General features: G+C 41.5%; 50 protein-coding genes (1 of these 50 running past the window's edge). 20 read left to right on the top strand and 30 right to left on the bottom strand.

Features of this window, described 5'->3' with window-relative positions; translation table 11 throughout:
* The 15 genes from AAEY93_RS14125 to AAEY93_RS14055 all read right to left on the bottom strand — a co-directional run.
* Positions 1-133, bottom strand: partial view of a YybH family protein gene (locus tag AAEY93_RS14125; RefSeq protein ID WP_124013753.1) — the start only. 311 nt of this gene lie to the left of the window's left edge; 133 of the gene's 444 nt are visible here — the first part of the coding sequence; its start codon is at positions 131-133; the stop codon falls past the left edge of the window.
* A gap of 75 nt (positions 134-208) precedes the next feature.
* The gene (locus tag AAEY93_RS14120; protein ID WP_351077728.1) at positions 209-1,105 is read right to left on the bottom strand and encodes a CopD family protein; all 897 of its coding nucleotides are present in this window, start codon (positions 1,103-1,105) and stop codon (positions 209-211) included.
* A 15-nt stretch (positions 1,106-1,120) separates the two neighbouring features.
* Positions 1,121-1,543: a copper resistance CopC family protein gene (locus AAEY93_RS14115; protein ID WP_351077725.1), complete on the bottom strand. Its 423-nt coding sequence runs from the start codon at positions 1,541-1,543 to the stop codon at positions 1,121-1,123.
* Positions 1,540-1,878 carry a copper resistance protein B gene (locus tag AAEY93_RS14110; RefSeq protein WP_233768521.1) on the bottom strand — a complete coding sequence of 113 codons (339 nt, stop codon included), beginning with the start codon at positions 1,876-1,878 and terminating at the stop codon, positions 1,540-1,542. The genes AAEY93_RS14115 and AAEY93_RS14110 overlap by 4 nt, the downstream gene beginning before the upstream one ends.
* 42 nt (positions 1,879-1,920) lie before the next feature.
* A complete protein-coding gene (locus tag AAEY93_RS14105) occupies positions 1,921-2,094 on the bottom strand; it encodes a DUF411 domain-containing protein (RefSeq protein ID WP_233768522.1) in 174 nt (57 codons plus the stop codon).
* Positions 2,078-2,437: a DUF411 domain-containing protein gene (locus AAEY93_RS14100; protein ID WP_233768523.1), complete on the bottom strand. Its 360-nt coding sequence runs from the start codon at positions 2,435-2,437 to the stop codon at positions 2,078-2,080. Before AAEY93_RS14100 ends, AAEY93_RS14105 begins: the two co-directional genes overlap by 17 nt.
* Positions 2,438-2,576: 139 nt before the next feature.
* Positions 2,577-2,942 (bottom strand): hypothetical protein, encoded by a 366-nt coding sequence (locus tag AAEY93_RS14095; RefSeq protein ID WP_233768524.1) that lies wholly within the window; start codon positions 2,940-2,942, stop codon positions 2,577-2,579.
* A gap of 613 nt (positions 2,943-3,555) precedes the next feature.
* Positions 3,556-6,684 carry an efflux RND transporter permease subunit gene (locus tag AAEY93_RS14090; protein ID WP_335687721.1) on the bottom strand — a complete coding sequence of 1,043 codons (3,129 nt, stop codon included), beginning with the start codon at positions 6,682-6,684 and terminating at the stop codon, positions 3,556-3,558.
* The gene (locus AAEY93_RS14085; RefSeq protein ID WP_124013745.1) at positions 6,684-8,315 is read right to left on the bottom strand and encodes an efflux RND transporter periplasmic adaptor subunit; all 1,632 of its coding nucleotides are present in this window, start codon (positions 8,313-8,315) and stop codon (positions 6,684-6,686) included. The genes AAEY93_RS14090 and AAEY93_RS14085 overlap by 1 nt, the downstream gene beginning before the upstream one ends.
* A gap of 22 nt (positions 8,316-8,337) precedes the next feature.
* A complete protein-coding gene (locus AAEY93_RS14080) occupies positions 8,338-9,717 on the bottom strand; it encodes a TolC family protein (RefSeq protein WP_233768525.1) in 1,380 nt (459 codons plus the stop codon).
* Positions 9,714-10,115 (bottom strand): hypothetical protein, encoded by a 402-nt coding sequence (locus AAEY93_RS14075; protein WP_233768526.1) that lies wholly within the window; start codon positions 10,113-10,115, stop codon positions 9,714-9,716. The genes AAEY93_RS14080 and AAEY93_RS14075 overlap by 4 nt, the downstream gene beginning before the upstream one ends.
* A 982-nt stretch (positions 10,116-11,097) precedes the next feature.
* The gene (locus tag AAEY93_RS14070) at positions 11,098-11,448 is read right to left on the bottom strand and encodes a cupredoxin domain-containing protein (protein WP_101031547.1); all 351 of its coding nucleotides are present in this window, start codon (positions 11,446-11,448) and stop codon (positions 11,098-11,100) included.
* A 10-nt stretch (positions 11,449-11,458) separates the two neighbouring features.
* The gene (locus AAEY93_RS14065; RefSeq protein WP_351077716.1) at positions 11,459-13,705 is read right to left on the bottom strand and encodes a heavy metal translocating P-type ATPase; all 2,247 of its coding nucleotides are present in this window, start codon (positions 13,703-13,705) and stop codon (positions 11,459-11,461) included.
* The gene (locus AAEY93_RS14060; protein ID WP_101031551.1) at positions 13,705-14,175 is read right to left on the bottom strand and encodes a MerR family transcriptional regulator; all 471 of its coding nucleotides are present in this window, start codon (positions 14,173-14,175) and stop codon (positions 13,705-13,707) included. Before AAEY93_RS14060 ends, AAEY93_RS14065 begins: the two co-directional genes overlap by 1 nt.
* A gap of 128 nt (positions 14,176-14,303) precedes the next feature.
* On the bottom strand, positions 14,304-14,738 hold the full coding sequence (locus AAEY93_RS14055; protein ID WP_124011436.1) for a DUF2057 family protein: 435 nt from the start codon (positions 14,736-14,738) through the stop codon (positions 14,304-14,306).
* Positions 14,739-15,676: 938 nt separating this feature from the next.
* On the opposite strand from AAEY93_RS14055, the gene AAEY93_RS14050 reads away from it, so the two are divergent.
* From AAEY93_RS14050 to torD, 5 genes are all read left to right on the top strand, one after another.
* A complete protein-coding gene (locus AAEY93_RS14050; protein WP_124011438.1) occupies positions 15,677-16,642 on the top strand; it encodes an alpha/beta fold hydrolase in 966 nt (321 codons plus the stop codon).
* Between the two features lie 370 nt (positions 16,643-17,012).
* Positions 17,013-17,183, top strand: coding sequence for a trimethylamine N-oxide reductase system protein TorE (torE, locus tag AAEY93_RS14045; RefSeq protein ID WP_101031561.1), 171 nt, complete (start codon positions 17,013-17,015; stop codon positions 17,181-17,183).
* A gap of 40 nt (positions 17,184-17,223) precedes the next feature.
* Positions 17,224-18,402: a pentaheme c-type cytochrome TorC gene (torC, locus tag AAEY93_RS14040; RefSeq protein ID WP_124011440.1), complete on the top strand. Its 1,179-nt coding sequence runs from the start codon at positions 17,224-17,226 to the stop codon at positions 18,400-18,402.
* A gap of 12 nt (positions 18,403-18,414) precedes the next feature.
* Positions 18,415-20,907, top strand: coding sequence for a trimethylamine-N-oxide reductase TorA (gene torA, locus AAEY93_RS14035; RefSeq protein WP_351077709.1), 2,493 nt, complete (start codon positions 18,415-18,417; stop codon positions 20,905-20,907).
* A gap of 99 nt (positions 20,908-21,006) precedes the next feature.
* Positions 21,007-21,648: a molecular chaperone TorD gene (gene torD, locus AAEY93_RS14030; protein WP_372491434.1), complete on the top strand. Its 642-nt coding sequence runs from the start codon at positions 21,007-21,009 to the stop codon at positions 21,646-21,648.
* A gap of 206 nt (positions 21,649-21,854) precedes the next feature.
* On the opposite strand, the gene torS is transcribed toward torD, so the two are convergent.
* Positions 21,855-24,905, bottom strand: a complete 3,051-nt coding sequence (gene torS, locus AAEY93_RS14025) for a TMAO reductase system sensor histidine kinase/response regulator TorS (RefSeq protein WP_124011443.1) — start codon at positions 24,903-24,905, stop codon at positions 21,855-21,857.
* Positions 24,906-24,974: 69 nt separating this feature from the next.
* Between torS and torT the strand changes: the two genes are divergently transcribed.
* The gene (gene torT, locus AAEY93_RS14020; protein WP_124011444.1) at positions 24,975-26,039 is read left to right on the top strand and encodes a TMAO reductase system periplasmic protein TorT; all 1,065 of its coding nucleotides are present in this window, start codon (positions 24,975-24,977) and stop codon (positions 26,037-26,039) included.
* On the opposite strand, the gene torR is transcribed toward torT, so the two are convergent.
* Entirely contained in the window at positions 26,036-26,761 is a 726-nt protein-coding gene (gene torR / locus AAEY93_RS14015; RefSeq protein ID WP_101031573.1) for a two-component system response regulator TorR, read from the bottom strand. The genes torT and torR overlap by 4 nt on opposite strands.
* Positions 26,762-26,959: 198 nt before the next feature.
* The gene (locus AAEY93_RS14010) at positions 26,960-27,712 is read right to left on the bottom strand and encodes a TorF family putative porin (protein WP_351077703.1); all 753 of its coding nucleotides are present in this window, start codon (positions 27,710-27,712) and stop codon (positions 26,960-26,962) included.
* A 429-nt stretch (positions 27,713-28,141) separates the two neighbouring features.
* Between AAEY93_RS14010 and AAEY93_RS14005 the strand changes: the two genes are divergently transcribed.
* A complete protein-coding gene (locus tag AAEY93_RS14005; protein ID WP_351077700.1) occupies positions 28,142-29,713 on the top strand; it encodes a YjjI family glycine radical enzyme in 1,572 nt (523 codons plus the stop codon).
* A complete protein-coding gene (locus AAEY93_RS14000) occupies positions 29,706-30,626 on the top strand; it encodes a YjjW family glycine radical enzyme activase (protein ID WP_124011447.1) in 921 nt (306 codons plus the stop codon). Before AAEY93_RS14005 ends, AAEY93_RS14000 begins: the two co-directional genes overlap by 8 nt.
* Before the next feature lie 53 nt (positions 30,627-30,679).
* Here the strand turns inward: AAEY93_RS14000 and AAEY93_RS13995 are convergent, their stop codons facing one another.
* The 5 genes from AAEY93_RS13995 to AAEY93_RS13975 all read right to left on the bottom strand — a co-directional run bounded on the left by AAEY93_RS13995 (position 30,680) and on the right by AAEY93_RS13975 (position 37,815).
* Complete coding sequence (locus AAEY93_RS13995) at positions 30,680-31,600, bottom strand: LysR family transcriptional regulator (protein ID WP_124011448.1); 921 nt, start codon at positions 31,598-31,600, stop codon at positions 30,680-30,682.
* A gap of 286 nt (positions 31,601-31,886) precedes the next feature.
* Positions 31,887-32,828 (bottom strand): NrfD/PsrC family molybdoenzyme membrane anchor subunit, encoded by a 942-nt coding sequence (gene nrfD, locus AAEY93_RS13990; protein ID WP_101031583.1) that lies wholly within the window; start codon positions 32,826-32,828, stop codon positions 31,887-31,889.
* Complete coding sequence (locus tag AAEY93_RS13985) at positions 32,825-33,397, bottom strand: 4Fe-4S dicluster domain-containing protein (RefSeq protein WP_124011449.1); 573 nt, start codon at positions 33,395-33,397, stop codon at positions 32,825-32,827. Before AAEY93_RS13985 ends, nrfD begins: the two co-directional genes overlap by 4 nt.
* 28 nt (positions 33,398-33,425) lie before the next feature.
* On the bottom strand, positions 33,426-35,708 hold the full coding sequence (gene phsA / locus AAEY93_RS13980) for a thiosulfate reductase PhsA (protein WP_351077693.1): 2,283 nt from the start codon (positions 35,706-35,708) through the stop codon (positions 33,426-33,428).
* Positions 35,709-35,958: 250 nt separating this feature from the next.
* Positions 35,959-37,815, bottom strand: a complete 1,857-nt coding sequence (locus AAEY93_RS13975) for a sensor histidine kinase (protein WP_124011451.1) — start codon at positions 37,813-37,815, stop codon at positions 35,959-35,961.
* A gap of 178 nt (positions 37,816-37,993) precedes the next feature.
* On the opposite strand from AAEY93_RS13975, the gene AAEY93_RS13970 reads away from it, so the two are divergent.
* The 5 genes from AAEY93_RS13970 to AAEY93_RS13950 all read left to right on the top strand — a co-directional run bounded on the left by AAEY93_RS13970 (position 37,994) and on the right by AAEY93_RS13950 (position 42,017).
* Positions 37,994-38,590: a response regulator transcription factor gene (locus tag AAEY93_RS13970; RefSeq protein WP_101031591.1), complete on the top strand. Its 597-nt coding sequence runs from the start codon at positions 37,994-37,996 to the stop codon at positions 38,588-38,590.
* 671 nt (positions 38,591-39,261) lie between these two features.
* Positions 39,262-39,903, top strand: a complete 642-nt coding sequence (locus AAEY93_RS13965) for a peroxiredoxin (protein WP_124011452.1) — start codon at positions 39,262-39,264, stop codon at positions 39,901-39,903.
* A 57-nt stretch (positions 39,904-39,960) separates the two neighbouring features.
* On the top strand, positions 39,961-40,830 hold the full coding sequence (locus AAEY93_RS13960) for an MBL fold metallo-hydrolase (protein ID WP_351077688.1): 870 nt from the start codon (positions 39,961-39,963) through the stop codon (positions 40,828-40,830).
* Between the two features lie 17 nt (positions 40,831-40,847).
* Positions 40,848-41,597 (top strand): sulfite exporter TauE/SafE family protein, encoded by a 750-nt coding sequence (locus tag AAEY93_RS13955; protein ID WP_206191805.1) that lies wholly within the window; start codon positions 40,848-40,850, stop codon positions 41,595-41,597.
* 15 nt (positions 41,598-41,612) lie between these two features.
* Complete coding sequence (locus AAEY93_RS13950; RefSeq protein WP_124011454.1) at positions 41,613-42,017, top strand: rhodanese-like domain-containing protein; 405 nt, start codon at positions 41,613-41,615, stop codon at positions 42,015-42,017.
* An 81-nt stretch (positions 42,018-42,098) separates the two neighbouring features.
* Here AAEY93_RS13950 and AAEY93_RS13945 read toward each other — a convergent pair whose 3' ends face one another.
* Both AAEY93_RS13945 and AAEY93_RS13940 read right to left on the bottom strand, forming a co-directional pair.
* Complete coding sequence (locus tag AAEY93_RS13945; RefSeq protein ID WP_101031599.1) at positions 42,099-42,968, bottom strand: MBL fold metallo-hydrolase; 870 nt, start codon at positions 42,966-42,968, stop codon at positions 42,099-42,101.
* A 267-nt stretch (positions 42,969-43,235) separates the two neighbouring features.
* Entirely contained in the window at positions 43,236-43,886 is a 651-nt protein-coding gene (locus AAEY93_RS13940; RefSeq protein WP_124011456.1) for a Tll0287-like domain-containing protein, read from the bottom strand.
* Between the two features lie 294 nt (positions 43,887-44,180).
* Here AAEY93_RS13940 and AAEY93_RS13935 point away from each other — a divergent pair, with 294 nt between their 5' ends.
* Complete coding sequence (locus AAEY93_RS13935; protein WP_232772038.1) at positions 44,181-45,503, top strand: sigma-54 interaction domain-containing protein; 1,323 nt, start codon at positions 44,181-44,183, stop codon at positions 45,501-45,503.
* A gap of 26 nt (positions 45,504-45,529) precedes the next feature.
* On the opposite strand, the gene AAEY93_RS13930 is transcribed toward AAEY93_RS13935, so the two are convergent.
* From AAEY93_RS13930 to AAEY93_RS13920, 3 genes are all read right to left on the bottom strand, one after another.
* Positions 45,530-46,075 (bottom strand): NifB/NifX family molybdenum-iron cluster-binding protein, encoded by a 546-nt coding sequence (locus AAEY93_RS13930; RefSeq protein WP_101031603.1) that lies wholly within the window; start codon positions 46,073-46,075, stop codon positions 45,530-45,532.
* Between the two features lie 396 nt (positions 46,076-46,471).
* A complete protein-coding gene (locus AAEY93_RS13925) occupies positions 46,472-47,728 on the bottom strand; it encodes a Y-family DNA polymerase (protein WP_124011458.1) in 1,257 nt (418 codons plus the stop codon).
* An 11-nt stretch (positions 47,729-47,739) separates the two neighbouring features.
* Complete coding sequence (locus tag AAEY93_RS13920; protein ID WP_101031607.1) at positions 47,740-48,147, bottom strand: LexA family protein; 408 nt, start codon at positions 48,145-48,147, stop codon at positions 47,740-47,742.
* A gap of 309 nt (positions 48,148-48,456) precedes the next feature.
* Here AAEY93_RS13920 and AAEY93_RS13915 point away from each other — a divergent pair, with 309 nt between their 5' ends.
* From AAEY93_RS13915 to AAEY93_RS13895, 5 genes are all read left to right on the top strand, one after another.
* Positions 48,457-49,569: an MlaE family ABC transporter permease gene (locus tag AAEY93_RS13915; RefSeq protein ID WP_101031609.1), complete on the top strand. Its 1,113-nt coding sequence runs from the start codon at positions 48,457-48,459 to the stop codon at positions 49,567-49,569.
* Entirely contained in the window at positions 49,569-50,336 is a 768-nt protein-coding gene (locus AAEY93_RS13910) for an ABC transporter ATP-binding protein (RefSeq protein WP_335687768.1), read from the top strand. Before AAEY93_RS13915 ends, AAEY93_RS13910 begins: the two co-directional genes overlap by 1 nt.
* Positions 50,333-51,316, top strand: a complete 984-nt coding sequence (locus AAEY93_RS13905; protein ID WP_351077677.1) for an MlaD family protein — start codon at positions 50,333-50,335, stop codon at positions 51,314-51,316. The genes AAEY93_RS13910 and AAEY93_RS13905 overlap by 4 nt, the downstream gene beginning before the upstream one ends.
* A 4-nt stretch (positions 51,317-51,320) precedes the next feature.
* Positions 51,321-51,917, top strand: a complete 597-nt coding sequence (locus AAEY93_RS13900; RefSeq protein ID WP_124011461.1) for a PqiC family protein — start codon at positions 51,321-51,323, stop codon at positions 51,915-51,917.
* 336 nt (positions 51,918-52,253) lie between these two features.
* A complete protein-coding gene (locus AAEY93_RS13895) occupies positions 52,254-54,323 on the top strand; it encodes a M13 family metallopeptidase (protein WP_124011462.1) in 2,070 nt (689 codons plus the stop codon).
* A 191-nt stretch (positions 54,324-54,514) separates the two neighbouring features.
* On the opposite strand, the gene AAEY93_RS13890 is transcribed toward AAEY93_RS13895, so the two are convergent.
* A complete protein-coding gene (locus AAEY93_RS13890) occupies positions 54,515-55,840 on the bottom strand; it encodes a hypothetical protein (RefSeq protein ID WP_101031620.1) in 1,326 nt (441 codons plus the stop codon).
* Positions 55,841-56,524: 684 nt separating this feature from the next.
* Entirely contained in the window at positions 56,525-56,869 is a 345-nt protein-coding gene (locus tag AAEY93_RS13885; protein WP_124011463.1) for an energy transducer TonB, read from the bottom strand.
* 316 nt (positions 56,870-57,185) lie between these two features.
* On the opposite strand from AAEY93_RS13885, the gene AAEY93_RS13880 reads away from it, so the two are divergent.
* Entirely contained in the window at positions 57,186-57,404 is a 219-nt protein-coding gene (locus AAEY93_RS13880; RefSeq protein ID WP_233768529.1) for a hypothetical protein, read from the top strand.
* Positions 57,405-57,671: the final 267 nt, after the last annotated feature.

Raw genomic sequence — 57,671 nt, 5'->3', positions numbered from 1 at the left:
CTGTTTGTAAGGCATTATGAAACTGTTTAACGACCTTACCCGCAGCTGAATCAACACCGACAAACTCACTTTTCTCAATGGCGTGAGTTTCATCACCATGGGCAAACGTTAAGTTGCTGTTCCCTGTCGATATAAGTAATATCAAGCCCGTTAATAATATTGTTACAGGTCTATTTTTCATTATTATCTCTCTGTTAATTTATAGCGATTATCCAAGGCTAATAGGACCTAGCACGCTCGAAAGTATTGCTGTTGTGGCTAATATAATCAGGGCAACTAATGCTTCTAATCCAATCGATTTTTGTAGCTTTCGTTTGGCGAGTGGTGCTGTAAAAATAGTTAAATTCGGCACTAAAATAAATTTATGCCAAGCCGCAATAAGCAAAATTATAGCGACTAAACTTAGCTTGATGGTGACCGCTATACCATAATCTGAACTGAGTAATTCAGTGGGACTATCAAACAACATCCACACCATTCCCATGCCTGAAAGCAACACTAGAATGACAATCCCTATGCCTATACGACCAAATGTATCCATGACATTTTGTATGACGATGTTGTCATCGATATTGCATAGTTTCCATAACGGATAAAAAGCCCCTATCCAACTTGCTACAACTAATACATGTATCAGTATCAACCCTTGGGCAATCAATCCCAGTTCTGCACTGTGTCCAATAAAAGTGAACGTGATAGCAATTAACAGGGTGCTGATGATAGATATTGCAACCGACAAATGTCTAATATTATTGTTTTTACTCAACATCCTGCAGCTTGCTAATAGCATTGAACCAAAACCAATTAAACGCCAAAAGACTGTGTCACCTACTTGAGTTGGCCATAGGAAAGCATGCATCTGCGCATCAAACATTCCCATCAATCCTGTTTCAGCAAAAGAACCGACTTGAGCAAAATAATTTATACCAACGGCCAACAATCCAAAAGCGGCACCTAAACCGATATATTTAGCAACGCTAATTCTGAGATTAGGTTGAGCCTTAATGAGATGTTGCATCAATGTGCCGCCAATAACGGCGGCAACACTAAGATATATAACCCATTTTGACATCAATACCGATATTTCAAATACGGTTAATATCATGATTTACGTATCCAATTATTGATGTTCAGTATGCTCTTTTGTGTCGTGATCCATCGACATAGGTGTTGCACTGTGAGTGTTCATGCCAGCATTGTGCAGCATAAAGCTCATGTTGCCTTTCATCTTATGGCCGTCGTCACCCATGATCATCCAGTTAACCGTATAATTAGCTGCGTTTAATGCTGGTAGGGAGAATGAAAACGCCTCTTGGCTGGTCGCGCTTGATGGTAATGTTAGCGGTATGCTTTGCTGCTTTTCATCTTGCATTGTTAATTTGACCAAACGCACGGGAGCAGTAAAGGTCAGTTGAAGTGTTGTTGGGGCCTGACTCACCATGGATCCGTTAGCGGGCATAGAATCGCTCAACCCGACATGAGCCAATGCTGATCCGCTCAAAAATAGACCGGTTGCAACTAATGCGCTGTTAAATAACTTCATAATATTTCCTTTTGTGTTTTAACTATCGAAAAAACGTACTTAAATAATGGCTTAAAACCAAACTTTAAACCCAATAACCAACTGTGTTTCTTGTGTATCTTCCCCTTCATTTCGAGCCTAATCGGCGCTAATACCGAGTTTCTGACGCCGAACAATACCGATATAAGGAGCAAACTCTCGTATCTCAGTCGTAATCCTGCGCTCACATCTGATACGCAAGAACCGATCCCAAGCTCTGCGTCATCATTACCAAATAAATTAATTTCTACCTCAGGTGTTAATATCAACTTTTGAGTAATTAACCGTTCAACGGCGTCGGCTATTGTTAGGTTCATTATCTATGGTTTGAATAATTGGCTTTATCATATATTTAGATTTCATTTTACAGACTCCTCAAGAGTATTCACTTGGGCGTAAACTTGGCTACTGCCATCAGTTTTCATCAGTAAAACGTGGTATGGCATAAATTTATCTTGGTACTCCATACCAGGACTGCCCACAGGCATAGCCGGCACGGTTAGGCCGATAGCATCTTTAGGTGGTGTTGCCAAAAAAACGACTAATAAATTTTGCCGGAATATGGCCTTCAAACACATAACCTTGAGATGACACTGCGGTATGACAAGATTGCATAGATGTAGGAATACCCTTTGATTGTTTAAACTCATAAAGGTTGTCAATATTGTGGGCGTTAACACTAAATCCGCGCTCACTAATATGAGTCAGCCATTTCTCACAGCAGCCACAATTGGCATCTTTATAGACAGTGAGTAATGGGGCTGTGGTGTCGAGTTCCGCAGCCTGGACAGATAACGTTAATCCCATTATTTGCATCATAAGAATAGATCCAATAACACGATAAAACACGACTAAGTTGTGATATGTAGCAGACATAATATTGCCTCCAAATCAAATTTCGTAACATTAAACAACACGGTTCAATGTCAGTTTGTTAACCGATAATAGTTAAACAAATATAAAACACATGATTGGTTAGGACAGTTAGCAATAAAAAGATATAACTGTGCCTATGTTAGGCAAATATAGGAGGACGATATAAAGAAGATCGATACTGAGGCATAAGTTCTGAGGTAAACATAGCAGTAGAATTGAATAAGTTGACGTATGATTTAAGGGTTGGCATTGCCATCGTTAAACCAACAGATAAGCATGAACCGACAGTGCAATGACAAGCTTGGGCGCAGCAATCATCATCAGCATTATCACTTGTCATAGCCACTTGCATACTAACATCGTGGCATGGATTGCCATTATCTACAGGCATATTCGAAGAAGTCATTGAGCTCATTGGCATATTACCTGGCACAATCACAGACGCAAAAGTCTGACCGACAAACGTCAGTAAGACAAACATCATGATTAAGCGAGCTTTATGCAAAATAGATTCTCCAATTACTTTGTATTGATCATAGTGAAACGTGCTAGCTTAAGCAATGTAAACTTATTCAATATAATCATTAAAATCGTTACAAACACAATATGCCGACATTAGTTTAATATCAATTTAATCAATAATTTATATTACGATGAGTATAACAAAAAAATACCCTTGCTTATGGCTTAATTGATAACGACGCCATAAAAAAACACAACAGTAACAATTAATAGAGTCAGTATTATTGCACTGACCATTCAGCCCACCATTGGAGCGGCAATTCTACTCATCACCTAACAAGGACCGGCATCGTGAGCTTGAATAACATTTTGCAAGGCTCAGATAAATAGTATGAAAGAGTGGCTGGATAGCCGATAGCCAAAGCTATATTGGCGTTAGGCCAGTCCTTATATGATCTGTTCAAGAGACCGACACTCATCTATTTCCCTTGCCCTTGCCCTTGCCCTTAATATTTTTATAGCCAAATAAACTCAACGTATTTTAAAATTCACTTGGGTATAACGTAAATAAATACCCCCCTATAAAATATTGTAGACGGGTATTGACTGTTATTTATTAACATCTTAACCAAGTGGGGGTTAACCCCCCACCTACACTAGTCTGCTTTTTTTAATCCTGAAGCACGCCACAAGAAAAATAACGCGGGCAGTATTAACAAGGTTAAAATTACCGAACTTACCATACCGCCCACCATAGGAGCAGCGATACGACTCATTACCTTAGAACCAGTGCCTGTACCATATAAAATCGGTAGTAAGCCGGCAATAATGGCCGCCGCGGTCATCATAATAGGGCGAATACGCAAAGCTGCACCCTCTAATACCGCTTTAAAGACATCATCACGATTAGTAGATAACCCTTTTTCCTGGTGATCTTTTAACATCTCTCGGTACGAAAGATTTAGGTAAACTAACATAATTACCCCGATCTCAACCGTGACCCCCGCCAGGGCGATAAAACCAACACTGACTGCCACCGAAAAATTATAACCTTCAATGTACATTAACCAAACACTGCCGATCATTGCCATTGGCAAAGTACCCATAATCATCAATACTTCAATTACATTTCGGAAATTTAAGTAAAGCAAGAAAACGATAAGCGCTAAGGTTAACGGTACTACATACATTAATTTCGCTTTTGCACGTTGCATATATTCATATTGACCCGCCCATTTGATTGAGTAACCTGCTGGCAATACTAATTTTTCATTAACCACTTTTTGTGCATTTTCAACATAAGTCCCGATATCAATGCCTTCAATGTCAACATACGACCAACCATTTAAACGGGCATTTTCAGTTTTAATGGCTGGAGGGCCATCTTCAACATACACGTTGGCAACATCACCTAGCGGAATTCGTTGGCCACTGGGTGTGACTATTGGCATAGCGGCTAATTTTTCAGGTGAATTACGGTAATCTTGCGGATAACGTAGGTTAATAGGATATCGCTCTAATCCTTCAACGGTCTGTGATATATTCATGCCGCCAATAGCGGTTGCAACAACTTGCTGAATATCAGCAATATTTAAACCGTAACGCGCTGCTTTTTCTCGTTGGATATCAACTTTTACATAGCGACCACCCGAAACACGCTCAGAATAAACCGAGGCAGTACCAGGAACCTTTGCTAAAATTTCTTCAAGCTGTTTACCTATGCCTTGAATAACATTTAAATCAGCGCCAGCCACTTTAATACCCACGGGGGTTTTAATACCCGTTGCTAACATATCGATACGAGTTTTAATCGGCATCACCCAAGCATTGGTTAACCCTGGCAATTTAACTAAAGCATCAAACTCTTTGATCAATTTTGCTGTCGTCATGCCTTCTCGCCACGCCTCATGCGGCTTTAATTGGATAAAGGTTTCGATCATAGTAAGCGGTGCCGGGTCTGTTGCCGTTTCGGCACGACCAATTTTACCAAATACGGTTTTAACTTCGGGTACCGTTTTAATCAACTTATCGGTTTGCTGTAGTAACTGCCGTGCTTGACCAATAGATAATGATGGATAGGTGGTTGGCATATACATTATATCACCTTCATCTAATGGAGGGATAAATTCACTGCCAATTTTATCAAGCGGATACGCACCAACACCCAGTAATAACAGCGCAATAAATATGGCTGTTTTAGGGAAATTCAAAACGGTTTTTAATGCCGGCATATAAATGGCAGTCAAGAATCTATTTATCGGGTTTTTATGCTCAGGTAACACTTTACCGCGAATAAAGTAACCCATTAATACTGGCACTAAGGTAATAGCTAAAATCGCTGAAGCCGCCATCGCATACGTTTTAGTAAAGGCTAATGGAGCAAACATTTTACCTTCTTGTGCTTCTAAGGTAAATATTGGCATAAAACTGACTGTGATAATCAACAAACTGAAAAATAATGCTGGCCCAACTTCCGCAGCCGAATCTGCTACAATTTGCCATCGGTTTTGTTTAGTGAGCGGTGTTCGTTCCATATGTTTATGCATATTTTCTATCATTACAATAGCACCATCAACCATCGCACCGATCGCAATGGCAATACCCCCTAATGACATAATATTGGCGTTTAATCCTTGGGCATGCATAACAATAAAGGCCATTAAAATACCGATAGGTAAACTAACAATGGCCACTAATGCTGAGCGCACATGAAATAAAAACACCATACAAACCAGTGCAACTACTGCAAATTCTTCCAGTAATTTAAAACCTAAATTATTAACTGCGCGTTCGATCAATGAAGAACGATCATACACGGGGACAATTTCGACCCCTTCAGGCAAACCATTTTTTAATTTCTCAAGCTTTGCTTTAACACGGTTGATAACATCTTGTGCATTTTCGCCAAAACGCATGACCACAATGCCGCCAACGACTTCGCCTTCACCATTAAGTTCGGCAATACCACGGCGCATTTGTGGACCAGTACCAATGTCTGCCACATCTTTGAGCAATATTGGCGTACCATCATCGTTAACACCTAAGGGAATACTCTCTAAATCTTTAACGCTTTCAATATAACCGGTAGCGCGCAGCATATATTCAGCTTCTGCCATTTCAATTACCGAAGCACCAATTTCTTGGTTACCACGTTTAATAGCTTTTTGAATATGAGAAAGCGAAAAACCAAAGGCACGTAATTTATCCGGATTAACTTGTACTTGGTATTGTTTAACCATACCGCCAAGAGTACTAACTTCAGAAACACCCGCTACCGTTTGTAGTTCATACTTTAAAAACCAGTCTTGTAAAGAGCGTAATTGGCTTAAATCATGTTTACCTGTTCTATCCACTAACGAGTATAAATAAACCCAACCTACACCGGTGGCATCAGGTCCTAGTTGTGGACGAGCCGCCGCCGGTAAATCTGGCGCTACTTGGCTTAAATATTCAAGCACCCGAGAACGCGCCCAATACATATCGGTATCATCATCAAAAATAACATACACATATGAGTCACCAAAGAATGAATAACCTCGAACCGTTTCCGCACCCGGCACCGACAACATTGCCGTTGTTAACGGATAAGTGACTTGATCTTCTACCACTTGTGGCGCTTGGCCTGGAAAAGATGTTTTGACAATAACTTGCACAGCGGACAGATCCGGTAAGGCATCTATCGGGGTGTTTTTGACTGAATATATGCCAAACCCCATAATGACCAATGTGCCTAGCATCACAAAAAATCTATTTGCAATAGACCAGCGAATAATATTAGCTATCATTATTGACCCTCGCCTTGTTCGTTAACTGAACCTTCAGGTGCCGCCATTGCCATGGCGCTAACAATAACAAAGTCACCCTCTCGAATTTCAAAGGTAAACATCACGTAAGCACCTTCGGTAAATAACGTCATATCGACATCTTCGCTGACAATATAATCAACATTAGCGGCAGGACGATCCCAATCGACAATAGCTTCTCGGTCAACATTCACCATTCGGTGTGCAACCATAACTGATTTAACGGTACCGTTAACCATGGCTGAAGGTATCTGTTTTTTCATATCCTTACCGGCCATTGAGCTATGATCCATACCTTCCATTGAGCTATGAACCATACCTTCCATTGAGCTATGATCGATACCTTCCATGTCCTTACTAGCCTTGCTAGCTTGTTCATGGTTCATACGCTTAAAGTCAGAGGTTTTGCTTGATTCTGAATCGAGTAAGAATTGTGCAGAGGTAACCACTTTTTCACCGGCGGCTAAGCCTGATAATATTTCCACATTATCTCTATCAAAACGGCCAACGTTAACTTCAATGGCTTTAAAGCTACCTTGACCTAGTGCTAATACCACCCGATCTTGGTGCCCAGTTCGCACTAAGGCTTCTTTGGGAATTAATAGCGCACTTTCATCACCCGAGGTGTGCAGACTAATTTGTGCAAACATATCGGGTTTAAAGTCGCCATTTTTATTGTCTACACGGATCCTTACTTTCATTGTGCGTGTTTTAGGGTCTAAGGTTGGGTAAATATAATCGACATTAAGGTTATATTTTTTACTCGGCAAATAATCTAACGTCATGGTTACAGGAGTACCGATTTTTATTTGTCCGGATTGGCGCTCAAATACTTCCGCTTCAACCCATACCTCAGCTAAATCGCCAATCGACATCATGGTTGAGCCTGGTTGGATAAAGAAACCTTCACGAATTTTTAAGTTTTTCACGACACCCTGTTGTGGCGCATAAAAAGTAATATTCTGTTGGACTTTTTTGGTTTTCTTTAATTGAATAATGGCTGATTTCGGGATCTGTAACGAAACTAAACGATTTTCCGCGGCGGTGATCAAACGTTGGTTGCTGCGATCTAATGCCAATAATAATTCTTCTTGGGCATTTACTAATTCAGGCGAATAAATATCATATAGAGGTTGACCTTTTTTAACCGGGTCACCAATTGCTTTAACGTAAAGTTTTTCAACCCAGCCCTCTACTCGCGGGTGAATATGGACTAAAGCATCTTGATCCCAGGCAACATAACCCACAGTATCGATTTGCATATGCAATGGTTGGTATGCTGCATTGACAGTACGTACCCCTAAGTTATTAATAACATCAGGGGAAATACGAATGGTGCCTTTTCCTTCATCAGGGCCAGAACCAGTATTGCCATAATAAGGGATCAGCTCCATACCCATTGGCGACTTACCCGGTTTATCACTTTTATAATCAGCATCCATTGGCGCGACCCAATACAAAGGTTTTTCCTTCGCAGGTTCACTACTTTCACCCCCCGCAGAACTAGCCTGATCCGATGGCGCAAATGCAGTATAGGCACCTAATGTTACAACAGCACCAATTACGGCACCGATCACTACACCCTTCATTTGGGATTTATTACTTGAACTCATGTCTTTCTCCGTATTTGGCAATTTATCGGGTCGCTTTATTTGCACCAATAAATAAATAATTTAATTCTAATAGAATTTTTTGTTGTGCTACATCTAAGGTTAAAATTCTAATTTCAGCATTGAGTACTTCGATATGAGCTCGAACAACCTCAGAAAAATCACCGTCATCATTGGTATAAGCGGTTAAAGAAGCTTCTGCTTGTTCATACATTTGTGGTAATAATTTTTCTCGATAAAGCCGTTGTTGATCATTAAGTCGTAACAAACGCCCTTTGGCCGTCGAATAGTTACTAAGCAACTGACGAAGTAATAATAGCTTTTCAGTTTTTATCGATTCAGTTTGTGATATTGCTGATTTAACATCTTGATCTTGCTTGTTTTGCGTGAAAAATGGTAAGTCAAACGTTACCCCTACAGACATTAAATCAGCACGACTATTACCGGTAGGATCGTCACCGCGAGAACCAAAGCCTGCGTTAACACCCCATTCAGGTTTGTATTTCTGTTTCGCTAACGCAATGCCTGTTTTAGTCGCTTCAATTCTTTTATTTAAAGCGATAACCGCAGGGTGCTGAGCAAAATAGCTTATTAATTGTTCAGGTTTGTGCCATTTATCAGCATAAACTAGCTCACTCTGTTGCAAATCCATTTGTGGGATCTGTTTGCCTAAATTAATGTCATGCAGTGCTAAATGAGTCGATAGCGGATCATCAAGCCCTGATAAATAATCGGATAACCATTGTGACAATTGTCCTTCAAATTTATTTTTCTCTTGTGCTAACACATCCAAACGTGCATCTAGATTAGTCAATTCTAACTGCGCACGAACAATGTCGGTTTGTCGGGTTCGCCCTAAAGCAGCTGAATAACTCGCCTCGGTAATGTCTACTAATTGTAAAAATAACGAACGATCTTTTTCAATTAAGACAACACTTTGTTGTACACGATAAGCATCAAGCCATAATTGCCCCACGGTTAACGCAACTTGCGCTTCTCTGTTTTCTCGTTGAAAGGGATACCCTTGGCTTTTGATCTTTAATTGACGACTGGTGAGTTCCAGAGTGTCACCTCGAGGGATCACTTGGCTAATACCGACTTTAAATTGCGTCATACCTTCTTGATTAAAATTAAAACTATCGGTAGGCATATTAACCAAACCAACAGAAATTTTTGGATCAGGCAATGTATCAGCAGCAATACTTAAAGATTCAATAGCACTTTGTTGATGACGATTTCCTTTTAGCCAAGGGTCGTTCTTTTGTGCAACGCTAATCGCTTGCTCAAAAGAAAGTATTTCAGCCTTTTGAGATAACGGCTCTGCAAAAACAGTCAAGCTACTCATGGTTAATAGCCCCAAGCCAACCATTACCCACCCTTTGCTATGATTTTTACTTTTAATCACTGGTATTGCTCCTTACTTGAATTGACCGCAAATTTATACTCACTGACACAGCTTCTTGCTTTAATTGTCAGCAACATAAACTTCGCTAGCACCATCATTTTTAAGTAATCAAACTTGATATGGCCTAACTTTATCGCCAATGTCCATTGCTGACGTTGCCATTGGCATTGCGGGAACTGACAAGCCAAACACATAGTCAGCATAAGCTTCTTGCAAAATTTGCTAGATAAACTTTGCCGGGACATATGCATGAAAAACAGAGTTATATTTTGAAATAGCGTTATGACAAGAGCGATAACGACGCTCAATCCCTTTTTTATTTTTAATAGCGGTAACAGCATTGCTATGAAAAAATTTGGGGCGTAAATGCCACCCAGCCTTTTGGAAATTAAAGACATAAAGCCTCCAAATTAGTTACCTATATTCGAATTTAATTCGAAAAAAGGTAATATCTCGTTAATTTATTTTAAAAAAGATAAATGAGAAGGAAGGAGATCAGAAATTGATCAAACCATTCCTAGCTAACTAATAACTATAGGAGGGCGATATAAAGAAACGTTGAATTGTGGGATGGTATGTTGAGTCAAACTAGGTATAAAACGACTCACATTAGAGAGCGTTACTGATTGAATTGTCATCATTTCTAGCGCAATTGAAAAGCAACTACCAATAGGACAGTCACATTGATTATCGCAACAATCAAAAGTATCACTGGTTGTTTTGTTAACTAAATCAGTGTCAGACATTAATTGATGATGGCAAGCGTTAGTCGCAGTAGTGCTGGTATCGGTCGTAATGACATTAGATGTACTTAGCATTGAGTTCATATTAGAGGGACATGGCAAAATCACAGACGCAAAAGCTTGGCTGACAAATGTCATCAAGATAAAGATTACTGTGATAAATCGCTTACCAACCAAAATATAACTCCAATATTACTGATAATAATTTACACTCAACTAGCGTAAATCATCTTAGCTAATTGTAATGAATTTTAACGTTAAACAACCTGACCTAGGTCACATTTATAAGTAACAAATCAAGTAGGAATGACTTATGTATGCAATGTAAACGTTTGATATTAAATACATCTATAGTTTTCCCCATAGCCGAATGCGTGTTTATTCATCGACTGGGGTGCCAACCGGTAATTTACAGCATAAAACGCATCTATAAAGATCTCACCTCAGTTTGACTGTAGACCTTGGCGGTGGTTTATGCCAACGCCGTAGCCAATTTATAAGGTCGACGAGACCCTTTGAATACCAACCGCCTCAGTGATGGGCATACGGCTAAAATCAACTAGATATAAGTGACTGGTTTTGTTGTTTTCATCATTACAACACCTTCTCTTAAGGGATGAATGTCGACTCCATATGATTATTCAACGACCAACACCCCTTTATACATTTGCATCTGACAATGAAACGGATACTCGCCCTTTTCCAGTGCAGGTAATGCTATCGTGGTCGGTTTATCCAACGCCAAATCCTGACTAATCTCTAAGTCGGGTAGCAATACCGTGGCTGAACACCCCGATTTATCTTGGCGTAAAAAGGTTATTTCAGTCGGTGTATTGGCGGCAATATTAATTCTTGCTGGCGAATACACACCATCTTTAACCAGAATCGATGTGGTGGCATCAACGCTGGCTTCATTTGACGGTTTGTATAACCAAAACCACCAAACAATGAAACCGATTAGCGCGAGACAAAGTAAATTAATAATCATATTGGGCCTCTTAGTGTTCTTTAGCTTTAAATAAACGTAATCGATTCGCGTTACTCACTACGGTAAGCGATGAGAAAGCCATGGCAGCACCTGCAATCACTGGATTTAACAAAATACCAAATACCGGATAAAGCACTCCTGCCGCTAAGGGAATACCCGCAGCGTTATAAATAAATGCCCCAAACAAGTTTTGTTTAATGTTGCGCAGCGTTGCTTTACTAATAGCAATGGCATCGGCTAATCCATGAAGTGAACCGCGCATTAAGGTGATATCGGCACTTTCTATCGCGACATCGGTGCCCGTACCAATCGCGAACCCAACATCGGCTAACGCCAACGCTGGCGCGTCGTTAATCCCATCACCTGTCATACCAACCACTTCATTGTGACGTTGAAGTTCGGCCACTTTATTGGCTTTATCTTCAGGCATCACTTCGGCGAAAAAGTCATCAATACCCACTTTTTTAGCCACTGCAGCTGCGGTCGCTTTATTATCACCAGTTAACATAATCACTTTAATGCCATTACGTTTAAGTCTCGCGATAGCAGCCACCGAATCCGGTTTTATAGGATCTGATACGGCTATAATGGCAAGCAGCTGCCCTGCAAGCGCCAAATACATAGGTGTTTTAGCCTCTTCTGCTAATACTTGGGCCTTAGCTTCATTAAAACCAATATCAATATTTTTGTCTTGCATCAGTTTTTGATTACCAAACAGTAATATTTCCCCATCCACCGTGGCTTCAACACCTTTACCCGAAATGGCATTAAAGTGCTCTGTTTTAGTCATTTCAATTGCTCTGGCATTGGCACTTTCAACAATGGCTTGCGCTAGTGGGTGTTCTGAGTGACTTTCAATCCCAGCAGCCAATGATAATACCTGCTCTTCGCTGTCGGTATTGACGAGAATAATATCGGTGACTTGGGGTTTACCTTCGGTAATGGTGCCCGTTTTATCTAAAATCATTGCAGTGATTTTTGACGCTGTTTGCAATGCTTCACCGTTACGAATAAGCACGCCCGATTCAGCGGCCTTACCCACGCCTACCATTACAGACATTGGCGTGGCTAACCCTAGCGCGCAAGGACAAGCAATAATTAATACCGTTGTTGCGGAAACAATTGCAAATACGGTCGATGGCTCTGGTCCAAAGTTAAACCACACCATGGCACTAACAATGGCGATGATCATAATGGCTGGCACAAAGTAAGCCGATATCACATCAGCCAAACGGCCAATTGGTGGTTTAGAGTTTTGTGCGCGCTTGACCATATTGATGATTTGCGCCAATGCCGTATCTTTACCGACTCGAGTGGCTTTAAATATGATTGAGCCTGACTTATTTAAGGTACCAGTGACGACATTGTCATCAACTCTTTTTTCAACGGGCATTGGTTCACCGGTTAACATTGACTCATCAATGGTACTTTTACCGTCAATAACCACACCATCTACTGGAATTTTTTCGCCTGGACGTACTCTAACGTGATCGTTGAGTAATACATTGGCAATATCGATATCGACATCTTTTCCATCTCGGATAACTCTAGCTGTTTTGGCTTGCAGGCCAATAAGACGCTTAATGGCTTCAGAGGTTTTACCGCGCGCTTTAACTTCTAGCGCCAAGCCTAAATTAATTAAACCAATAATCATTGCGGTAGCTTCAAAGTAAACATGCCTTGCCATCTCGGGGAACCATTCAGGAAATCCAACAATAAGCATTGAATATATCCAAGCCGTACCCGTACCTAATGCAATAAGGGTATCCATATTAGCGTTATGGTTTAAAAATGATTTCCATGCGCCGATATAAAAATGCCTACCAGATATCAGCATGATTGCCAGTGTAACGACACCAACGGATCCCCACGCCATTTGCTCAACAGGGGTTGTCACCGTCATTTCACCGATGAAAAGTCCATAAATCATCAGTGGAATACCAACAGACAACGCTATAATGGTATGGCGCAATAAACTTTTATAATAGTGTAAATCGGCCTGTTCTTTTTCATCCATGGCATCATCTGCTGAATCAGCCTGTATTTGTGTCGCGTTGTAACCGGCACTTTCTACCGCTTTTATCATCAACTCAGCAGAAGCTTGACCAGTAACAAGTACCGTTCTGTCGGCAAAATTCATGTCTGCCGAATCAACACCGTCGACGGCTTTAATCGCTTTTTCAATTTTGCCAACACAACTGGCGCAACCGGCGCCGAGGATATTGAGTTGCATAGGCGAGTTTGTTTTTTGATTCATTACTTAACCTCCTTTGACGTTAATTTCATCTTGTCCTGCTGAGTAGCGGTTACTGTGGTGCTTTCCGCTTGATTTGTCGCCTCAATTAAATTACAAACCATATTTCCTGTGGGCAAGTTGTCTGGCATGGTTGACCATTCTTCAACGGCCTCTGAAAGCCTAGTTCTTAATTTGACCATTTCATTAAATTGTTTTTCTGTTTCAGCCAATTTTTGTTTTACTAGCGCTCGTACAAGTTGACATGCACTTTCGCCATGATCGGTTTTGGAAAAAATCACTTTGATTTCTTCAACGGAAAAGCCAAGCGTGCGAGCACTTAAGATAAATTGCATTCGAGACTTATTTTTATGGTCATATATTTTATAACCATTAACAGGAGATTTATTTGGATTAAGTAATCCGACACGAGTGTAAAAGCGCACTGTGTCGGCGGTGATACCTAATTCATTAGCAAGTTGATTCACTTTCATACTGCCTCCTAAAGCAAACGTTAATCGTTACGATAGTTTGACTATAAACCTATGTCTTACACACAGGTCAAGCAGGTTTTGAATATTAAAATAATAGGGCACATTTTGAGTGCCCTATTATTTAACGGTTACTGCTGCATCATTTTACTATGTTGTTTCATGATGATAGCCATTAACTCTTCGTGATTAACTAACTTGACGGTTTCACCTTTTATATTGGCGCGATCTAATGTTATCAGGGGTGATTTGATAAAGTTCTTTGCACTGGTGGAGGACAGAACCTCTTTTGTTTTCACTTGAATATCTTCATCTTTAGCCAGATTATAGATCCAATATAGTGCATCTGATTTAATGATATCAGTATCATCTACCCCAGGTCTGAACACGTCATAATACTGTATTTGAATTAAATGTTGACCAGGTGCAATGTCTATTTGGCTCTTGTTTTGTAAGGTTTTACCATCGACCGCAGTAAAAATTAAATTGTCAGGTAATGAGATAGTTGCAGCCATTGATACTGAGCTGACGATAGAGAGAAGTGAAATAGCAATAAATTTTTTCATGATGAACTCCGTTAAGTGTTGATGCTGTTAATTACAGCAACAATAATCTTTATAAATTAATGTGGGTGACTAATTTGAATAAAGAATTACGCTATCGGAGGTGGATTTTGGTTTGTTAGAGTGGTAGGTGTTGATACCCATAAAGCTAGGCTAACTTTGGCGCCAGTTAACCGTATAGCGGTAAGCTCTTCGCCCGAAAACAACATAAAAGCATGAGCTATGGCATGGCAATGACTAATGCATTGACTTATGCATTGACTTATATTGTCTGAACAACAGTTATCGTTGTGAACGTAATTGTCGCAGTCGATGTCTATCATGGTTGATGGGTGCAGATTGCTCGATTGCGAGCCTGACATAGTCATTTCAGTAGACATAGTCATTTCGTTAGACATAGCATAGCTAGGCATAAACAGTTGCCCTACTAGTGATAATATAATCGCTATATTTAACAAAATTTTTAGCATACATGATGTCCACTAAACTAAGAGGCTTTTACTATAACAATGTTGTAGTTAAATTTATACGACTGATGCAACACTTATCAATAATATGATGCCTAGTTATTTATTAAAGAAGTAAGTAGTACGTCAATACGAGCACTATCAGAGATCGCCTCTATGCCCTTAAAACGGTCATATCATGCTATTACTCAGGCTAACGCTTGTTCATAAACACTTTTCTATAAACACATTCTATTGTTTGCACTTGAGACAGCCTATTTCATCTTGTCGTGGGTATATTGTGATAACAAATGTCATTGTGTATGCTGCAAGCCTGTAGTTAACATTATTATAACTATTTGGCTGCCATTATTTGATCCTGCTCAGCAAAGATTTATTTCATTTACAATTTAGTCTTAAATGGCAATGTAACCTAACGATCACTGCTGTTAATGTTTATTAGCATTCGATCTATAACAAAAATAAGGTCCACAAATGTTCGGATTGTTGAAATATTTTTTATATCTGTTGTTGGTACTTTTAGCCTGCCTGGCAATTTTTATTTATCTTAATCAAGCGCCGGACAAGTCAGTGGCAGAGCTGAGTCAACGCTGGGCTCAACCCCCCTCGCAGTTTGTTAATATTGCAGGGATGAATATTCACTTAAGAGATGAAGGGTCAAAGTCTGATCTAGAACCCATAGTGTTAATCCATGGCACGAGTGCGTCTTTACATACTTGGGATGGTTGGGTAGACGCATTAAAAGGACAACGCAGAGTCATTCGTTTCGACTTACCGGGATTTGGATTGACTGGGCCCGATCCTGACAATAATTACAGCATTGAACATTACGCTGATGTCGTTGCTGCAGTGCTCGATGAATTAAAGATACAAAAATGCGTCTTAGCGGGTAACTCTTTAGGGGGTTATGTATCTTGGGCGACCGCGGTTCGGTATCCACAAAGAGTGTCGAAATTAGTGTTGGTTGATTCCAGTGGATACCCTTTTGAACCAGAATCGGTACCACTGGCATTTACATTATCACAAAATCCGCTAACCAGTGTGTTGTTAAAAAATGTGTTACCTAAATCACTGGTCGCTCGCAGTGTTAAGAATGTCTACGGTAACCCTGATTTGGTCAGCGATGAATTAGTTGACCGATATTACGAACTATCACTTCGACAAGGTAATCGTGACGCCTTGAAAGCGCGCTTTAAACAAACATTACCAGGACTTTTGGTGGATAAGATTAACACCATTGATGTACCAACATTGATAATATGGGGAGCCAAAGACAAGTTAATTCCGCCTAAGTATGGCACCCAGTTTAATCACGATATAGCCAACAGCGAGCTGGTTGTATTTGATGAGTTAGGCCATGTACCTCATGAGGAAGATCCGCAATCAACGGTATTAATAGTTAAACAATTCTTGCAAGAACATAAGCCGGATCAATCTTAGGGTAAGTGCACAATATGGTTCACACTCTCTGTTACCAGAATCGATTTAATTCTCGGTGTTAGTTATCGCTCTTAAGCGTCTGAATTTCTAAGGACACTATTCATATGTCATGGCTATTGTGGCTCAGATAATATTAGAGGCAACCACGGTCATATGACCAAAACAGCTATTTTATCTTGTTAGGCATCACTTTTGTCGCTCACCTACCCTCCAATTATCCACTGTCGTTATTTCCTCGTTGGCTTCACCTCGTCTGTTCATAATCTTTCACATATTGTCTGCGTTCATTCATCTACAGTCTGAGTGCCATTAACAATTGTTATCTAATATAGCTGGCATCAGCAAAGGTAATTATTTAAGTGAGCACATTATGACAACAAAAGATTTAGCAGAACCCCCTAGAAAAGTGAAATCTAAGGAGTTAAAGGCACTTGGATTTATCATTTTTTTACTCTTTCCAATCATCACAATCACCAGCATTAGCGCTTACGGTTTTGTCATTTGGATGATCCAAGCATTTGGTGGCGTTGTCGCACACTAATCCTCGAAAATCATGAGTCAATCTTATTAGGGATGCTGTTATGAAATGGTTTATCAACATTTGGCGAACACTTAACCAACCAGCCAAATATCTTACCTTAGGCACAATTAGCCTATCGGCTTTTTTGATGGGCATTATTTTCTGGGGTGGTTTTAATACTGCACTAGAACTGACCAACACAGAAGAATTCTGTATCAGCTGCCACAGTATGGAAAGCAAGCCATACCAAGAACTGCAGCAAACCGTGCATTGGTCAAATCACTCTGGTGTTCGTGCCACTTGTCCAGACTGTCACGTGCCCCATAACTGGAGCCGTAAAATTGGTCGAAAAATTGAAGCTTCTCATGATATGTGGGGCTGGTTAATGCAAACGGTTAATACCGAAGAAAAGTTTGAAGCAAAACGCCTAGAAATGGCTAGCCGAGAGTGGAAACGCTTCGATCGGGATGATTCATTAGCCTGCAAAAATTGTCATAACTACGACTCTATGAATTGGGGTGACATGTCAAAGCTGGCTCAAAAGCAAATGAAACGAGCCGCTGAGATCAATCAAAGTTGTGTTGATTGCCATAAAGGCATTGCGCACAAGCTTCCTGATATGGGGACTGCGCGCGCACCTGAACTCATTGCACAAGTCGGATCTGGCGAAACTGGTCTTGTTGTTGGTGCTCAGTACTTTACCGCCTTGACCAAACCGCTTTATTTTAATCAAAATACAGATGTTGAAGCAGGCACATTAAACATTGCCACTAAAGTGACGGTACTTGAAACCAATGGCAGTCGTGTACAAGTTGGTATTAATGGTTGGCGTAAAAACATTGGTGCTGGTCGAGTAATTTATTTCGATTTCGGTCTTAATATTCTGTCTGCTCAACTCACAAAAGCTGCGGCGTTGGAAGATGGCGTAATGGAGGTCTTCGAAGAAAAACAAGATCCGATGACGGGGTTAACCTGGCAACGTGTTGAAGCCAAAATTTGGACCGACTCAGACTATCTTGTCAACGATTTACAGCCACTTTGGGACTATGCACGGGATACCTATACTAGCAGTTGTAGTGTTTGCCATACCCAGCCGGCAGAAGCACACTTTGATGCCAATAGTTGGCCAGGCATGTTTCAAGGCATGATTGCGTTCGTCAACATGGATCAAGATACTCAAGCGCTTGTACAAAAGTACTTACAAGAGCATTCATCTACTTTCGATAAGTCAGCGCATTAATAGGATATCATCATGAACAGAAGAGATTTTCTTAAAGGCTTAGTGGCGACTTCTTATGTGGGACTAAGCAGTACATCGGTGTTGGCGTCATTCAATGCTTTGGCAACTGCGGGCACTAAAGCAAGTGACGACTGGCTTACTACGGGTTCGCACTTTGGTGCTTTCAAAATGAAGCGTAAAAATGGGGTCATTGACCAAGTCATTCCATTTGAATTAGACAAATATCCTACCGACATGATCAATGGCGTTAAAGGCTTAGTCTACAATCCATCGCGGGTTCGCTACCCTATGGTGCGCTTAGATTTTTTATTGAAAGGTCATAAAAGTGATACGACCCAGCGCGGTGACTTTCGCTTTGTCCGTGTTACATGGGATAAAGCCCTAACCCTGTTTAAAGATTCACTTGATGAGGTGCAAACTCAATACGGTCCATCAGGACTGCACGCAGGTCAAACAGGCTGGCGCGCAACTGGGCAGCTGCATTCATGTACCAGTCATATGCAACGCGCTGTTGGTATGCACGGTAACTTTGTCAAAAAAATTGGCGACTACTCAACGGGTGCTGGCCAAACTATTTTGCCTTATATTTTAGGCTCAACAGAAGTTTATGCCCAAGGTACTTCATGGCCGTTGATCCTTGAGCAATCTAACACCATCATTTTGTGGTCCAATGATCCCTATAAAAACCTGCAAGTGGGTTGGAACGCCGAAACTCATGAATCATTTGCCTATCTTGCTGAGCTTAAAGAAAAAGTGAAACAAGGTAAGATCCGGGTGATCAGTATCGACCCGGTGGTCACTAAAACCCAAAAATACTTAGGATGTGAACAACTTTACGTTAACCCACAAACTGACGTTGCATTAATGCTGGGTATTGCCCATGAAATGATCACCAGTAAGTTACACGATGAAAAGTTTATTGAAGGTTACAGCCTTGGTTTTGACAGATTCGTACCTTATATTTTAGGCGAGTCAGATAGCGTTGCGAAAACACCCGAGTGGGCCAGCAAAATTACTGGTGTTAGCCCTGAAATTATACGTGACTTAGCCAAAGTAATGACCCAAGGTCGTACTCAAATCATGATGGGTTGGTGTATTCAACGTCAACAACACGGTGAACAACCTTATTGGATGGCGGCGGTGCTTGCCACTATGATTGGCCAAATAGGGTTACCTGGAGGCGGTATCAGCTACGGCCATCACTACTCCAGCATTGGTGTTCCAGCGTCCGGTGCTGCCGCCCCGGGTGCATTTCCTCGCAATCTTGATGACGGCCAAAAGCCGTTATTCGACAGCAATGATTTTAAAGGCGCGAGTAGCACCATTCCGGTTGCACGTTGGATTGATGCCATTTTAGAACCGGGTAAAACCATTGATGCCAACGGTTCAAAAGTCACTTACCCTGATATCAAAATGATGGTGTTTTCAGGTAATAATCCATGGAGTCATCATCAAGATAGAAATAAGATGAAGCAAGCATTTCAAAAGCTTGAGTGTGTGGTCACTGTCGACATTAACTGGACAGCAACCTGCCGTTTCTCTGACATTATTTTACCTGCTTGCACCACATTTGAACGAAATGACATTGACGTTTATGGCAGCTACGCTAACCGTGGTGTTTTAGCGATGCAAAAAATGGTTGAACCATTATTTGATAGCTTGTCCGATTTTGAAATATTTACTCGTTTTGCCAAAATAATGAACAAAGAGACAGAATATACCCGTGGCATGTCGGAGTTTGACTGGATTAAAAAACTTTATAACGACTGTAAAGCCGATAATGCCGGTAAGTTTGAGATGCCAAATTTCGACACTTTCTGGAAACAAGGTTATGTCCATTTTGGTGAAGGCCAACCTTGGACACGTCATGCCGATTTTAGAGATGATCCCGAAATAAACCCACTGGGTACACCATCGGGTTTGATTGAAATATTCAGTCGAAAAATAGCACGTTTTAACTACGAAGACTGCCCCGGTCACCCAACGTGGATAGAAAAATCAGAGCGCAGTCATGGTGGCCCAGGTTCAGATAAGCACCCGATGTGGATGCAATCTTGCCACCCAGATAAACGCTTACATTCACAAATGTGTGAGTCGCAGCAATATCGAGAAACTTACGCCGTAAAAGGCCGTGAACCTGTGTACTTGAACCCTAGCGATGCAAAACAGCGTGGCATTAAAGATGGCGACATTGTGCGAGTATTTAACGACCGAGGCCAGCTATTGGCTGGGGCGGTCGTATCAGATAACTTCCCTAGTGGCATTATTCGAATTCATGAAGGGGCTTGGTATGGCCCTGTCGGCAAAGATGGTACCAAGCAAGGCGGCAGTGAAATAGGTGCATTATGCAGCTATGGCGACCCTAATACGTTAACGCAAGATATTGGTACATCGAAACTTGCCCAAGCTTGCTCCGCGTACACATGCTTGGTCGACTTCGAAAAATATCAAGGTAAAGTCCCTGAAGTCAGTTCATTTAGCGGCCCAATTGAAACGCAGCTATAACGTGTAAGTATTATTACTGTGCGCCAAGTGATTTATCCTTGTCGCTTAAGTTAACGGCCTTAATAAGGTCAGGAGATAACATAGATGAATGACAAGATATTGTATAACACGCCAATGAACCAGGGTCGTTCTATGGTGTATAAGCTGCTCTCATCACTGTTTGCAAAGGAGCTAGATCAACAGCTATTACAAGCGCTCACGGCAAGTCAGGCGCAGGCATTCTTTACTCAATTGGCTAGTGATCCCTTGTTTAGTCAAGACATCGAAACCATAAACTCAGTGCTTAATTCAACCCTTAACAGCGTCAATACTGATCATGCTTTATTAGAGCTTGCTGCCGATTATTGTGGCCTATTTTTAGTGGGTACAAAGCATAGCGCCAGCCCTTATGCCAGTTTGTATCTTAACGATGCCCATGCTGTCAAAGATGATGTGCTGTTGTTTGGTGAGCAACATCAGCAAATGCAAACCTATTTACAGCAAAGCCAATTGGCTGTTCAAAGTGAATTCCCTGAACCGGCAGACCATATTGCCGTTATTTTGGCGTATGTTGCCCACCAAGCTTGCGCAAGTGATGATAACACTCAGCTCAGCTTTATTAGCCAATATCTTCACGCTTGGCTACCCCGTTTTGTAGATAAGCTTACCTCTGTTGATACTGGTAAGTTTTATTCTGTTATTGCTCACCTCACTCTGGCTTGGGTTGAAACTGATTGTGAAGCACTAAAAGGAGCTCAGTAACAGGATATCTATTTGACTAAGCGATAATTCATCCAGATAAAAACACCGAGCAAGCTCGGTGTTTTTATCTAATCCGTCGAGAAATTCCCGTGATCCGAGCGTAGCGAAAGTCTCGGGGTAGTTCACAAGTAATGTTTGAGCTTAGGATAAATAGAGTGACGGTTATCCACACTGAACTACATTCCAGGCCCATGATTTATAACAACTTAGCTGGCTAATTTCAACTCAAGTGCATTAATAGATGCTTGCCACACCTGTTTAAGCAGCGGATATGAATCAGCACTAATGCCATCTTTTTCTAATTGTTTGCACAACTGACTCAACTGAATAAAGCCGATACTGGCACTACTGCCTTTAAGTGCATGTAACGCTTTTGCCCTATCTGCAGGTAAAGCTGCGAGTGCATTAATGTGTTCCGTACTACTGACTTTAAATAGTGCTAACATCTCTTTAACAGCAGTGTTACCAAGGTATTGTAAGTCTTCATTAATTTGCTTTTCATTGAGTAAAGGCTGATTGTCTTCATTCCGGCGTGATGGTTTTTGATCTATGGCAGTTTGTGTCAAGCCTTTATGTTTCTCTATCTTGGTTAACTTATTCATGTTGCTGTTGTTCATTGCTGATTTGTCACTTGCATCACCGATCCAATGGGCTAAAAACTTCATATTAAGCGGTTTGGCTAATACGTCATCAAAGCCTGCGGCTTGATACTCGTTTATGTCATCATCTTGAATTTGTGCCGTAAATGCGGCAATGCTGATGTCTTTATGGGCCGCGTTAGCGATATGCTTCAACTCTACTAATAACTCAATCCCTGATCCATCGCCTAATTGAATATCAAGCATAATGCCGTCAAACTGCAAAGCACTATCGACGTTAAACAACGCCCTTGCTTGCGCACAACTATCAGCCAGTACGGAATGATGTCCAAGATGTGCTAAAAACCCTTGGGCCACCATGGAATTGACTTTGTTGTCTTCGATAACGAGTACACATTTAGGATCAACTTTAGGTAATTGTGCACAGATAACCTCATGTGCTTGCTCACAGATGTGCAATGGCAAACTAAAACCAAAGGTGGAACCTTCAGCTACTTTACTCTTAACCCAAATAGAATGATTGGCAGTATTAACCTCATTCATTAACGAGACTAATTCTTTACAAATAGCGAGCCCAAGGCCTGTGCCTCTGGTTCTGCCTTGATTAGGCTGCGCACCATAAGCAATAAACAATTGATTCATATCATTTTTACTTATGCCGACGCCGGTATCTGCCACTTCAAAAGTTAATCGTTTATCAACCACATTTACCCGTAATGTAATCTCTCCTGCTGGCGTGAATTTAATGGCATTGCCAAGCAAGTTAAATAACACTTGGCGCAATTTGGGTCCGTCTACCGTTATCCATTTGGGTAAATCACCGCGAACTAAATATAACGATATACCTGACAATCCCGCGCCAGCTAACATGATAGCCATCACTTCATCAAGCAGCTCACAAAGTGCGACAGTTCGAGGCTCGTTAGTTAATTTACCTTGCTCCAAACGAGAAAAATCCAAAATATCGTTAAGTACATTTTGCAGTAAGGTGCCACTGTATTGTGATAATGCCAACATTTGTTTCTGTGCTGGAGGTAATGGCGAGTGACTCAGTAAAGTCAGGGTGCCTAAAAGACCGTTTAACGGAGTACGGATCTCATGGCTCATAGTCGCTAAAAATAGCGATTTTGCCTTGCTAGCTTGCTCTGCCATCTCTCTAGCCGTCGAATGCCCTTTGGCTTCAGCGTCTAGTTGACGGTTGGTTTCAGCCAGTTCGAGTGTGCGCGCCTGCACAGTACTTTCGAGTGAGGCTTTATGGGCAAATAATTCTGATGCCGTTTGTTGTAACTCAGATTGCAGTGCTTGATTGTGCGCGGTTTTTTGTTTAAAAGCTTCAATGGCTGCAGCCATCGCGGTGAGTTCATCGTCTCCATGAGGATCAAGTACCACTTCGGTATTGCCCTGACTTAATTGAGATAATGCTGCAGTTGCTTCACTTAGGCGTAAAGCAATGCCTTTATAAATAACCCGATAAACGACCAACAGCATAATGATTAACATCAAAATACCTGTCGCCCACAGCCCTGATTTAGCCCACAGTAATTGCTGTAAAAAATTACTTCGGGCATGTTCTGCCTGCAGCTGTTGTGCTTTCATTGCGCTATCGACTGACTTATTCAGTTGGCCTAATTTATCCGTCAGCGTTAACAGCTGCGCATTTTGTTTCGTTAGTAATTGCGCATATTGCTGCTGCAAACTTAAGCCAACATTTACTTCCCTTAACATTATCAGTTGGTGCTCAAGCTCTGTCGCCCTAACGGGATCTCGAATTAAGCCTTTAAGTAATTCCAGAGGCATTAAATCAATTTTCCCACTCGTGCCTGAACCTGTGTAAGGGCTAGGCACTTCGATGCCGTTATGTAAGTTATCGCCAGTAGTATTAATCGTATAAGTTGTTGGAGAAAGTACTCGAGCCATACTGTCGAGAACGTTATTTAATCCGAGTTGTTGTTCTGGCGACTGTAATAACTGCCCCACTAACGCAATGTGATGGATCAATCCCAAAGCTCGGTTTAAACGTTCACGGACATCCAAGTCTTGTTCTATGATGGAGTCCAAAAGTTGGGCACTTTGTTCAGCGCCTATCACTTGAGGGTAAGCTAAACTCAACTTAGCCAGAATGGTTGAATCGACCACAGCTTGTTCTGCTTCAAGTAAAACACCACTCTTACTGGCCGCTTCCGCCAGTGCGCTTCCTTTATTATTCAATTGAGCCGCCAACACTAAACGTTTACCCACTTGGCGGCCGAATACCGATAAGTCATGGATGATTTCGCCGGCTAATAGCGCTAATTGCTTATCTTTATCGACACCATGATTTTGTAGATTTAACGAATTGAGTCGTTCAATAGCGGAAAGTAAATTAGTGCTTTCCAGTGACAACTTACGCCCAAGGAAAACGCGTTGAGCCTCTTCTTCCACTCGTTCAAGCGCTTGGGCATTGTCGAGCAAGCCATTAGAAGACTGCATCAATTGCCTTGCGGCCTGTGATGCGGGTAATGCCTCTTCATATAGATATTGGTCAGCAAGCTTTACCCAATAAAGCGAAATACTGCCAAGGCTAACTAACATTAATAGTAACAACCCGAGCAGACAGAATGCCAACATAAGGCGACCCACTAAGCTCTTGCCTGATAGTGATAAAGTGCTCACAGTCATTCCTTAAAATGTTATAATTATTAAAATTCTTTTGCTATTCTTTTCAGAAACCTTAATCGAGACAATATAATGTGCCGACTTATTTATATGCTCATAGCTGGCTTAGGGATATTACCATTACTTGCTGAAGCAACATCCGATTCTAGCTGGACATTACAACAGCGCACGCCCTTTAATGCCAAAATCCAAACAGTAAAGTCGATACAATATAATCAACTGACCTCGGCCAAAAAGCCTTGGCGGATCTGTGCCTTAGTACCTCACCTTAAAGACGCTTATTGGATCGGCATTGATTACGGTTTGGTGTCAAAAGCCAGCCAATTAGGCATTAATTTAGAATTATTTGAAGCCGGTAGCTATTACAGAAAAGAGCAACAACTAAAACAACTTGAATACTGCCTTAATCAGCCGTTCGATGCGATCTTACTCGGTGCTGTGGCCCCCAATTTACTTGACCGATACCCGGGCCAAATTAATAAGCCCATCATTGCGTTAGTGAATAGACTCGATAACCCGATTATTACTACTCGTGTAGGCGTTAATTGGTATCAAATGGGCTGGGAAGCTGGCCACTTTATCGCCAAATCTGTAAAAAAATCACCTCCATCGTCTCCAGTAAAACTCGCTCTACTCACAGGCCCAGAAAGTGTTGGCGGCAGCGATTGGGTTGAGCTTGGTATTCAAGATGCTATTACCAATAGTCCTATTGTGGTTTCGTCAATTCGTCATACTGACAATAATCGTGACCTTTATCGTGACCAACTTCATAATCTGCTTAACGACCACATTCCTGATTATATTCTAGGCAGTGCAGTTGCTATCGAAGCAGCAATAGGAACATTGCAACATAAACAATTAACTGGCCAAGTAAAGCTTGTGAGCAGTTATTTATCGCCAGCGACGTTGCGCGGACTGCATCGTAATAAAGTCGCTTTCAGTAGTGATGATCAAGTGGTGTTACAAGGTAAGTTGGCAATAGATATCATGGTAAAACTACTTGAGGGAGCACAATCATTTGGTGATATTGGCCCACAAATACAGGCGTTAGAACAAGGAAAGGTGCAACTCGATATGTTTAATAACAGCTTAGCCCCTGCAAATTTTTACCCCATTTACCGCGTAACACAAAACTAATCTTTAACCTTAGTCGCAAACAAATAACCTTCTCCGTGAACTGTCACAAACAGGTCTGCCTGTAGCTTGTTTCGTAAACGGCGAATAATGACATCTATGGTTCTATCATTTACCTCTTCATTACGATGGCTTGTTTGCTGCATTAATCGCTCACGAGATAGTACTTGCTGTGGATGCAATGCAAAGACGGTAAGTAATTCGAACTCAGCTTTAGTCAGCTTAATCACCTCGTCACCATAACTCAGTTTTCGACTATTTAATTCAAGAATATATTGATCGAAGGCAATGATATCGTCACATTTTTCAAATTGGTCTACAACGTCTTGCTGTGCTTTTTTGACTAACGAAATTCGCCACAGCAAATTTTTAACTCTTACTAATAATTCTCTTAATTCAAATGGCTTAGTCACATAATCATCAGCGCCCATCTCAAGACCAACGATTTTATCAATAGTTTCATCACGACCCGTGACTAAAATAATGCCCACGTCCGAACGGCTTCTCAGTTCGCGTGCCAAGCTTAAACCATCTGTACCGGGTAAATTAATATCTAACATCACCAAATCGACATGTTGATTTGCAAACTGTTGCCACATCTGCTCGCCGTCTCCAGCTTCAAGCACACGATAACCTTCGCGCTCAAAATAGCCTTTTAATCGAGCGCGGATCACCGCTTCATCGTCAACTACGAGTACTGTATTTGTTAAACCAGTATGTGCCATCGTCCAATCCAAATAGTGTTGCTAATAATGGTCGTTATTATTCATAACTTTTCACATTTGCCTATAACGATATTCAAGGAATGAGTGCTAGCTAGCAAAATTGGTTGATAAAAAGGACCCGGATCACACAATGGAAAGATGTAGAACCAGATCCAATTATATTTACAGATTCACAATAAAAGACGTTATATTTTTAATTTAAAAACTTTTGCTGATGCCAACAACCACTCGGTCATCAAAAATCTTTGTTTGAGTGCCATACACTTTATGATCGCTATCCATGGTACTGCCATGATAACGAACATCGAAATTGATGCCGGCATAAGCTTTACTCACACCCAAGTTCCAGTGTCCCCAGCCTTCTGCACCTTCGCCCTCTAAACCTTGATAACCGATGCTGGCTGAAAAATTTACACCATTATCAAATGCGTAGCTTGGATGAACCGCATAGTTAACACCTTGCCAACCATCAACACCAAACCAGTCATCGATGGTTGGAGTTACTTCTAGTTGAACATTAGCGTGCCCGAATTGCTTGCCAACCTTAATCCATAATTCTGTATAATTAGAGTATGAAGCGCCAGGATAAAGATAAGAGAAAACCATGACGTCGTAACTGATAGTGCTATCGCCAAATTTACCCGCTTTACCAATATAAGGTGCGGTGACAATTTCTAAATTAGGGTCGGAAAATTTAACATTTGAAGCAAACATGCCGGCATACCAACCAAGCTCATTGCCCCAACCGAGCGTACCTTGTACCACTGGTACTTCGCCATCCATGGTTTCAGATTCACCTCGAAAAACATAATCAGAAGCAAAGGTTAATTTACCGTTAATAGTGCCACCAAGGACATCCTGATCAGTTGCGGCATGAGCAAAGGCACTTGCCGATAGGATTAAGCTAGCTAATAAAATTGACTGAGCTAATTGAGTTGTTCTGATGTTCATATTTATCACCCTAAAATGGATTTTCTTGTTGATAGAGTGCCTATATGTAAAATATATGAATGGCTACTGATTTAGATATGAACTAATAAGTAACGAATATGAAAAATTATGAATACCAATATTTAACATGACCTAAAGCATTCTGGCTCTGTTGATGAGATTTTAATTCCATTGACGATGAACAATATAATAGTCGACACCTATAGGGCTTACCTTGCATTAATATATTTACGCAAAAATAAAGCATTCTAGAATGTAGCTTGTGATCTTCATCATCGGATTTCGATTCTATCAATGGCCGCTTCGGCTATTTTCACTGTTGAAAACCTCCGCCACTGAGTAGATTGGTGTTTATCAACAATGGTTATCAACAATGGTTACCAGCATTGGTCTTAATATCATTGCTCATAAAAATAGTGGAATTTCATCATGGCATTACAAGATAATATTGTTCAAATAGTCAGCCACCCTCACCTTTCTCCTAAGCAAAAATCGAATTATTTGGCATTAGAAGCTGAAAACAGCCTGCCTTATGTGGCGGTATCTGAGCAGGTTAATAATGCGATGACGGACGGCATTATCTGCGATATGTTTGAAGGCCACGCTCCATTTAAGCCGCGTTATGTGTTACCCGATTATGCTAAATACCTTCAACAAGGATCTGAGTATTTAGAGCTTTCGCCCGCAGAAGACTTTGATGACGCCTTAAATGCATTAACCATTCTTTATCACCATGTGCCGTCGGTGACCAATATTCCGGTGTACTTAGGCCAATTGGATGGGTTATTAATGCCTTTTACCCTAGGGCTTGATGACGATGCTATCTATCGCAAACTAAAACGCTTTTGGATTTTACTCGATAGAACCTTACCCGATGCGTTTATGCATGTGAATATAGGTCCGACCGATAATATTATTTGTCGGACCATATTGCGAATTGATGCCGAGTTACAGCAAATTGCACCTAATTTAACCTTTATGTACGACCCAGCCGTCACCCCAGATGATTTATTACTGCTCGCCACCACCAATATTTGTCAGTGCAGTAAACCTCACATTGCTAATTACCCATTACATGCCGAAACGTTCGATGAGCGGGGTTTTGGGATTGTCAGTTGCTATAACGCTTTACCATTAGCTGGCGGCGCCAATACCTTAGTACGACTTAACCTTAAGCAAGTTGCCATCAAAGCCACCAGCATTGCTGATTTTTTTGAGCAAACGTTAACTCATTATTGTCAGCTCACGTATGAGCTTATTGAAGCGCGTTCGGCCTTTTTACATCAACAATCACATTTTTTTGATAGTTTTTTAGTTAAAGAACAGCTCATTGATGAGTCACGGTTTGCACCAATGTTTGGGATTTATGGTATGGCTGAAGCGGTCAATATTTTACAAGCCTTGCCCACGCGTGGTTTAGCCGACGTAGGATCCACAAACAGTGTTAATCAATCCGGTAACGGTTATGGACACGAGCTTGAAGCAAATGAACTCGGACTGAGGATCTCTGCCGCATTAGATAAAATTGTCAAATCGACGCCGGTGACCTATGGCTACAAAGGCCGAGCATTATTACATTCTCAAAGCGGTATTAGTCTGGATAAAGGCGTAACCCCAGGGGTTCGTATTCCCTATGGTACAGAACCCGATCCCATTAGCCATATTCAAGCATTAGCGAAACATCATCAGTATTATACCGCTGGGATTAGCGATATTCTCACCATAGATGAAACTGTAAAATCTAATCCTCAAGCTATGTTCCAACTCTGTAAAGGCGCTCTTAGCTCAGGTTTTAGAGAGTTTACCGCCAATGTTGCTAATAATGATTTAGTCCGCGTGACTGGCTATATGGTAAAACGTTCAGACATTGAGACGTTTAAGCAATGTGGCTCGCGTACCAACACCACGGGCTTAGCCGCCGAGGCTGCTACCAATACAGGGATATTACAGCGCCAAGCTCGGGTGATTGCTCACGAACAGTCGCCTCTTGTTTATGAGTAAACACGCCATTGTAAGCCAAATATTGCCGTTTTCATGTGTCGATGGGCCTGGCAGTAGATTGGTAATTTTCCTGCAAGGCTGCAATTATCAATGCAAAAACTGCCATAATCCTCACACGATAAGCTTGTGTGATGCTTGTGGCGATTGTGTTGAACATTGCCCTGAGCAAGCACTGACACTCATGGCGTCACAAGACGCTCTTTCATATGACATAGCGTTGCAAGGTGCTGTGGTAAAGGAGAAGTCGCATATAGTGTGGAACAGCTCGCTGTGCAGTCAATGTGATACATGTCTTGCGGTATGCCCTAAAAAGTCAACGCCCAAAACGTCCAATTATACCATTGAGCAAATGCTTGAGGTCATTAGCAGTCAACGGCATTTTATTGATGGTATTACGGTCAGCGGCGGTGAAGCCAGCCTGCAATTACCTTTTGTCATTGAGCTGTTTAAGGCGATTAAGTCATCTGAGCACTTATCACATCTTAATTGCATGATCGACACCAATGGCAGTTTACCTCCAACGGGTTGGCATAAGTTGCTGCCTTTTTTAGATGGCGCTATGGTTGATTTAAAAGCATGGCAACAAGATACCCACCATTACATCACCGGCCGTGATAATCATCCGGTATTTAAATCCATTGAGTTACTTGCTCAGCATCATAAGCTTTATGAAGTGAGACTGTTACACATTCCTGGGATCACAGATTATGATGTGGAGATTAACGCCCTAGCGACATATTTACAGCAGCTACCCAGCGATACCCGAGTTAAGTTAAATGCGTTTCACCATCACGGTGTCGGACAAGTTGCTTCGACATGGCCGCAATGCACCCAAGCCGATATCGAAGCCTTAGCGTCTCAACTTACCCAGCGAGGCGTAAGCAATATCGCCTTGCCGGCCTTGTACATTTAATGTAACTGAGTACATTCAATTTAATTAATTTAACTAAGCGCATTTAATTCAGCTTAGCGACTGCACAGCAATATTTGCTCATACAACCAGCGGTGCGCAGGGTCGTTCATACTCTGGCGATGCCAAACAAGACTATAAGCCACTTTGCCGTAATCTATGGGTAATGTTTTAATGATCAATCCTTGGGCTTGTTTGGCCATTGACGCCCAGCGGCGCGAGCACGTAAATAGCAGTTCACTGTGATGGCACATTAGCGCTGCACTGCCAAAGTCTGCCACCGAAATGGGTACGGCGCGCTTTTTGGATTGCTGAGCCAGCAAAATATCAAAATACGGCGTGCTTAGGTCGGTATCTGTGATGCCGATGTGACTAAAATGCAAATAGTCATCGAGGCTGATGTCTTGCTGCAAAGCCAATGGGTGTGATGAATTCATTAAGCAAACCATCTCATCATTTATCAAGGTTTCCCATTTTAAGTCTTCGTCTATATTAGTCGGTTGACTTAGATCATGGGGTAAAATGATAAAATCTAACGATCCCTTTAGTAGCCCGTCAAAACCAATATTGTCTTTACTGTAAATATCTAAATGGATATTGGGCGCCAAATTGAGAATATGAGCGCTTATTTTGGCGGCCAGCAGTTCAAAGGTGCTTTCTCGCATGGCGAGTGAAAATCGCCCCTGATAATCGGCAGGACTAAACACATCTTGGCTCATGATATGGTTTATATCATTGATCATTTGCTGCACGCTTGGGCCTAACCTTCGCGCTAAGGGGGTGGCGATAAGTGAGTTGCCATGTCGATAGAATAATTCATCATTAAGGCTTTCTCTTAACTGACTCAAGGTTTTACTGACCGACGATGGGCTTAAGCATAACCGTTCTGCACTGGCGGTTACACTGAGGGTATCAAGCATCACATGTAAAGTGATTAAATGTTTCATGCTGATACGGGAAAGTTTAGCCAAATCCATTAGCGTATTGCCCCTGATAAGTGGTGCATTTGTTTGCAAAATATAAACGTAAATTAGCCTGCAGTATAGGCTACACAACCACAATCAAGACCCGCTTCACATTGCTAACTGATATGGTTTACATTTCATCCAGAAGACGGGTTAGATCTTCAGCAACAGCCGAACGTTTCAGTCATAGCGGTTGAAATAAGCGTTTTTGTATTACCCATAAAAAACTTCCTCTCAGACAAGTCCGAGAGGAAGTTAAATGAAGCACACTTTCTACACGTTAAGCTAGCGTATTTCTCTAACTAATATAGCTTTGACCAGCATAGACAATGAAGTGACGAAGGGCTAACACCCCGGTCAAACTACAACATGCCACGGTCAACATTAACGCTTTACTGTGGCGAGCGCTCGAAGGTAATAGCATTGCCAATAATGGAATAGCGAAGCCAATTCCAACCACCCCAATCCAAAACACGCTTGCCCAAATACCAGTATTTAACGATGCTAACGCAGTAGCGGCTGAACCGCCAGTGAAATAGAGTGCGCTAAACAGCATCACTAGAAACATCATTTCAGCAATGATAACCGGTAACTCAATGCGGTGCATTTTGGCAACTTCAGGGCTATGGGTATCGGTGTTAAACATCAATAACGCCACCACAAGGTTAGCAGCTGCTCCTGCTGATAATCCCGACACTAAAAATAGTGCAGGTAATACCGCAGTGTTGAGCATTGGATAAGCATTCATCGCCGAGATTAAAAAGCCAGTATATGCGCCAACCCCAATAGCAAGGATGAATAGCAAGACTTCAATAATCTTACGGAACGGCATTAGCAAATCGGCAATGCCGGATAAGAAACCCAGCTTCCACTTAGGTAAATCATCCTTAAGCACGATTAGCGCATAGGCGATACCCAGTGGTGAATATGCCAATAACGCTGCAACACCTATTGCCATAACAGACTGGAAGTTATAATTAACTAATATCAGCCAGAAATGAAACGGTTTAGTTAAATCAAACACCAAGCAAGCTAAACCTAAACTGATTGCCACCGGTCCAATTAGCGCTGCAGCTTTTAATATTGGACTTTCAGTTTGCTTATCACGGCTGTACCAACGCATACCAATACCAATGAGTACGCTACCTGCTGATAAACCGGCCATAAATAAGTAGACTGCGATAACCCAGTTCCATGTCACCGGATCATATTGCGCCATATCGCCCCATGTATTATTCATGACTCAATCCCTCCTCGTTTAGTTGGAATACGATACACACGAGGCTTAGTGCCTAAGTGAGTTTTTTCTTGATAGGTTATTTTAGTATTAAGTAATAGTGCAACCTCACTTTGACTATCGTTAGCATCACCAAAATACAACGCATCTGTTGGACATGCTGTGACGCAGGCGGGTTGCTCACCTCTGGCTAGGCGAGTGTCTTTACAGAAGTTACACTTGTCTGCAGCCTTGGTGATTGGATTGATAAAGCGGACTTTATAGGGACATGCCGCCACGCAATACTGACAACCGACGCACTTATCATTATGAATTGACACTAATCCATTTTCATCAATATAAGCCGCTCCTGTTGGGCAAACACTTACACACGGTGCATTTTCACATTGCTGGCAGGACACGCGATTATATTTAAAATGTAGATGAGGAGCTTCACCAAAAGGCCCTTCCACCCTAACCTGCAAGCGTGTGACACCCTCGGGTACGTTGTTTTCACTTCGACAAGCTATATTACAAGCTTGGCAGCCGATGCATTTGTTTTCATCATGCACCATGACATATCGTTTATTCATAGGAGATTCCAAATCTATTATTTACCGGCTAAATTTTTACCAACTTGACACCAGTGGTATGTAAATTCATGCCACAAATGGGCGCAATGACATTCGGAAGCAGATTGCCACAATGGATACCTTTTCCTGTTGCCCTTACCAGCTCTTTGTTTTTAGAGCCAAAGCCCATGTATGCAAATACCGTGTCTTGGCGAATGCCCGGAGTCACTAAAGCGGTTCCTTCTTCACTGCCAACACTGCTGATTAATTGAATGGCATCGCCACTGTGGATATTTAATCGTCCAGCGGTTAATGGATGGATCCAAACTGCGTTGTTAGACATAAGGTTGGCCAGCATTGGCACATTATGTGTTGCGCCGTTGGTATGTACGGCAACCTTACCTTGGATAAAATAAAACTCGTCAGCTTGCTTTAGTTGCACATTTCGATGCTTAATCACGCCTCGGCCAGGTGCCATGTCTTCTATTTTTTGCGATGTTAATTCAATTTTTCCACTGGGGGTTTTGAACTTCATTGCCGTTGCATAGCTGCCATCTTCATCAACACTTCTCGCGTTTGGAAAAGCCTTAACGAACGCTGCAACCATCTCAGGTTCACGCAGCATCAATGGCTTACCATAACTGACATAACCCATTTTTTTGATGTTTTCCAATAAGCTATGGTCACGATTAAGCTGCATTAATTGCAACGTTTGCATATTTTCCCAAGGATAAAATTTATCAAGTCCCAAAGACTGGCCTAACTCTTTGAATATTTGCCAGCTTGGGCGTGTATTCCCAATAGTTTCAACAACACGTTGGCGCACATAATAAGCAGGATTTTTGCCTGATTTATCTTGTATTTCTTCATCTCGTTCAAGGTAGGTTGACTCAGGCAAAATATAGTCTGCATAGGCTGCGGTTTCGCTGATATAAAGATCGCACGACACCACTAAATCTAACGCTTTAAGCGTTTGCTCTACTTTGGCCCTGTCTGTAAGAGTCTGCATAGGGTTAGTGCGGCTCATCACCCATGCTTTTAGTTGATAGGGTTTTGCTTCTAACGTTGCATCCAATATGGTTTGATAAATCCCCCCTGAAGACCACATCATTGCGTATTGCTTTTCAACCTGGTCAATACGAATTGCTGAAGATTTAGGCATACCTTCAACACCCGGTTTAGCTAATACTGGGGCGATATTTTCACCGGCAAATTTATTGTAGCCGGGTGCTTTTTTACCCATGTACAAACCACCTTTACGTTCAATGTTGCCAATTAATATATTGGCAGCATATAACGCACGGCGCATATCGAATTCTTCAGGGGTAAAAGTAGCGCGATGACCAAAGTCGACAACCGCATGTGGCGCATGGCTAGCATATTCGTGAGCGATACGGCGAATGGCACTAGCAGAAACATCTGAAATAGTTTCGGCCCACTCTGGCGTGTATTGCTCGACCTCTGCAGCGAACTCATCAAAACCCACTACAAACTTTTCGATAAAATCACGGTCGTATAAGTTGTCATAAATTAAAACATGACATAGCGCCAGAGCAACTGACACATCAGTACCAGGACGTATCGCATGCCATTCATCTGCTTTGTCGGCCACAATGGAAAAACGTGGTTCGAATACGACTAATTTAGCGCCTTTATCCATTTGCGCTTGCATCATTCCTCTGGTTTCAGACATATTGATGCCTTCATAAAGGTTATGACCAAAGTTAATAATGTATTTAGAATTACTCAAATCGCGCTTCATTTTGGTGCCAAATATCGCCTTAGCGGCCACCACATAACTTCCTGGACAGGTTGAAGCATGGGTAAATGTGTTTGGCGAACCGAATGCTTCAGCCAGATGAAATATATGACCAGAAAGCGAACCAGACTTAGATGAGAACGCAATGGTTTCTGCACCATATTGTTGTTTAATTTGGTTCATTTTGGTTGCAATTTCTTTATAAGCATCAGCCCAAGAAATCTCAATCCATTCACCCGCGCCACGTTCACCAACACGCTTCAATGGATTAACAATCCGCTGTGGATCGTAAAGTAAACTATGACCTGCGCCACCTCTGGCACAGACCTTGCCGCCAAATGATTTGGCTTCTTTATTGCCGGTAATAAAGACATTTTTCCCATCAACTATGCGCGCTTTTATAGGGCACCGAGTGGAACACATCTCACAAATACTGGCCACTTCAGAGGAAACACCTTTGAGAGGTTGTTTTTCTAATGCTGCCAGTGAACCAGGAAGAATACTTGCTAGCGCACAAGATGCACCACTGACCCCAGCTCCCTTCAAAAAATGACGCCGATTTAACTCAATCATGATTGCCTCTTAACCTTCGACGAGGTGCGAAGTTATTACGGTTAACGTATGATTAATGGAACTTATCAAAACTTATAAACTAATAAGCACCATCGCTAAACAGATTGTTAACCGACCAATAACTTAAGGATATTGTGGTAAACCACATCGAAGATAATCATTTGATTGATATCACGGTTTCAGCGCGCAATTAAAGAGATAGCAACATATTACGAGAGTATATAAAAGCGGAAGACGAATTCTTAATAGGCTAATTAGCAGAGTTATTTAACGGTATATCGATTAATACCCGACAACCCATTTGCCAAGCTGAATCTGGATCATCTTTACATTTGGATAAATTTATTTTGCCACCAAACTGCATAATGACATCATTGCAAATGGCGAGACCTAAGCCTAAACCGTTTTCTTTAGTGGAGAAAAAGCTCGTTTTAAAATCATCTGCAGAGCAGCTCAAACCAATACCGTTATCATAAATTTTCAATTTCAATCTATGGTCAACAATATATGAATCAATCCTAATCCGGTTAGGGATTTTTGCTGAGAAACCTCTTTCTGACATGGCATCAACAGCATTTTTTAACACATTAATTAATACTTGGCAGAAGCCCACCTTATCGCCGGTTAATTTGATGTCAGTACTAGTGAGTTGAGTGTTGAGTTTAATATTATGAATTTTAAACTCATGCTCGAGTAACTCTAGGCATATCATTAATTGTTCGTGTACATAAAACTCGGTCGCTTCAGCGTTCTTTCGTTGCAACAAGCCTCTTATTCTATGGACTATTTCACCGGCACGAATCGACTGTTGGTGTATTTTATCGAGCAACTGATACTGTTTAGAATCTTCCCCAGTATTATTGGCCTGCTCAATCATACCTCCTTCACTATATTGTGTTATCGCAGCAATAGGTTGGTTAAGCTCGTGGGCTAAGCCCGCACCTATCTCGCCCAAAATGGCTGCACTTTGTAAACGCTCTAATTGCAATGCTTTGTTTTTTAATTGTCGTTCACTGCTTAATAAATTTTCACTCTTTTGTCTAAACCTATATTCCAGCCATAAGTGATAAATTGTTGCGATAACAAATAAACCTAATAAACCAAAGCCCCACTTTTGATTCAGTTTAATCCATTGCCAAACTTGTAAATAAACCGGCATTTTATTGGACTCTATATCAAGTTCTTTAAATAACTTCACCACTTGAAATTGGCTAATGGGTGCTGCCCAACCTCGATTTTGACCCACAATTGAAGCTTGATGAGTCGCACTGACTGAAAGCAATGCGCGAGTAATATCGGTTCTCACTTTTAATGGCACAGCATCTGACGAGGCAAACGACCAATTAGGATATAGATGCGTACTCACTGCACATTCATAACCTTCTGGTGTGACATCATTGATGACTCTATAATCGGCAGCATTAATGTAGCCATCTCTAACCATCTGCTCTAAAGTACAGAATGGGGTAATGGCAATATCCGCGGTGCCATCACGGACTTGGTAAATTAACGGCTCTAATGGAAAACCGAGAAAAGTCACTTTACCGAAAAAGTTATTTGTCGAATAAGCCTTGGAATTAATTAACCCTATTGCGGCTTGATAACCGCCTAATGCACTAGGGTCACTGGCCACCACGGAATGCCCAGACAAATCTTCAAGAGTCTTATATGGACTTTCACTGCGAACAATAATGGTCGCCCCAATCGCAAAAGTACTGCCATTATGCTGATTGCTTTTCATTGTGGCTAACCACGAAATAGGAAAATCACTACTCATATTAAAGTAATGCCCAGGATTGGTGACGACAAATTGCACCTGACCATTAAGTAACTGATCATTCATATGATTAAAATCTAAGGGCACCACTTCAAAACTGGCGTTTTTTACTCTTTTGGTTAAATAGGTCATTAATGGCTGCCAGCGTTGTATGCTTTTAGCCACACCATAGTTGGCTAATACCGCAACACGGTAATGGACCTGAACAGGATCTTCATTTGCAGCTTGCTGTTGAGCGACTGGCGCAATTTTGGCAGACAGTGCAAACGTTGCTGTTGAATGAACCAACAGAAAAACCAATATAAACCATAATAACAGTCCAAAACGCATCAGTAAGCTTCACCTAAATCAATGTCAATACAGCACAATAAAGGCTAGTTTAATGCAGTTATAGAAACAAAAAAGTTGCGTGTCGCACAAAAAACTCATCTACAATTTGCTCAATCTATAACAAGGATTACACTGTATTTATAATCAATTAACTTATGCTTAAATAACTTATAGCCAAATGCCGAATTTAAACAATATTTTTATGGTTGATGATGACCTCGCGATCCTTGATTCAATGCAATTTATGCTTTTGCAATACGGTTTCAACTTACAAATATACCCATCAGCTAATCAATTCCTTGCCAATAGTGATATATCTCAGCCAGGCTGTCTTATTGTTGACAGTAAAATGCCGGAAATCACCGGCCAAGAATTGCAACAAACACTCGTCAAAGGTAAAAGTCCGTTAGGGATTATTTTTCTGACCGGCCATGGTGATCTGCCGATGGCGGTTCAGGCATTTAGACAAGGTGCCTGTGATTTTTTTCAAAAACCGGTAAAAGGAATAGAGCTTGTTAGTGCAATAGAGAAAGCATTAGCTACTAGCAAATACACATTTGAAGCAATGCAATTAAGGCAACGTTACAGCACCCTAACCGAAAGAGAAAATCAGGTGCTACATCTATTAATTGATGGAAAAACCAATAAGAAAATGGCAGATATTCTGTTTGTATCGTTGCGAACCATAGAGGTTCACCGTTCAAAAATAATTAAAAAGCTCCAGGTACGTAATGCAGCTGAGTTAGCCAAATTCAGTCCCTTACTTGTTGACTAGCAAATTTCATTGATTATTTAGTGGTTACTTAACTGGATATTTAAGCTGCACTACTAAAGGTTATTTGTTCTACGTGAATAATCGATAACGCAACACAAGCAAACCAACAGCGCTATTAAATCAAGTTTTTGGATAATATGAGATAACGTTACAAACGTCCTTGTATAACCCTGTCGACTTAATTAAATTATATTCAATAGCATCAGCAATACTTTCTCTCTTTCGCTGATGCTATCTTTAATTCATAAAATGCGATGTTAAGTTACACCAGATGATGTTCTGAGTCGTTTGCACGCTGCCCTAACCTTGTTCTGGCTCTCTTTAGTGAAGATATTCGCGCATACGCCTTGTTTGTTCATGCCTCAATTCACCACTAATAGCATTTGTAGCAATACTCTTCGACCCACAGCGACAATTAACACAGTCAGTTTTGTCGCTTATGTCATATTTGACACAATAAAATGACAATTTATGATTTCCTTAATAAAACTATGACGTTAAAATTAAATATAAAAACATTAAACTGTTTATAATCATAAGCTTAATAAGTATTGTTATTTTTATTTTAATCTGACTGATGTTGGCCCAGCTATTGCTATTACTAAGTATGTTCGCAATCTACTTTATAGATTAGATTTGGATTAACTTAACCACTTTTTTGGAGTAATAACATGACTGATTCTATTGTTTCTTTTCCACAATTAAACCGACCCGCTCCGGCATTTAATACCAAGACCACACATGGCATGCGTTCACTCACTGACTATAAAGGCAAGTGGCTAGTATTGTTCTCTCATCCGGCTGATTTTACGCCTGTTTGTACTACAGAGTTTATCGGTTTTGCCCAACGTGCAGAAGAATTTGCCCAGCTTAATACCGAATTATTAGGTTTATCCATCGACAGTATTCATTCACACATCGCTTGGGTACGGAATATTGAAGAAAACTTCGGTGTTGAAATTACCTTCCCTATTATTTCCGACTTATCAATGGAAGTGGCTAAAGCCTACGGCATGATCCAACCCGGTGCGAGTGATACCGCGGCCGTCCGCGCGACCTTCATTATTGATCCTGAGGGTATTTTACGTGCCATGGTGTATTACCCAATGAGTAATGGCCGCTCTATCGATGAATTTGTTCGATTAGTCAAAGCATTGCAAACCAGTGACGCCAATGGCGTTGCCACCCCAGAAAACTGGCAGCCTGGTGATGACGTGATAGTCCCCCCACCAGCCACCACAGCAGAAGCCAAGGCCCGTTTAAGCCAAGGGTTTAAATACACAGATTGGTACTTTAGTAAAAAGTCGCTTTAAGCCTTTACCAGCACAGGGGCGCGAGTCCTTGTGCATCATTTATATAGGAGGTTTGTGATGAATTCGACGTTTAGTGTGCATGAGTTTTTAGATGAAGACAGTGAAACATTTACTTATGTCGTAGCCGATAATGCGACCTCATATGCAGTGATTATTGACCCTGTTTTAGATTTTGATTATAAATCGGGCCGCACTGATACCCGCAGTGTGCAACGTGTTTTACATTGGATTAACCGCCAGAAATTGACGGTTAAATGGATATTGGAAACCCACGCCCATGCAGACCATTTATCTGCCGCCAGTTTTCTGCGTGACAAAATAGCGGGCCAAATTGGTATTGGTGAACACATCACTCAAGTACAAGACACCTTTAAAACGATTTTTAATCTAGAGCCAGGTTTTTTGCCTAATGGCAACCAATTTGACCGGTTATTTAAACATAATGACCGCCTAAAAGTGGGTGATATGACGATTCGCATTATGCACACACCGGGCCATACACCAGCCGATCTAGCATATATCGTTAATGAGCAAGCGGCTTTTGTTGGCGACACTATTTTTATGCCTGATGTGGGTACCGCCAGATGCGATTTCCCTGGTGGTGATGCCAATACCTTATACGATTCAATTCAGACATTATTCAGCCTTCCTGAAACCACCGATATTTATGTGTGTCATGACTACCCGACCGAGGGCCGTGACCACCAATTTAAAACCCAAGTAAGCCTACAAAAAAAACACAATATCCATGTTAACGACAGCATGAAAAAAGCAGATTTTGTGGCACTTCGTCAACAACGAGACGCGACATTAACCATGCCAAGGCTGATATTGCCAGCGATTCAAGTCAACATTCGCGCAGGGCAACTACCAGCGGCTGAAGACAACGGCACTGTGTATTTAAAAATACCCATTAATATCCTTTAAGCCTAAGAGTAATCAAGATGATACAAGCAATCATTGGCGCATTATTAATTGGTTTCGTGTTAAGTGTTTTAGGCTCTGGAGGCTCAATTCTTACGGTTCCGGTGTTGCTATACCTTATTGGTATGCAAGCCGAGTTAGCCATTGCTTCATCATTATGCATCGTAGGAGCGATAAGTTTAATCAGTAGTATTGGTTTTATTAAGCAAAAAAAGGTCTCTTGGCCTCATGTATTTTTATTTGGTTTACCCGGCATGGCGGGTACTTATTTAGGTGCATGGACCAGCACCTTTGTCACCAGCGACATACAGCTAATGGTGTTTGTCATGCTAATGCTCATTGGCGCCGTCATGATGTGGCGTAATCAATCTAGCAGGTGTAAAGCGGGTGAACTAAATATCATTAAAATCCTCTCACAAGGTTTAGCTGTCGGTGTCGTGACCGGATTTGTTGGCGTTGGCGGTGGATTTTTAATTGTCCCAGCACTGGTTTTGCTCGGTGGTATTGAAATGTGGCTGGCAATAGGCACCAGCTTGGTGATTATTGCCATGAATTCACTGGTGGGCTTTGTTAAATATTACAGCTTGCTGTCAAACAAAGGACTTGAATTTGATTGGTCGGTTATCGCCATCATGATTGCCGGCGGGCTTGTCGGCAGTATTGCAGGTCAATGGATAAGCCAATATTTACCCAAAGCCATTTTACAAAAAATATTTGCCGTCTTTTTAGTCATGATGGCGCTATTTATGTTATCAAAATCTATCATTTAATATCACGAGGTACACATGAAAACAGCTCAAGAATACATAAGTGAAATCAAAGCGAATATTAGGGAAGTGAGTACTCATGAATTACATACCGCGATGAGTAAACCAGATGTGGTGATCATTGATGTTCGTGAGCATGAAGAGTTTCTGACAGGTCACATAGAAGGTGCAATAAATTTTCCTCGTGGCGTATTAGAGATGAAAATTCATGAACATCCTTTGGTGAGTCATCACTGTGAATGGGTATTAGCATTAACTGAGTTAGCTCAAAAAGACATATACCTTATTTGCCGTACGGGTGGTCGTTCAGCACTTGCCGCAGCATCATTACAGAATATGGGCTTTACCAAACCATTGTCTGTCGCTGGTGGCATGATGCAATGGCAACAAGATGAATTTCCGTTAGTGCCTCATAAGGTATAAATGCATCCAACATAAACCAGCATGTTGTGGTTTATTGCTCATTAATCATGACTGATTGCTGATTTCTAATGGCTAATCGATTTATGACAACTGGTTAAGCGGTATTTTAAGGTAAGCGTTACCCTTACGGTCTGCTGGTGGCATGTTACCTGCTCGAATATTAATTTGGATTGCCGCTAACAATAGATGCGGTATATCAGAATCAATGTGGCGTTGTTGATGTCGCTGAACAAACTCAGCGAGGGTCACTTTACCGCCGACAACGCAGTTATACCTTTTCTGCGCAATCACTGATGTTTCAAATATATTATCTTGGCGTTTGTATCCAAGGGGATCATGCCCTATAAACACCCGAGTACAATTAGGTAACGCTAATATATTGTTAATTGAATGATACAAGGTGGTCGTGCTGCTATTGGGGAAATCAGTATTCACAGTACCCCATTCTGGCGTAGATAATGTGTCACCGACAAATATCACATCTTCAATGAGATAGCTCACACAAGCAGGTGTATGTCCGGGTGTATGCATAATGTGAATAGTTAAATGACCCAATTTAATGAGTTCTTTATCGGTAAACAGTTGATCAAACTGCTCGCCATTGCACTGAAAGCTCTCATCGAGATTTAGCAATCTTTTAACGGTGTGCTGGACTTGAGTAATGTGCTCACCAATCCCCGTTGTTCCCCCGCGTTTGGTCTTGATATAACACGCCGCAGACATATGATCGCAATGTGCATGAGTTTCTAAAATCCATTCAATTTCAAATCCATGCTTATCGATATGATCAATGATGTTATCGGCAAAACATGTACTTATAGTACCAGAGGCCATATCGAAGTCTAAAACGGGATCAATAATCGCACTTTGACGAGTAGCAAGATCGGTCACCACATAGGTAATAGCATGACTAGTATGATGATAAAAAGGATCAATACGGATTTTACTCATAACAATTAACTCCCAACAAAATACCCAATGCATTTGTTAGATAAAGTCTCAGATCAATATTAGCAATAATGGTTAACATCATTTTGTAAATGACTGATAAGGAATCGTAAAGGCAGGATAATGTTAACGTAAACCACCACCATAAACAGCCCATGGGTCGCTGTGCTGTTTGCTTTAGCACCTAGCAGCGAAGCGTCCTAGGCTCTTGCTATAAGCCGCGCAGCGTCCTCGCTTCTAGGTCTTTCGCTTATATTACTTCAGCTTTGATTACGGCTTTGTTGTTGCTGTAACCGATGCGGCTTGATTATTGATAACCTTTTGTAATGAAAACGCACCGCGAATATCACCGAGGGCAAAGTTAACTGCTTTATCATTAGGATAGGTTTTGTTAATCAAAGTACTCAGCTCAGGATTAATATTACTACCATGACAACCTAAGCATAATTGTTGCGCTGGTATCGCCTTCATATAACGAAACTGTGTTTTGCCATCTTTGACGATAAACTCACTCGCCACAATGGGTTTATCAGCAGCTTGCTGTCCTGAAGCATTAACACGTTCAAATTGCTGTAATTGTGTTAACTCCCAAGCATCGGGCGTATTGGCTGGATTACGCACTCGCAAACTGGTCCGGGTAAGTGTCCAGCCCTCTTTTGAGTTTTCTGCTGCAATTGCAGGTGCTACCGCTTGGCACACCGACACTGCGTTGGTTAATCCACCTTGCTTAATGGCTGTCTTTAAATGACCTTTAAGTGCTTGGCTAAATTCGGCAATTCGTTGATTGGCCTGTTGTTCAAGCACTTGCTGCTCGGTTAATGATTCAGCTTGTCCTACCGTCGAGACGCTCATAAGCATGATTAAGCCGGCCATTTGGCTAGCCTTAATCAATGATTGTGTGTGTTTGTGTGTTAAGCGCATTATTGTTATTCCTCTATTTAAAATCGTTTAATCTCAATGAGTTTTAGGGTTATAAAAAAACCTATGACTGAGTCCAATCACAAAACATATAGCAAGATCAATACAAAGCTTGTGCCATATTACACCGACAAATTTAAAATATATAAAATCAGCCACTTAAAATTCATTGATATTTGCGAGAGGCACATGCTAGGTTATGAACTGACAAATATGGCATTGTAGTGACAAATATTGCGCTAATAATGTCACTTTAGAGATTAACTGATTAATGTGTACAGTAAGCGAGAGTGATAAATGAGTAACACCACTGTTGTGCAATCAATGATAAACGCGATTGATAAACCGGCAATATTTATTACGCCAGATTATGTTATACATGCGGTTAATCAAGCCTATTTAGAAACGTATGATACACAAGTCATATTAGGCCAAAGTAAATGCCATCAGATATCTCATCACAGTAATGAGCCTTGTGATAAACACGGTGAAGAGTGTCCTTTGCAACAATGCCAGAGTACTGCAAGGGCTGCCAATGCCGTACATATTCATAGCACTGCACACGGTAAGTCATATTGCGATATTTTAATGAAACCCATTAAAGATAACAGTGGCAAGGTATTGGGATATCTGGAGGTTTTAGATGCCATTGATTATGCATCAACAGAGTCTAAAAAAGGCACCATGGTCGGTCAATCTGCGCCGTTTAAGCAAATGCTCAACAGAATTAACCGAGCATCTCAATCCAGTATTGCGGTGCTATTGCAAGGTGAAACTGGTGCCGGTAAAGAACTCGTCGCTAAAGCTGTGCATCAAGCCAGTAGCCGCAATGATAAACCTTTTGTGGTTATTGAATGTACCGGCCTGAGTGAAAATCTGTTCGAAAGTGAGTTATTTGGTTACGAGAAAGGAGCCTTTACCGGGGCAACCACCAGCAAAAAAGGTCTGATTGAGATAGCCCATGGCGGCACGGTATTCTTTGATGAGATTGGCGATGTACCGATGAACATGCAAGTTAAACTGCTAAGGTTGCTAGAAACCCAATGTTATCGCGCCGTGGGTGGATTAAAACAAAAACGTTCCGACTTTCGATTAGTCAGCGCCAGCCATAAGAATTTACTCGATTTGGTTGAAAAAGGTGAATTTAGACGCGATCTGTATTACCGCATTGCAGGATTTCCCATTTACTTACCCTCGTTGCGTGAGCGCCTTGATGATATTCCAGGACTCGTAAATCATTTTATAAAGTACTCTGAATACAAACATAAAAGGTTTTCGGCTAACGCATTAAATCTGCTCAGTCATTATGCATATCCAGGTAATATTCGCGAACTGAAAAATATTATTGAACAATCGGCACTGATTGCCAACGAAGATATTATCCACAGCAGTGATTTACCTGAAAGCGTTCAACCTAACCACACATCGACAGATAAAAAAAATACACTAAAAACGGCAACGGAACTCATGTCACTCGATGACGTGGAGTACGCGTATCTTTCTCAGGTCTGTCAGCAATTTCAAGGATCTCCAGCAGAATTAGCCATTAAGCTTAATATTAGTGTGCGGACCTTATATCGTAAATTACAGCGCTATGAATTAAAGCTAACAGCGCTGTAATGACGCAATATCAACCATAGTTACCATTAATGTTGATGTATTAGTGAATGCTTTTTATTGCAACACGTTTTCATTGTTGCGGTTGCTGTGCCCATTTCTGATCCGCAGCAACGTTTCTTTGTCGCCATTTCAGATCCACTGCAATGACCATCGTGACTGCCCGCTTCTCCGTCAGCATGATTATGATCACAACAACCACCGTTCGCTTGTTTAGCAATATGCTTAGATGAAGGGCGTCCCTGACTTGCCTCGGTATACTCCTCACAGTCAGCTAAATTAGCACCGGCAAGATCGTCTATTGCTGTACGACCATTTTTAGCGTGAAAAACACTCAGTTGCCGACTTAATAATTTAGCTAATAGTTGTTGGCCAATGTTACGTACGATCACGCGATTAGCGCCATGTGCCAGTATCAAACTGACTAATTGTTGTTTACCCTCACATCCATCTGTTAGTGCAGGATTGGCAAAACGCCCTTTCACTTGACCTTGATCGTCAATAAAGAGCACCTCATCAGCTTTGCTAAAATGGCTGGAAATATGTTCGTCTTTCATTGGTATGGCGGTAATCATTATTTCTCCTCATGTGCATTTTGCATTAACAACGCTTTACCATTAGTTAAGTCGTCCATTAATTTAAAACACACAGATTTAAGTAACTTCAACTCGGGTTAAGAGGTGGGATAAATAGGCTTAACATAGCTTTTGGCTGCCCCATAAATAGTTAACTGAATTTTAGCGCTTGGTATAACCCAACTACAGTTAATGGCATATGCTATATATACGCTTATTTATGGCATATGCCAACTTTAATTTAGGGTTTGTGATCTGTTGCACTATTTATATCGATATCAATTATCTAAACATCTGACTGACAATCATTAGTGCCCTTGACCTTATTGCGATAAAAATAGCGGGGCGATTATTCGCTCTGTAGTGGCATTAATCATGAAAAACTAATAAAACCCCTTAACATTTTATCTTTGGCAAACATTTCCATTGGGTCGAATATTGAGGTGTTAGCAAATCACGGCGCATGGCCCACTTTTGCTCTATCCCTTGTGCGGCCAGAAACACAGTGTCGCGACCGTAGCGTTGGTTGATGCCATCTAGCGTGTGCATTAGCGCATGGGTGACCTTAGCGGTATTAAATAAATCAAATTGAAAATGCTTCTCGCTGGCTAAATCAACTAGGCCCACGCCTATTTTGTAATAGCGTACTCCTTGACGAAATAGCCTTGGAGCAGCGTGGGTCATAGCTTTGGTGAGCTCAACGCTGCAATGGGTTGGGCATGGAAAATGTACGATGACTTTATAACTTACTGGCTGTTCGTCATGGGGGGAATTACTCGCAAACAGCAACATGGTTTTACAATGGGAGTCTTGCTGACGCGCTTTGAGCGCCGCAATACCAACATGCTTACTTAACGCTTGTAATAATGACTCATAATCGGTGATGCGCTCGCCCACACTGCGGGTGGAGAAAATTTGCTTTTTATCAGCCCTCGCCTCATCCCATTGTTTACACACTTGGCCGTTAAGCTCGCGCACCGTACGCTCTATTTCAATACTAAACTGCTTTCTCGCAAGACTGGGCGGCATAGAGGCGAGATCAAATGCGCTGCGAATATTGATTAACGCAAGCTTGTTACTCATCTTCCTGCCAATTCCCCATACTTCTGCAACCGCCAACTGTTTTAAAATGTCGGTACGTTGCTGCATAGTCTCGATAACGCACACACCTTGGTATCCCTGGATTTTTTTAGCGGCGTGATTAGCAATTTTAGCCAAGGTCAAGGTTTCGGCTATGCCAACACAAACAGGTAGGCGCGCTTCTTTCCAAACCGCGCGGCGGATTAACTGACCTTGGGTATGCAGGCATTTGATCGCGGGATAACAATGCTTAAAAGACAGAAAGCTTTCATCAATCGAATACACATGCTGCTCTGGGGCAAAACGGCCTATTATTGCCATCATCTTTGCCGATAAATCGGCATACAATTCATAATTAGATGAGCAAACGATGACATTGCGCTGGGCGCATAAGGCTTTAACTTGAAAATAAGGTAAAAACTTTTGAATGCCAGCCTCTTTTGCATGTCGATTAGCGGCCACAATACAGCCATCATTATTGCTGAGCACAATCATCGGTCTACCACGCCAATCAGGACGAAACACCTGTTCAGCACTGCAATAAAAAGCATTGGCATCGACTAAGGCAAACATTTTACCTACTCTTATTTGCTTACAAGCAGTGGGCTTTGACGATGACAACGAATTGAGCGGGTCACCACGCCTTCAATACTAAAATCATCATAGTCGCAGATGGTCACTGGTAAATATTGCTCATTCGATGACACTAGCATTCGCCGTGGCATGTCGAGAATTTTACACACAAATTCACCATTAAAATTAGCCACAATCACATCGCCGCTTTTCGCGGTTTCATGGCGATCGACAATCAATAAATCGCCATCGAAGATCCCCACCCCTTGCATCGACTCGCCCTGGGCTAAGCCAAGAAAAGTCGAACTGGGATGCTGGATTAATATCTCATCAAGACTTAAGCCTAATTGAAGGTATTCGGCTGCAGGGCTTTCAAAGCCAGTAATACCGGCACTCGCTGCAATAGGAATAATGCGCATATGACAACCTCGCACACTTATAACGTGTACTGTATAAAAACACAGTACATCTTACCGCTAAATTTAGTTGGTGCAAGTTTATTTATTTTTTCTTGCGCCATGCGCTGTGCTCTTCAAGCATTGGAGTGGTTTTTATTGAACTTTAGACGCCGCTACACGGCAACCTTATCTGTTGTTTATGAAAGAATATGTTCAAGGTCAAAATATAATCAGAGTGATTGGTCTACACTGATCATCAGTACAAGAATTAACCTAGTTCGTGTATAGCGTAACCAATAGCATTATTTTTCCCTTTGCTCGGGGTCTAGTATGACACTCGCTACATTCCACATTGATATGCAAGATGATAACTGTTCACTGCATCTTACGGGTGATTGGCAATTGGGCCAAGCGCCACTGGGCGCGGATATTTGCGCTACGCTACCCTCTGCTTGTCATTCCGTCACATTAATCACCACAGAGTTGTCGCACTGGGACTCAAGTCTCGCCATTGCCTTATTACAATTGTCACGTTGGTGTGAACAACAACAAATCGCCTTAAATGTAAAAGACACCCCACAAGGATTACAGCAATTATTACAACTTGCTACCGACGTTCCTGTTTATCAAGCAACGAATGATAGTGCCATTGGCGGATTATTAGCAGCCTTACGTAGCTGGCTTATTGTGCAAGGTTTACAAGTACACGACGGATTAGTGTTTGTTGGTGAGAGTTCACTGGCATTGGGTCGTTGGTTCAGAGGCAAAGCCAGTACTCGTCGCAGTGATATCGTGTTTTTTATAGAACAAGCGGGACCTAAAGGATTGGCTATTGTCACCTTAATTAGCCTGCTTGTGGGAATGATATTGGCCTATTTAGGCTCGGTACAGCTGCGGCAATTAGGGGCTCAGGTGTATGTTGCAAATTTAGTGGCTATCGGGATGGTGCGTGAAATGGGCGCGCTCATGACAGGCGTTATCATGGCTGGCAGAACAGGGGCTGCTTATGCAGCGCAATTAGGCACAATGCAGGTCAATGAAGAAATTGATGCTCTGCGCGTAATGGGCATTTCGACCATGGAATTCCTGGTTTTACCTCGATTATTGGCATTGATTTTTATTATGCCACTGATGTGTATTTATTCAGATGTGATCGGCATGATCGGCGGTGCGATTGTTGCCAATGGCATGGGCGTAAGTTACACCCAATATATTTTGCAAACCCAGATTGCGATCGATTGGGTAGACATTTCCACCGGTTTGATAAAAAGCCTCATTTTTGGCTTTCTGATTGCTATAGCGGGTTGTCAGGCAGGCCTTCTTTGCGGTCGAGATTCTAATGCCGTTGGTTTAGCCACCACCAACGCTGTGGTTAAGGCGATTGTCTTTCTTGTGGTCTCTGACGCCGCGCTTAATATTTTGTTCGATAAATTAGGGATCTAATGATGGTTGATGATGCCTTTATCAGTGTTCGCAATCTTTGTGTCGGTTATGGCACTACCGAAGTGCAACGACAGTTAACCTTCGACATTCACAAGAATGATATCTTTTTTGTCATTGGCGGAAGTGGTTGCGGCAAAACGACCTTGCTTAAATCAATGGTAGGACTGTTAACTCCGCTCAAGGGTGAAGTACGCTATCAAGGTAAAAACTTTTATGACGCAGATGAACCGGCGCAAGTGGCTATGCTTAAAGACTGGGGCATTACCTTTCAAACTGGGGCGTTGTTTTCCAGTATGTCACTTGCTGAGAATGTCGCTTTACCGCTGCAACTTTATACCGACCTTTCGGAGCGGCAAATCGCTGAAGCCGTGGCCTATAAACTTGCATTAGTTGGCTTAGCCGGGTTCGAGAAATTTTATCCTGCCGAGTTAAGTGGCGGCATGCACAAACGCGCAGGGTTGGCGCGCGCGATTGCACTGGATCCACAATTGTTGTTTTTTGATGAACCCTCTGCAGGATTAGACCCCATTAGTTGTATGCGCTTAGATCATTTAATAGTGCAAATCTGCCAAGCACTTGATTCGACCGTGATTATCGTGTCGCACGAGCTGCCCAGTATATTGTCAATCGGTACCCGCTGTGTGTATCTGGATAATCAAACCAATACCATGCTCGACTGTGGCGATCCGAGAGAATTAAAACTTAACAGCAGCCAACCTCGGGTGCGACAATTTCTCAATCGTGCTGACAAAGTGGAGGCATCATGAGTAAAAGCCAGCGACTTCCTCTTGCGATTGGTGCCTTTATTCTGGGCGCTATTATCTTAGTGTTTATTGCACTGTTATTCTTTTCTGGAGGACGGATATTTGCCGAAAAAGCCCCCGTAGTGATGTTTTTCAACAGCTCAATCCAAGGGCTTCAGGTGGGCGCCCCCGTGAAGTTAAAAGGGGTTGTGATCGGTGAAATAAGCGATATCAGTATCGATTTCCCCAATAACAATAGCCAAGGTATTACCGCCGCTGTTCATGCTAATTTGTTGTTGAAACGCATCAATCTAAAGGGTATTCAAGTGGGCGAAGAGTTTTTCTTCCACGCCATCGATAACGGTTTACGTGCCCAGTTGAATTATCAGAGTTTATTAACTGGACTCCTCTATGTTGAGTTAGATTTTTATCCCAGTACTTTGCCTCAGTTTCATGGTGGAAACAACGCCATATTAGAGCTGCCAACCATAGAAACTGATTTCGAATCCTTGTCAAAAGATTTGCAATCTTTGAACCTTAAAAGCTTAGTCAATAATGTTGATAATTTGGCCCAACAACTCAGCGACATAGCTGCCAGCGGACAAATACAACAGGCACTGGAAAGCTTTGACAGTGCGGCTAACGCAGTCAAAAACACCGCTGTTCACATCGATACGACTCAGGCTACGTTAGGACAACATAGTGCTGAAGTTCTGGTCAAACTGGATAATCTACTTGTCCAATTGAACCAAGATGAACCTAAGGTTATTCAATCACTTGATCACAGTTTGACGGCATTACGCGAGACATTATTAAGCATTAATCAGCTCACATCCCAAGCGGGTAATTCACTTGCTCAAGATTCGCCGCTATTAATCAAGTTAGATAACACGCTAGAAGAAATTCACCGCGCCGCGCGATCACTACGCAGTTTGAGCGAAACCTTAGATGAACAGCCTGAGGCCATCATCCGCGGCAAAAAAACCATACCTTTAGGAGAATAACGTCATGAAATTTGGGTCGTGGTCAATTCATTGGGGAGCCTGCCTACTTGCGCTTAGTCTGCTTTTTGGCTGCCAAAGCTCACCCACGAAACAGTATTTTGTGCTCACGGCTATCCCCAGCCAAATTGAAGCGGGCAGTACACGCTTAGATCGTGATATTGGTATTGGGCCAGTCGAGATTGCTGAGTATCTTAACTTCACTCAGGTGGTGTACCAGCGGGAAGATGGCAGTTTGCAAAGATTCACCAATAGCTATTGGGCTGAACCACTAGACCAAGGCATTAGTCGGGTCATTCGTCTTAACCTTAGCCAAGGCGATCGCAGTCGTAACTTGATATTGTTTCCTTGGCGAGCAGATAACCGTCCTCAATACAGCATAAAAATTAAAATCATCAGTCTCAATCGTGATGGCGTCAACGCCAGAATGAATGCTAATTGGGAACTAATAGATATCCCATCAAACCGTCATATAGAACGACAACATTTTGCGGCGACGACTGAGGCAGGCTCAACAGCCGCTGAATTGGTTAACGCGTACAGCTATTTATTAGCTCAATTGGCTCAGGAAATTGATAAATCGCTGCAACGACTGCCTAATTAAGCGACCGCATGACGATCTGGTTAACTAAGTTCTGATTAAAAAGTAATAGGCTGTGACAACGTCACTCATTGCATGGTATGTAGCCGCTGGATCACCTATGCAACGAAACAAAAGATAACCTGAGGTTAGTTAGCGTTAGCGAGGCACCGATAATATTGTCAGCGCTTATACCTTATCCATCAGCGTCATCATGCTGGCTATTGAAGCGTGAAAACCATGTTCATATTGCAGTCACTAAAATTTGCTAACAATTCAAATATTGACATTTTTTGTCAATCTTTCAAGATAACCTGGCAAATAATTCTGTCAACACATTGGCTAAGGAAAACGATAACAATGAATAGATCCTTAATTGCGATTGGATTAACAACGGCACTATTAACGGGTTGTGGCGTATCTGATACAAATAACACTAAACTTGCAACCGTGACCTCACCTGCACCAGCTCAAGCAGAGTTAGGTACTTTTGGGGTAGACTTAGCCGCGCGTAATGAAGCGGTTAAACCTGGCGATGACTTTTTTATGTATTCAAGTGGCACTTGGTACGACAACTTTGTCATGCCAGCCGACAAAACCCGTTATGGCGCCTTTAATGCGTTGGCTGAGCGCAGTGAACATCAAGTCAAAGCGATTGTTGACGATATTGCCAGTCGCAGTGACTTAACTGCAGAAGAGCAATTAATTGCTGATTTTTATCATGCCTATATGGATACCGAGACCATCAATAAGTTAGGTATCACGCCCATTAAAGGTACCTTAGATCAAATTGCCGCGATAAACTCAACTCAAGACTTAACTAAAGTCTTCGGCGAGGCTTGGCTTACCGGTGCATCATCACCGATTGACGGAGGCATGTGGTTTAACCGTTTAGATCCTAATCAATATGAAATGACTCTCGGTGCCGGAGGTTTAGGTTTACCTGACCGTTCATACTACTTAGAAGAGAGTGAGCGCTTTGTGAATATCCGCAAAGCTTATGTGGATCATATCGCTAAAATGCTGGCTTTTGCTGGCATAAATGACGGCGAAAAACGTGCCCAGGCCATTCTTGTGCTCGAAACTAAAATAGCACAAGCCCAATGGCCTAGAGAAAAGCGCCGTGATCGCGACTTAACCTTAAACCAAGTTAAACGCGAAGATCTTGCTCAGCAATACCCAGGATTTGACTGGGATTTATACTTTGCGCAAACGGGTTACCAAGTACCACAACTCAATATCTCTGAGCCTGAGCCAGTTAAGGCTATGATTGGCTTGATAAACCAACAGCCATTAAGCGTATGGCAAGACTATCTGACCTTCCACACCGTCACTAATAACGCAGGGTTACTGTCAGAAGACATTTTCAATACTAACTTTGCTTTTTATGGCAAAGAATTAACTGGCCAAGAGCAACCTCGTCCTCGCTGGAAACGCGCGGTAGAAGAAATGTCAGGCACCCAATCATTAGGCTTTGCGATTGGTAAAGTGTTTGTATCGCGTTATTTCCCTGAGTCGTCTAAAAAGCAAATGGCCGAATTAGTCGAAAACTTACGCACTGCATTGGGTCAGCGTATTGATGGTTTAGAGTGGATGGGCGATGATACGAAAGTTAATGCTCATGCTAAGCTAGCAGCATTTAACCCTAAAATTGGTTATCCAGATGTATGGCAACAATTTGATGGCTTAACCCTAACTAAAAATGATTTAGTGGGTGACATTAAAAATTTACGCCAATACTTCCAAGCCGACAGCGTAGCGAAAGAACTGCAAAAAACCGACCGTAATCGTTGGGGTATGACCCCGCAAACGGTGAATGCATATTACAACAGCTCATTTAATGAGATTGTGTTTCCTGCGGCTATTTTACAACCACCCTTTTTTGATCCCAACGCAGATGCCGCGGTTAACTATGGCAGTATTGGTGCAGTAATTGGTCACGAAATGGGTCATGGTTTTGATGATCAAGGCTCTAAGTCAGATGCGAATGGCATTCAACGTAACTGGTGGACCGATGAAGACCGTGCCGCCTTTGATGCCAAAGCCGATAAGCTTGCTGAGCAATACAGCAAATATGAGCCGATCCCAGAAAACTTTGTCAACGGACGTAACAGCCTAGGTGAAAACATCGGCGACGTGGGCGGCATCGCAATGGCTTACCATGCTTACAAGTTAAGCTTAAACGGTAAAAAAGCCCCAGTCATTGATGGCGTTACTGGCGATCAACGCTTCTTTTTAGCCTGGGCTCAAGTGTGGAAAGAAAAGCGCACCGAGCAAAGCATGTTAACTCAGTTACGTGCAGGCACCCATGCCCCCGGTCGTTACCGCGCCCTTGCCCCACGTAACCACGATGCGTGGTACAAAGCTTTTGATGTTAAACCAGATGACAAGTTGTACTTGCCTGAAGATCAACGGGTACGTATTTGGTAGTTTGAGTACGTAAATAACTGCAATAACGTGCCTCGGTTGCAACAAGCATCCGTCACAATACAAAAAGGCCAGTCAGTTACTGACTGGTCTTTTATTATCACACTCTGCGCTAATACTTAAACAAATATCAGCAACCTTGTGACTCATGACAGAGGCCAATAAAGGCCTGGATAAACAGTCAGCTTGATTAATCAGTTGCTGGTAATATCGTTTGCACACTTTACAAGTCGGTGAATAATTTTCTCTTGATAAGCTTTAACCGTAGAGAAGCTTTGTATTTTCATAAATAAGTCCGAGGCAGTTTCCTTGGATACACCCGTTAAATTAACCCCCTTATACAGTGCTGGTACCGTGTTTTGTTTCATGGCATTATCTGCAAATATTAAATTTAATTTGACTACACGGGCCAACTCTTCTTGATAGAGAAAAAATTGCCTTAAATGTGTATTCTCTATTTTGGCAGTTTTGGATCTGTCTATTGTTAAAATCTCGTCAATGAGTCGGTTTAATCTACTACGAAATTTAATCGCTTCATCCATAACCTCAAGCCATTTTATTTCAGTACTTGATAACAAAGCCAAGAAATACAATGTGCGTGCTTTGTTATAATTAATGAACCCTGGCCACATAACATCTTCACTAGAAATATGAAGTGCTCTATCAAACTGGTCACATGCAGATTTTAAATACATGGTCACATCTTCTATAATTGATGGAGATATAGAGCCAATACCTTTCTGTACCAAACTAAGACCGTTAAGTGAGAGAATATCTATATCCCCCATATTTAGGGACTCTCTAAGCAAGTGCATGCCCTTTTTGTTGTAATACAAACCAAGGTAATTGTGATATATCGTTTTTGTGACAGGATTTCGAAGTATAGGTCCACGAACATGGAGAAGATCTGCATGGATATTAAAATTACCATCAGCAACAAAATTCTGATATGAAACGACAGCTTTAAATAACTTTATTGTTTCAGTTATTTGAATTGAATTTCCTTTGCTTACCGAATGTAGTATGTCACGTTGCCTATCTACCTCTATTAATATCTTGTCCATACGTTTTTTATAGAGCTTTTTATCCGTATCAGAAGCATTAAAAACAGCCGGAAATAAAACTATAAGATCAATCATATACTGCAACGTATCCGCAAAAAGCACGGCAGTACCGGACTCTTTTTTTAACTTATATTCAACTGAATCAAAGAGTTCTTTGTCGAGTGTTTTTTCGTCTTTAGACTTGAATTGATTGATTAACTCAGGAAGTGAAGTTACATAATTCTCATTATCAAGAATATTACCTTCCATTTTACTTATATTGTTCACACTGTCGATTGATGTATATGTCCTGACAGCTATAAACAGAGCTAATAGTGCAATGCAGAACCCAACGGTCGATATTGTAAAACTAAGTAAATCTTTGCCTTCTTTTAGATAATATACCCAAACTGCAATACAAGCAGAAAACATTACTAGTATAAAAATGGTGAAATATATTATTTTTGATGTGCGCATTTATCTTCCTAATATTGTTAAATTTGTACGTCTACATTGAACTAATGCCCAACACAGCAGAACGCGATAGCGCGTAAATCCACGAAGCCTTTGCATATAAAATGTCGTTCATCACACACTCTCATTGAGAGTAGGTTGTACCCATTAATAGCATTCTGACTTTTCATTGAACCATGATCAGGTACCATCTTGTAGTCACTAAATCATTTTAATAATCTCAACGTCGTTAACGTCTTGTATCCAAAGTCAACGAAAACAGGCCTCAAGATAAGAGTTGAACTTATCCATTTTTAAGCAAGGCATGTAACGCATTTATGGACAGAAGTGCGTTTGAGGTATTGATTAACTCAGCTTACTTGGTATTGGTTTAACTTGATTTATAACGTAGCTTCATTTGAACTTATTGCCTGCAGCATGTGAGCTACAGGACGTAGTAAATGTCGCGATCACAGGGATGTGAAAGAGTGATCTTAGTGCAGATGATTAAGCGAGACGCCAGCTCTTGATTTTAAAATTAGCATCCCTGTGGGCTTAACCAAAACATCCCTATTTTAGATTCTCGCTGACTCATCTACACCTGTAATTTAACTCTCTTCGATTTAGCTGCATAGTTGTCTATAGATGAAAGCTAAATAGGAAAAGTATGTCAACAAGATATGCGATAACGCCCTATTAGCTAGACATTTAACCCATCTTAAAATCTAATCGAACCGTCATATTTTGTTGAACTACTGCCTTTCCATTTTCTACCTTGGGTGCATACTTCCAATTTGAAAGCGCGCTAATTGCAGCTTTATCAAAAGTTTGTTCTGGAACAGATTTTAAAACTTTTATATTTATTGGATCACCCTTTTCACTTATATCGAAGCTCATTTGAACATAACCTTCTATTTTATTTCGAGCGGCATGAATTGGGTAAGTTGGATTTGCAGTTTCTTTCAGCGCCGCATTAGATCTATCGGGCAAAGGTGTTGAAGAGCACGCGGTAATAAAAACTAATGATATAAGCGCTAAAGTAGAATATTTCATTAAAATCCTTTTTGTGTCGTTAACGCCGCATTAAGCGGACTAGACTTGTTGGTTGTAATGCGTAGCGAAGCAGAACCTAACCAACTGTTTTAGTTCCGTTTAAACTTTTTGTGTACGCCCAGCATGGGCATGGACTAATGAGGTGATAGTCCTCTGTAGGAAGGTCACCGTTCAATAACATGCTGTTATTAAACGTTAACTACTAGCGAATGGCAAGGGCTTATCATTGATGATTGGTCTGAAGGAAGCCGCTAGCCATATATTGTAAAGAGGACTAGATGATGAACAAGAATATCATATGAGGCGTAGGCTAGAGGTGAGTTGGCAGGGTCTGCCCCGCGAAGTAAGGGATATCATCAAACAGAAACGCAAATTTGCCGTTGATGTTGATCTGTCTAAGTTCTTTGACCGAGTTAATCATGATCTCTTGATGACTCAACTTAGGATCAAGGTGCAGGATAAGCGTCTTGCCGATGTCATTCGATCATTATTGATCGGTGCAGCGGCCCCATTTACTGACACCAGTCATCCATAAGGTTGCGCATTAATTAATAGTACTTTGACATGCAATGAAGCGAGCGAATCAATAAAAATCGCTATCAATAATCGGAAAGAAAAAATCAAACCACGATAATTAATAGATTTGAATTGGCTCAAAGCAGCGGTGAACTCAATGACAGTTGCCAACCTGAAGCGTTGGCACGACTAATTATGACATTATTTAAGTAAGCGGTCAATTAAGCGGTGGAGCCCGATATCATCAAGCTTTTAGATCGGCATGCCAAGGTAATAAATCACTTAA

Source organism: Shewanella sp. CAL98-MNA-CIBAN-0140 (assembly GCF_040309905.1).
Classification (GTDB): Bacteria; Pseudomonadota; Gammaproteobacteria; order Enterobacterales; family Shewanellaceae; genus Shewanella; species Shewanella psychromarinicola.
This window is presented reverse-complemented; position numbering and strand designations above follow the sequence as displayed.

Bases quoted from the DNA above. Each gene is read 5' to 3' on its own strand.
- AAEY93_RS13885 (WP_124011463.1), bottom strand. From the start codon at position 56,869: ATGAAATATTCTACTTTAGCGCTTATATCATTAGTTTTTATTACCGCG.
- AAEY93_RS14110 (WP_233768521.1), bottom strand. From the start codon at position 1,878: ATGAACCTAACAATAGCCGACGCCGTTGAACGGTTAATTACTCAAAAG.
- AAEY93_RS14050 (WP_124011438.1), top strand. From the start codon at position 15,677: ATGTTCGGATTGTTGAAATATTTTTTATATCTGTTGTTGGTACTTTTA.
- AAEY93_RS14060 (WP_101031551.1), bottom strand. From the start codon at position 14,175: ATGAAAGTGAATCAACTTGCTAATGAATTAGGTATCACCGCCGACACA.
- torE (WP_101031561.1), top strand. From the start codon at position 17,013: ATGACAACAAAAGATTTAGCAGAACCCCCTAGAAAAGTGAAATCTAAG.
- AAEY93_RS14005 (WP_351077700.1), top strand. From the start codon at position 28,142: ATGGCATTACAAGATAATATTGTTCAAATAGTCAGCCACCCTCACCTT.
- AAEY93_RS13945 (WP_101031599.1), bottom strand. From the start codon at position 42,968: ATGAGTAAAATCCGTATTGATCCTTTTTATCATCATACTAGTCATGCT.
- torS (WP_124011443.1), bottom strand. From the start codon at position 24,905: ATGACTGTGAGCACTTTATCACTATCAGGCAAGAGCTTAGTGGGTCGC.
- AAEY93_RS13960 (WP_351077688.1), top strand. From the start codon at position 39,961: ATGAATTCGACGTTTAGTGTGCATGAGTTTTTAGATGAAGACAGTGAA.
- AAEY93_RS14085 (WP_124013745.1), bottom strand. From the start codon at position 8,315: ATGAGTTCAAGTAATAAATCCCAAATGAAGGGTGTAGTGATCGGTGCC.
- AAEY93_RS13970 (WP_101031591.1), top strand. From the start codon at position 37,994: ATGCCGAATTTAAACAATATTTTTATGGTTGATGATGACCTCGCGATC.
- AAEY93_RS14000 (WP_124011447.1), top strand. From the start codon at position 29,706: ATGAGTAAACACGCCATTGTAAGCCAAATATTGCCGTTTTCATGTGTC.
- AAEY93_RS14090 (WP_335687721.1), bottom strand. From the start codon at position 6,684: ATGATAGCTAATATTATTCGCTGGTCTATTGCAAATAGATTTTTTGTG.
- torR (WP_101031573.1), bottom strand. From the start codon at position 26,761: ATGGCACATACTGGTTTAACAAATACAGTACTCGTAGTTGACGATGAA.
- AAEY93_RS13950 (WP_124011454.1), top strand. From the start codon at position 41,613: ATGAAAACAGCTCAAGAATACATAAGTGAAATCAAAGCGAATATTAGG.
- AAEY93_RS13925 (WP_124011458.1), bottom strand. From the start codon at position 47,728: ATGTTTGCCTTAGTCGATGCCAATGCTTTTTATTGCAGTGCTGAACAG.
- AAEY93_RS14010 (WP_351077703.1), bottom strand. From the start codon at position 27,712: ATGAACATCAGAACAACTCAATTAGCTCAGTCAATTTTATTAGCTAGC.
- AAEY93_RS13895 (WP_124011462.1), top strand. From the start codon at position 52,254: ATGAATAGATCCTTAATTGCGATTGGATTAACAACGGCACTATTAACG.
- phsA (WP_351077693.1), bottom strand. From the start codon at position 35,708: ATGATTGAGTTAAATCGGCGTCATTTTTTGAAGGGAGCTGGGGTCAGT.
- AAEY93_RS13955 (WP_206191805.1), top strand. From the start codon at position 40,848: ATGATACAAGCAATCATTGGCGCATTATTAATTGGTTTCGTGTTAAGT.
- AAEY93_RS13900 (WP_124011461.1), top strand. From the start codon at position 51,321: ATGAAATTTGGGTCGTGGTCAATTCATTGGGGAGCCTGCCTACTTGCG.
- AAEY93_RS13910 (WP_335687768.1), top strand. From the start codon at position 49,569: ATGATGGTTGATGATGCCTTTATCAGTGTTCGCAATCTTTGTGTCGGT.
- AAEY93_RS13890 (WP_101031620.1), bottom strand. From the start codon at position 55,840: ATGCGCACATCAAAAATAATATATTTCACCATTTTTATACTAGTAATG.
- AAEY93_RS14070 (WP_101031547.1), bottom strand. From the start codon at position 11,448: ATGATTATTAATTTACTTTGTCTCGCGCTAATCGGTTTCATTGTTTGG.
- AAEY93_RS13940 (WP_124011456.1), bottom strand. From the start codon at position 43,886: ATGCGCTTAACACACAAACACACACAATCATTGATTAAGGCTAGCCAA.
- AAEY93_RS13920 (WP_101031607.1), bottom strand. From the start codon at position 48,147: ATGCGCATTATTCCTATTGCAGCGAGTGCCGGTATTACTGGCTTTGAA.
- AAEY93_RS13905 (WP_351077677.1), top strand. From the start codon at position 50,333: ATGAGTAAAAGCCAGCGACTTCCTCTTGCGATTGGTGCCTTTATTCTG.
- AAEY93_RS13935 (WP_232772038.1), top strand. From the start codon at position 44,181: ATGAGTAACACCACTGTTGTGCAATCAATGATAAACGCGATTGATAAA.
- AAEY93_RS13930 (WP_101031603.1), bottom strand. From the start codon at position 46,075: ATGATTACCGCCATACCAATGAAAGACGAACATATTTCCAGCCATTTT.
- AAEY93_RS13965 (WP_124011452.1), top strand. From the start codon at position 39,262: ATGACTGATTCTATTGTTTCTTTTCCACAATTAAACCGACCCGCTCCG.
- AAEY93_RS13985 (WP_124011449.1), bottom strand. From the start codon at position 33,397: ATGAATAAACGATATGTCATGGTGCATGATGAAAACAAATGCATCGGC.
- torC (WP_124011440.1), top strand. From the start codon at position 17,224: ATGAAATGGTTTATCAACATTTGGCGAACACTTAACCAACCAGCCAAA.
- nrfD (WP_101031583.1), bottom strand. From the start codon at position 32,828: ATGAATAATACATGGGGCGATATGGCGCAATATGATCCGGTGACATGG.
- AAEY93_RS13995 (WP_124011448.1), bottom strand. From the start codon at position 31,600: ATGGATTTGGCTAAACTTTCCCGTATCAGCATGAAACATTTAATCACT.
- AAEY93_RS14055 (WP_124011436.1), bottom strand. From the start codon at position 14,738: ATGAAAAAATTTATTGCTATTTCACTTCTCTCTATCGTCAGCTCAGTA.
- AAEY93_RS14115 (WP_351077725.1), bottom strand. From the start codon at position 1,543: ATGAAGTTATTTAACAGCGCATTAGTTGCAACCGGTCTATTTTTGAGC.
- AAEY93_RS13915 (WP_101031609.1), top strand. From the start codon at position 48,457: ATGACACTCGCTACATTCCACATTGATATGCAAGATGATAACTGTTCA.
- AAEY93_RS14120 (WP_351077728.1), bottom strand. From the start codon at position 1,105: ATGATATTAACCGTATTTGAAATATCGGTATTGATGTCAAAATGGGTT.
- torA (WP_351077709.1), top strand. From the start codon at position 18,415: ATGAACAGAAGAGATTTTCTTAAAGGCTTAGTGGCGACTTCTTATGTG.
- AAEY93_RS14075 (WP_233768526.1), bottom strand. From the start codon at position 10,115: ATGTCTTTAATTTCCAAAAGGCTGGGTGGCATTTACGCCCCAAATTTT.
- AAEY93_RS14100 (WP_233768523.1), bottom strand. From the start codon at position 2,437: ATGTCTGCTACATATCACAACTTAGTCGTGTTTTATCGTGTTATTGGA.
- torT (WP_124011444.1), top strand. From the start codon at position 24,975: ATGTGCCGACTTATTTATATGCTCATAGCTGGCTTAGGGATATTACCA.
- AAEY93_RS13975 (WP_124011451.1), bottom strand. From the start codon at position 37,815: ATGCGTTTTGGACTGTTATTATGGTTTATATTGGTTTTTCTGTTGGTT.
- AAEY93_RS14065 (WP_351077716.1), bottom strand. From the start codon at position 13,705: ATGAATCAAAAAACAAACTCGCCTATGCAACTCAATATCCTCGGCGCC.